The sequence below is a fragment of the Micromonospora kangleipakensis genome, from assembly GCF_004217615.1.
Taxonomy (GTDB): Bacteria; Actinomycetota; Actinomycetes; order Mycobacteriales; family Micromonosporaceae; genus Micromonospora; species Micromonospora kangleipakensis.
This window is the reverse complement of record NZ_SHLD01000001.1, coordinates 4,357,486-4,414,455: the sequence shown is the minus strand read 5'-3', so window position 1 is coordinate 4,414,455 and position 56,970 is coordinate 4,357,486. Positions and strand designations below refer to the sequence as shown.

Annotated in this window: 53 protein-coding genes and 2 pseudogenes (1 of these 55 only partly in view); 27 read left to right on the top strand and 28 right to left on the bottom strand. The window is 73.6% G+C overall.

Translation table 11 applies throughout. From position 1 onward, the window contains the following. Positions 1-52: 52 nt before the first annotated feature. Positions 53-1,096, bottom strand: a complete 1,044-nt coding sequence (locus EV384_RS21120; protein WP_130335878.1) for an ABC transporter permease — start codon at positions 1,094-1,096, stop codon at positions 53-55. 416 nt (positions 1,097-1,512) lie between these two features. Between EV384_RS21120 and EV384_RS21115 the strand changes: the two genes are divergently transcribed. Then, positions 1,513-1,929: an SSI family serine proteinase inhibitor gene (locus tag EV384_RS21115; RefSeq protein ID WP_130335876.1), complete on the top strand. Its 417-nt coding sequence runs from the start codon at positions 1,513-1,515 to the stop codon at positions 1,927-1,929. A gap of 41 nt (positions 1,930-1,970) precedes the next feature. Here the strand turns inward: EV384_RS21115 and EV384_RS21110 are convergent, their stop codons facing one another. Further along, positions 1,971-2,606 carry a hypothetical protein gene (locus EV384_RS21110; RefSeq protein WP_130335874.1) on the bottom strand — a complete coding sequence of 212 codons (636 nt, stop codon included), beginning with the start codon at positions 2,604-2,606 and terminating at the stop codon, positions 1,971-1,973. A 166-nt stretch (positions 2,607-2,772) separates the two neighbouring features. Between EV384_RS21110 and EV384_RS21105 the strand changes: the two genes are divergently transcribed. The 3 genes from EV384_RS21105 to EV384_RS21095 all read left to right on the top strand — a co-directional run bounded on the left by EV384_RS21105 (position 2,773) and on the right by EV384_RS21095 (position 4,278). Next, positions 2,773-3,663, top strand: coding sequence for a pentapeptide repeat-containing protein (locus EV384_RS21105; protein ID WP_130335872.1), 891 nt, complete (start codon positions 2,773-2,775; stop codon positions 3,661-3,663). A 94-nt stretch (positions 3,664-3,757) separates the two neighbouring features. Next, positions 3,758-3,994, top strand: coding sequence for a preprotein translocase YidC (locus EV384_RS21100; protein WP_130335870.1), 237 nt, complete (start codon positions 3,758-3,760; stop codon positions 3,992-3,994). Between the two features lie 53 nt (positions 3,995-4,047). Continuing rightward, positions 4,048-4,278: a hypothetical protein gene (locus tag EV384_RS21095; protein ID WP_130335868.1), complete on the top strand. Its 231-nt coding sequence runs from the start codon at positions 4,048-4,050 to the stop codon at positions 4,276-4,278. Positions 4,279-4,373: 95 nt separating this feature from the next. On the opposite strand, the gene rnhA is transcribed toward EV384_RS21095, so the two are convergent. Further along, positions 4,374-4,850 (bottom strand): ribonuclease HI, encoded by a 477-nt coding sequence (gene rnhA / locus EV384_RS21090; RefSeq protein ID WP_130335866.1) that lies wholly within the window; start codon positions 4,848-4,850, stop codon positions 4,374-4,376. Between rnhA and EV384_RS36810 the strand changes: the two are divergent. The 8 genes and pseudogenes from EV384_RS36810 to EV384_RS21050 all read left to right on the top strand — a co-directional run. Further along, positions 4,849-5,037 (top strand): annotated as a pseudogene (locus tag EV384_RS36810) (tyrosine-protein phosphatase); the annotation flags it as partial. The gene rnhA and the pseudogene EV384_RS36810 overlap by 2 nt on opposite strands. 62 nt (positions 5,038-5,099) lie before the next feature. Further along, positions 5,100-6,209, top strand: coding sequence for a serine hydrolase domain-containing protein (locus EV384_RS21080; protein ID WP_207232392.1), 1,110 nt, complete (start codon positions 5,100-5,102; stop codon positions 6,207-6,209). Between the two features lie 841 nt (positions 6,210-7,050). Beyond that, the gene (locus EV384_RS21075) at positions 7,051-9,411 is read left to right on the top strand and encodes a glycosyltransferase (protein WP_165440005.1); all 2,361 of its coding nucleotides are present in this window, start codon (positions 7,051-7,053) and stop codon (positions 9,409-9,411) included. Beyond that, positions 9,408-11,075 (top strand): glycosyltransferase family 39 protein, encoded by a 1,668-nt coding sequence (locus EV384_RS21070; protein WP_165440004.1) that lies wholly within the window; start codon positions 9,408-9,410, stop codon positions 11,073-11,075. The genes EV384_RS21075 and EV384_RS21070 overlap by 4 nt, the downstream gene beginning before the upstream one ends. Continuing rightward, positions 11,072-12,448, top strand: a complete 1,377-nt coding sequence (locus EV384_RS21065; protein ID WP_130335860.1) for an alkaline phosphatase family protein — start codon at positions 11,072-11,074, stop codon at positions 12,446-12,448. Before EV384_RS21070 ends, EV384_RS21065 begins: the two co-directional genes overlap by 4 nt. Beyond that, the gene (locus tag EV384_RS21060) at positions 12,439-14,727 is read left to right on the top strand and encodes a glycoside hydrolase family 71/99 protein (protein WP_130335858.1); all 2,289 of its coding nucleotides are present in this window, start codon (positions 12,439-12,441) and stop codon (positions 14,725-14,727) included. Before EV384_RS21065 ends, EV384_RS21060 begins: the two co-directional genes overlap by 10 nt. 89 nt (positions 14,728-14,816) lie before the next feature. Then, positions 14,817-16,364 carry a CBM96 family carbohydrate-binding protein gene (locus tag EV384_RS21055; protein WP_165440003.1) on the top strand — a complete coding sequence of 516 codons (1,548 nt, stop codon included), beginning with the start codon at positions 14,817-14,819 and terminating at the stop codon, positions 16,362-16,364. An 18-nt stretch (positions 16,365-16,382) separates the two neighbouring features. Then, positions 16,383-19,223, top strand: coding sequence for a CBM96 family carbohydrate-binding protein (locus EV384_RS21050; RefSeq protein ID WP_130335855.1), 2,841 nt, complete (start codon positions 16,383-16,385; stop codon positions 19,221-19,223). Here EV384_RS21050 and EV384_RS21045 read toward each other — a convergent pair. Further along, positions 19,218-20,411: a lycopene cyclase family protein gene (locus tag EV384_RS21045; protein WP_130340714.1), complete on the bottom strand. Its 1,194-nt coding sequence runs from the start codon at positions 20,409-20,411 to the stop codon at positions 19,218-19,220. The genes EV384_RS21050 and EV384_RS21045 overlap by 6 nt on opposite strands. 88 nt (positions 20,412-20,499) lie before the next feature. Between EV384_RS21045 and EV384_RS21040 the strand changes: the two genes are divergently transcribed. Then, a complete protein-coding gene (locus EV384_RS21040; protein WP_130335853.1) occupies positions 20,500-21,567 on the top strand; it encodes a Gfo/Idh/MocA family protein in 1,068 nt (355 codons plus the stop codon). Between the two features lie 6 nt (positions 21,568-21,573). On the opposite strand, the gene EV384_RS21035 is transcribed toward EV384_RS21040, so the two are convergent. Together EV384_RS21035 and EV384_RS21030 are read right to left on the bottom strand one after the other, a co-directional pair. Further along, positions 21,574-22,530: a DUF1152 domain-containing protein gene (locus EV384_RS21035; RefSeq protein WP_130335851.1), complete on the bottom strand. Its 957-nt coding sequence runs from the start codon at positions 22,528-22,530 to the stop codon at positions 21,574-21,576. Between the two features lie 28 nt (positions 22,531-22,558). Continuing rightward, positions 22,559-23,830, bottom strand: a complete 1,272-nt coding sequence (locus tag EV384_RS21030; RefSeq protein ID WP_242624188.1) for an MFS transporter — start codon at positions 23,828-23,830, stop codon at positions 22,559-22,561. 97 nt (positions 23,831-23,927) lie between these two features. Between EV384_RS21030 and EV384_RS21025 the strand changes: the two genes are divergently transcribed. After that, positions 23,928-24,194: a hypothetical protein gene (locus EV384_RS21025; RefSeq protein ID WP_207232729.1), complete on the top strand. Its 267-nt coding sequence runs from the start codon at positions 23,928-23,930 to the stop codon at positions 24,192-24,194. Positions 24,195-24,197: 3 nt separating this feature from the next. On the opposite strand, the gene EV384_RS21015 is transcribed toward EV384_RS21025, so the two are convergent. The 6 genes from EV384_RS21015 to EV384_RS20995 form a co-directional block, all read right to left on the bottom strand. Further along, positions 24,198-24,845, bottom strand: a complete 648-nt coding sequence (locus EV384_RS21015) for a hypothetical protein (protein WP_207232390.1) — start codon at positions 24,843-24,845, stop codon at positions 24,198-24,200. A gap of 195 nt (positions 24,846-25,040) precedes the next feature. Then, entirely contained in the window at positions 25,041-25,409 is a 369-nt protein-coding gene (locus EV384_RS21010; RefSeq protein WP_130335849.1) for a GNAT family N-acetyltransferase, read from the bottom strand. A gap of 119 nt (positions 25,410-25,528) precedes the next feature. Next, positions 25,529-25,792: a hypothetical protein gene (locus EV384_RS21005; protein ID WP_130335846.1), complete on the bottom strand. Its 264-nt coding sequence runs from the start codon at positions 25,790-25,792 to the stop codon at positions 25,529-25,531. A gap of 60 nt (positions 25,793-25,852) precedes the next feature. Continuing rightward, complete coding sequence (locus EV384_RS36805; protein WP_278045683.1) at positions 25,853-26,827, bottom strand: AMP-binding protein; 975 nt, start codon at positions 26,825-26,827, stop codon at positions 25,853-25,855. After that, positions 26,758-27,474, bottom strand: a complete 717-nt coding sequence (locus EV384_RS36800) for an AMP-binding protein (protein WP_278045626.1) — start codon at positions 27,472-27,474, stop codon at positions 26,758-26,760. The genes EV384_RS36805 and EV384_RS36800 overlap by 70 nt, the downstream gene beginning before the upstream one ends. Continuing rightward, positions 27,471-29,162: an AMP-binding protein gene (locus EV384_RS20995; RefSeq protein WP_130335844.1), complete on the bottom strand. Its 1,692-nt coding sequence runs from the start codon at positions 29,160-29,162 to the stop codon at positions 27,471-27,473. The genes EV384_RS36800 and EV384_RS20995 overlap by 4 nt, the downstream gene beginning before the upstream one ends. 137 nt (positions 29,163-29,299) lie before the next feature. On the opposite strand from EV384_RS20995, the gene EV384_RS20990 reads away from it, so the two are divergent. From EV384_RS20990 to EV384_RS20970, 5 genes and pseudogenes are all read left to right on the top strand, one after another. After that, positions 29,300-30,211 carry a helix-turn-helix transcriptional regulator gene (locus EV384_RS20990; RefSeq protein ID WP_242624187.1) on the top strand — a complete coding sequence of 304 codons (912 nt, stop codon included), beginning with the start codon at positions 29,300-29,302 and terminating at the stop codon, positions 30,209-30,211. A gap of 8 nt (positions 30,212-30,219) precedes the next feature. Then, entirely contained in the window at positions 30,220-30,594 is a 375-nt protein-coding gene (locus EV384_RS20985; protein ID WP_130335842.1) for a hypothetical protein, read from the top strand. A 190-nt stretch (positions 30,595-30,784) separates the two neighbouring features. After that, complete coding sequence (locus tag EV384_RS20980; RefSeq protein WP_130335840.1) at positions 30,785-31,618, top strand: ArsR/SmtB family transcription factor; 834 nt, start codon at positions 30,785-30,787, stop codon at positions 31,616-31,618. 374 nt (positions 31,619-31,992) lie between these two features. After that, positions 31,993-32,076, top strand: a pseudogene (locus tag EV384_RS37330) (hypothetical protein); the annotation flags it as partial. Next, positions 32,076-33,191 carry a major royal jelly family protein gene (locus EV384_RS20970; protein WP_242624186.1) on the top strand — a complete coding sequence of 372 codons (1,116 nt, stop codon included), beginning with the start codon at positions 32,076-32,078 and terminating at the stop codon, positions 33,189-33,191. The pseudogene EV384_RS37330 and the gene EV384_RS20970, both read left to right, overlap by 1 nt. Before the next feature lie 190 nt (positions 33,192-33,381). On the opposite strand, the gene EV384_RS20965 is transcribed toward EV384_RS20970, so the two are convergent. The 6 genes from EV384_RS20965 to aceB all read right to left on the bottom strand — a co-directional run bounded on the left by EV384_RS20965 (position 33,382) and on the right by aceB (position 41,650). Beyond that, positions 33,382-33,894 (bottom strand): ankyrin repeat domain-containing protein, encoded by a 513-nt coding sequence (locus EV384_RS20965; RefSeq protein ID WP_165440002.1) that lies wholly within the window; start codon positions 33,892-33,894, stop codon positions 33,382-33,384. A gap of 72 nt (positions 33,895-33,966) precedes the next feature. Continuing rightward, positions 33,967-35,844 carry an L-lactate permease gene (locus tag EV384_RS20960; protein WP_130335836.1) on the bottom strand — a complete coding sequence of 626 codons (1,878 nt, stop codon included), beginning with the start codon at positions 35,842-35,844 and terminating at the stop codon, positions 33,967-33,969. Positions 35,845-35,887: 43 nt separating this feature from the next. Next, positions 35,888-37,297 (bottom strand): (Fe-S)-binding protein, encoded by a 1,410-nt coding sequence (locus tag EV384_RS20955; protein WP_130335834.1) that lies wholly within the window; start codon positions 37,295-37,297, stop codon positions 35,888-35,890. Further along, positions 37,298-38,569, bottom strand: a complete 1,272-nt coding sequence (locus EV384_RS20950) for an FAD-binding oxidoreductase (protein WP_130335832.1) — start codon at positions 38,567-38,569, stop codon at positions 37,298-37,300. Further along, a complete protein-coding gene (locus tag EV384_RS20945; RefSeq protein WP_130335830.1) occupies positions 38,569-40,041 on the bottom strand; it encodes an FAD-linked oxidase C-terminal domain-containing protein in 1,473 nt (490 codons plus the stop codon). Before EV384_RS20945 ends, EV384_RS20950 begins: the two co-directional genes overlap by 1 nt. A 25-nt stretch (positions 40,042-40,066) precedes the next feature. Then, positions 40,067-41,650 carry a malate synthase A gene (aceB, locus tag EV384_RS20940; RefSeq protein ID WP_130335828.1) on the bottom strand — a complete coding sequence of 528 codons (1,584 nt, stop codon included), beginning with the start codon at positions 41,648-41,650 and terminating at the stop codon, positions 40,067-40,069. Positions 41,651-42,245: 595 nt separating this feature from the next. Between aceB and EV384_RS20935 the strand changes: the two genes are divergently transcribed. From EV384_RS20935 to EV384_RS20925, 3 genes are all read left to right on the top strand, one after another. Then, the gene (locus EV384_RS20935) at positions 42,246-42,734 is read left to right on the top strand and encodes a hypothetical protein (protein WP_130335826.1); all 489 of its coding nucleotides are present in this window, start codon (positions 42,246-42,248) and stop codon (positions 42,732-42,734) included. A gap of 91 nt (positions 42,735-42,825) precedes the next feature. After that, a complete protein-coding gene (locus EV384_RS20930) occupies positions 42,826-43,476 on the top strand; it encodes a class F sortase (protein WP_130340709.1) in 651 nt (216 codons plus the stop codon). A gap of 62 nt (positions 43,477-43,538) precedes the next feature. Then, a complete protein-coding gene (locus EV384_RS20925; protein ID WP_130335824.1) occupies positions 43,539-44,651 on the top strand; it encodes a magnesium and cobalt transport protein CorA in 1,113 nt (370 codons plus the stop codon). Positions 44,652-44,670: 19 nt separating this feature from the next. On the opposite strand, the gene EV384_RS20920 is transcribed toward EV384_RS20925, so the two are convergent. Continuing rightward, the gene (locus tag EV384_RS20920) at positions 44,671-45,669 is read right to left on the bottom strand and encodes a phosphotransferase (RefSeq protein ID WP_130335822.1); all 999 of its coding nucleotides are present in this window, start codon (positions 45,667-45,669) and stop codon (positions 44,671-44,673) included. A 69-nt stretch (positions 45,670-45,738) separates the two neighbouring features. Here EV384_RS20920 and EV384_RS20915 point away from each other — a divergent pair, with 69 nt between their 5' ends. Together EV384_RS20915 and EV384_RS20910 are read left to right on the top strand one after the other, a co-directional pair. After that, entirely contained in the window at positions 45,739-46,509 is a 771-nt protein-coding gene (locus tag EV384_RS20915) for an SGNH/GDSL hydrolase family protein (protein ID WP_130335820.1), read from the top strand. Positions 46,510-46,566: 57 nt separating this feature from the next. Continuing rightward, positions 46,567-47,541 (top strand): glycoside hydrolase family 6 protein, encoded by a 975-nt coding sequence (locus EV384_RS20910; RefSeq protein ID WP_130335818.1) that lies wholly within the window; start codon positions 46,567-46,569, stop codon positions 47,539-47,541. A gap of 7 nt (positions 47,542-47,548) precedes the next feature. Here the strand turns inward: EV384_RS20910 and EV384_RS20905 are convergent, their stop codons facing one another. From EV384_RS20905 to EV384_RS36795, 4 genes are all read right to left on the bottom strand, one after another. After that, positions 47,549-49,723: a bifunctional polysaccharide deacetylase/glycosyltransferase family 2 protein gene (locus tag EV384_RS20905; protein WP_130335816.1), complete on the bottom strand. Its 2,175-nt coding sequence runs from the start codon at positions 49,721-49,723 to the stop codon at positions 47,549-47,551. Further along, positions 49,723-50,217, bottom strand: coding sequence for a hypothetical protein (locus EV384_RS20900; RefSeq protein ID WP_130335814.1), 495 nt, complete (start codon positions 50,215-50,217; stop codon positions 49,723-49,725). The genes EV384_RS20905 and EV384_RS20900 overlap by 1 nt, the downstream gene beginning before the upstream one ends. Positions 50,218-50,458: 241 nt before the next feature. Then, a complete protein-coding gene (locus tag EV384_RS20895) occupies positions 50,459-51,076 on the bottom strand; it encodes a mycothiol-dependent nitroreductase Rv2466c family protein (RefSeq protein WP_130335812.1) in 618 nt (205 codons plus the stop codon). A gap of 84 nt (positions 51,077-51,160) precedes the next feature. Continuing rightward, positions 51,161-51,283 carry a hypothetical protein gene (locus tag EV384_RS36795; protein WP_278045625.1) on the bottom strand — a complete coding sequence of 41 codons (123 nt, stop codon included), beginning with the start codon at positions 51,281-51,283 and terminating at the stop codon, positions 51,161-51,163. Between the two features lie 495 nt (positions 51,284-51,778). Between EV384_RS36795 and EV384_RS34940 the strand changes: the two genes are divergently transcribed. The 3 genes from EV384_RS34940 to EV384_RS20885 all read left to right on the top strand — a co-directional run bounded on the left by EV384_RS34940 (position 51,779) and on the right by EV384_RS20885 (position 53,187). Beyond that, positions 51,779-51,952, top strand: a complete 174-nt coding sequence (locus tag EV384_RS34940; RefSeq protein WP_165440001.1) for a hypothetical protein — start codon at positions 51,779-51,781, stop codon at positions 51,950-51,952. A gap of 208 nt (positions 51,953-52,160) precedes the next feature. Further along, entirely contained in the window at positions 52,161-52,745 is a 585-nt protein-coding gene (locus EV384_RS20890) for a histone H1 (RefSeq protein ID WP_130335810.1), read from the top strand. A gap of 22 nt (positions 52,746-52,767) precedes the next feature. Continuing rightward, positions 52,768-53,187, top strand: coding sequence for a YchJ family protein (locus tag EV384_RS20885; RefSeq protein WP_130335808.1), 420 nt, complete (start codon positions 52,768-52,770; stop codon positions 53,185-53,187). Positions 53,188-53,226: 39 nt separating this feature from the next. Here the strand turns inward: EV384_RS20885 and EV384_RS20880 are convergent, their stop codons facing one another. The 5 genes in view from EV384_RS20880 to dgoD are tightly spaced (at most 25 nt apart) and all read right to left on the bottom strand, a layout consistent with a single transcriptional unit that may run on beyond the window. After that, positions 53,227-53,772, bottom strand: coding sequence for a gluconokinase (locus EV384_RS20880; protein ID WP_130335806.1), 546 nt, complete (start codon positions 53,770-53,772; stop codon positions 53,227-53,229). Next, a complete protein-coding gene (gene manD / locus EV384_RS20875; RefSeq protein ID WP_130335804.1) occupies positions 53,762-54,991 on the bottom strand; it encodes a D-mannonate dehydratase ManD in 1,230 nt (409 codons plus the stop codon). The genes EV384_RS20880 and manD overlap by 11 nt, the downstream gene beginning before the upstream one ends. Positions 54,992-55,016: 25 nt before the next feature. Then, positions 55,017-55,970, bottom strand: a complete 954-nt coding sequence (locus tag EV384_RS20870) for a sugar kinase (protein ID WP_242624184.1) — start codon at positions 55,968-55,970, stop codon at positions 55,017-55,019. After that, positions 55,967-56,590, bottom strand: coding sequence for a bifunctional 4-hydroxy-2-oxoglutarate aldolase/2-dehydro-3-deoxy-phosphogluconate aldolase (locus tag EV384_RS20865; protein WP_242624183.1), 624 nt, complete (start codon positions 56,588-56,590; stop codon positions 55,967-55,969). The genes EV384_RS20870 and EV384_RS20865 overlap by 4 nt, the downstream gene beginning before the upstream one ends. 2 nt (positions 56,591-56,592) lie before the next feature. Continuing rightward, on the bottom strand, positions 56,593-56,970 hold the end of the coding sequence (dgoD, locus tag EV384_RS20860; protein ID WP_130335800.1) for a galactonate dehydratase. The gene runs 771 nt beyond the window's last position; only the last 378 of its 1,149 coding nucleotides appear in the window; its start codon lies off the right edge, out of view; its stop codon occupies positions 56,593-56,595.

Below are 56,970 nucleotides of genomic sequence, written 5' to 3'. Positions count from 1 at the left end.
TTCCCGCCCGGCGGCCCCCGCCGGCCGGGCGTACGTGCCTGATGGCCGGGGGTTACCGGGTCGACCGGGGATCCAGCGAGTCCCGCAGCGCGTCGCCGAAGAGGTTGAACGCCAGGACCAGCAGGAAGATCGTCAATCCGGGGAACAGGGTGTACCAGGGGTCGCTCGCCACGTATCCGACGCTGCTGTAGATCATCCGGCCGAGGTCCGGGGTGGGCTCCGTGACGCCGATGTTGACGAAGGCCAGGGCCGCCTCGACCGCGATGAACTGCGGCACGTTCAGCGACACCGTGACCAAGATGGGCGCCCAGATGTTCGGCAGCAGCTGCCGGAACAGGATGTGCCCCGTGCCGGCGCCGGCCGCCCGGGCCGCCTCGACGAACTCCCGCTCGCGCAGGGAGATCACCTGACCGCGCACCAGCCGAGCGGTGTACGTCCAACTGAACAGCCCGAAGGTGGCGATGATCAGCGCCACCCGGAAGGCCGGCGGCGGGGCCTCCCGGTCGGTGTAGAAGCGGTCCTCCAGGATCGGGATGACCGCGAGCGCGAAAATGAGGAACGGGAACGCCAGGGTCACGTCGATCACCCAGTTCACCGCGCTGTCCAGCCAGCCCCGCGCCCAGCCGGCCACCACGCCCACCGCCACCCCGATGAACGAGGCCAGCAGGGCCGAGGCGAAGGCGATGAACAATGACGTCCGCAGGCCGTACACCAACTGGAGCAGGATGTCCCGGCCGCTGCCCGGTTCGAGCCCGAGCCAGTGCTCGGCGCCGATACCTCCGGCATAGCCGATCGGCATTCCGAAATCGTTGAGACGATCGACGAACTTGTCCGTCGGATCAATTCCGGTGAGCCAGCCGAGCAGCGGCGCGCAGACCGCGACGACCGCCGCGACGACGAGGGTCAGGGCGCTGGCGCGGGCCGTCCGGTCGCGCTTGAGCCGCAGCCAGGCGAGCTGATTCGGCGAGCGTCCGACGATCTCCCGACGGTCGGTCGACGGCAGCGGATCGGCCGGCGAGTTGACCTCGACGGCCGGGTCAGCGACGGTCGCGTCACCGGCGGCGGAGAGCGATGGCGGGTGGGACATGTCGCTCATGGCGGGCCCCCTCGGCGGCGACGAATGCGTCCTTCCCACCGAAGGTAAACCGAATTGCCAGAGCGCTATGAATCGTTCCGATAACGGCGGTATCGGTTGTCAGCGATTGACAACGATCCGGTTTCGTGGATGACGCTGTGCAATAACGGCGGGATTCGGTTGTCATCCTTTCGGCCAACTGCCCGGCAAGGTGGAAAATCGTTGACAGTGGGCACCGTTCCGGTTGTCAGCCGTTCGGACAATGTCGAGGAAAGCGGGTCCGGCGCGGCCCGTGCCGTCCGGTGTCGGCGGCCCGCCGGCGTAACACTTCGTGACGTTTCGCGTTCACACCGTCCACTTAGGGTTTGCCACGGCCCGGCCGCACGACGGCCGGTCCGCAGCCGGCCCCCATCCGGGCCCGACAAAAGGACGTCACCGTGCCCTTCGCCCGACACGCCACCGCGCTCGCCCTGGCCGCGACCCTCGGCGGGCTCGCCGTCGTGGCCGCCCCGCACCCCGGGGCGGCCGGGGCGGTTCCCCGCCCCGGCCCCGAGACGCCCTCGGTGCTGCTGCTCACCGTCGACCCGCCGCCCGCCGGGCCCCGGGCCACCGTGCTGGTCTGCGGTCCGGCCGGCGGCCTGCACCCGGACCCGACGACCGCCTGCCGGCTCGTGGCGCGGGTCGACGGCGACCTCGCCGCCCTGGACGTGGAGCCGGGCCCGTGCACCCTGGAACACGCCCCGCTCACCGTGCGCGCCGTCGGCTTCTGGCAGGACCGCTCGGTGGCGTACACCCGGACCTTCGACAACCGCTGCGCGCTGCGGCGCGGCACCGGCGCGCTCTTCGACTTCTGACCGGCCGGCGGCGCCCGCGCCCGCGCGGTCGCCGCCACCGCTCAGCCGAGCGAGATGGAGGCCCGCTGGATGTACGCGACCTGCGCGCCGAAGGCCACCAGCGCCACCGCCACCCCGACCGCGACGGCCAGCTTCGGGGAGCCGCCCGTCAGGCCGGTCAGCAGGGTGGCGGCCAGCCCGATCAGCAGCGCGTTGACCGCCCCGACCATCGCCCCCGTGGTGAGCAGCAGCTGCCAGCGGCTCGGCCGGTTGCCGACCGCCGCCCATTCGGCGCGCTGCAGGTCCCCGTCGAGGACCGCGTCGGCGAAGAAGTCGTGCTCGCCGGCGAACTGCCGGTGGTAGTAGGCGCGGATGCGCTGGATGCGCTGGAGATCCAGCTCGTTCTCCACCATGGTCTGCACCAGCCGGCCGAAGGTGAACAGGCCGGTGATCACCAGGGTCGGCACCACCGCGCCGAGGTACGGCTTGAGCAACTGCCCGCTGGTCGAGACGAAACCCAACCCGATCAGCGCGGCGGAGAGCATGGTCAGGAACACCGTGGCCCGGCCGACCGACTCGGCGATCGTGGCGCTGCGGGAGGTCTGCAGCACGAAGTGCTCGGTGGTCAGGGCGGTGAGCAGCGCCTGCTCCCGTGCCTGCTCGTCCATCCCGCCGCCCTTCGTGCCGGTTACGGCCACGATACGAAGGTCCGGGGCGACGGCGTGGGCGAACGGACGGGACGACCAGCGCGGGCACCCGGGCCGCCGGGACGGCCCCCGGCGGGTGGGCGGAGAATGGGTCCGGTCGCGGCCACCCCGCCGCGGGCACCCTCAGCGACTCCGAGCGGCGGGAGGCCGGTTCAGCGTGTCGGACACGGCAGAACAGCAGTCGTCGGCGACCGTCGGCGGACGGGAGCTGCGCGCGGACTGCGCGCGCTGCGTCGGGCTCTGCTGCGTCGCGCCCGCCTTCTCCGCCTCCGCCGACTTCGCCCTCGACAAGCCCGCCGGGCAACCATGCCCGAACCTGGGTCCGGACTCCCGCTGCGGCATCCACCGCGACCTGCGCCAGCGCGGCTTTCCCGGCTGTACGGTCTTCGACTGCTTCGGCGCCGGCCAGCAGGTCGCCCAGGTCACCTTCGGCGGGCGGGACTGGCGGACCGACCCGGCGACGGCGCGCCGGATGTTCGACACCTTCGCGGTGATGCGGCCACTGCACGAACTGCTCTGGTACCTGACCGAGGCGCTGGCCCTGACCCCGCCCGGTCCGCTGCGCGACGACCTCACCCGGGCGCTGGAGGAGACCGGTCGGCTCACCGACGGCAGCCCGGAGGAGCTGCTCGCCCTCGACGTGGACGCCCACCGGGGTCGGGTCAACGCGCTGCTCTCCCGCGCCGGCGAGCGGGCCCGGGCCGGCCACGCGGGCGCGGACCGGCGCGGGGCGGTGCTGATCGGGGTGGACCTGCGCCGGGCGGACCTGGCCGGGGCGAGCCTGCGCGGCGCCTGCCTGATCGGCGCCGACCTGCGCGGCGTGGACCTCGGCGCGGCCGACCTGACCGGCGCGGACCTGCGCGGGGCCGACCTGCGCGGGGCCGACCTGAGCCGCTGCCTCTTCCTGCACCAGTCGCAGCTCGACGCCGCCCGCGGCGACCACCGCACCGCCCTGCCGGCCGCGCTGCGCCGCCCCGCGCACTGGTCGCTCACGGTCACGCCGGCCCGCCCCCGGACCGGACGCCCGGACGCGCGCCGCCGGCGCTGACCCCGTGACCGTCGCGGGCGGTGACGTTTCGCGGCAGCGCCGTCGGGTAGCCGGCAGCACTGCGTCGGCGGCCGGCGGCACCAGGGAGGCGACCGTGGGATATCGGGCACGGCAGGGCAAGCAACCGGTCGATCCGGCGCATGCCGAGGACGAGGCCGGGCAGGCCCGGTTGGTCCAGGTGGGGGCGGACACGGACGTCCCGGCGCCGGAGGACGGCGCGCCGAAGCCGGACGTGGTCACCGAGGACGACGGCTCCGGGGTGGCCGGCGGCGCCGCGGGCAGCAGCTCGGGCGGCTCCGGCATGCCCGGGCACCCCGACGCGCCCCGCTGATCGGCCCCGGCCGGACGACGTTTGCCGTCGCCGGACGCGGGCAGGAGGGCGACATGACGAGTGAGCATTCCTTCGGCCGGGCGGCGACCGACGAGCCCGACGGTGCGACCGCGTACGAGGCGTCGCTGCGACCGCCGGGCGATTCCCTGCGCACCACCGACGACACCGGAGACGACTTCGCCGACCTGCCGGCCGAGGAGGCGCGGCCCGCCCGGGAGACCAGCCGGGCCGGCTACGACGTCGACGCCGTCTCGGGCGCCGGCGACCCCAACGCCGAGGAGTGACCCGGCCCGCGCCGTCAGCCGAGATCACCGGCAGCGCGCCGAGGCCGTAGCCGATCGAGCTGTCCCAGGTGGGCAGCCGCCGCGCCGCCGTCGCCTCACCGGACGGCGGCCACCTCCGCCCGGGCCTCGGTCATGCCCCGGTTGGCCAGCGCGTCGGCCCGCTCGTTCTCCGGGTGACCGTTGTGCCCCTTCACCCAGAGCCAGGTCACGTCGTGCCGGGCGCAGGCGGCCTCCAGTTGCTGCCACAGGTCGGCGTTCTTCACCGGCTGCTTCGCGGCGGTCAGCCAGCCGTTGCGCTTCCACGAGGCCAGCCAGCCGGTGATGCCGTTGCGCACGTACGTGCTGTCGGTGTGCAGCCGGACGGTGACCGGCCGGGTCAGGCTCTCCAAGGCCCGGATCGCCGCGGTCAGCTCCATCCGGTTGTTGGTGGTCGGCGTCGCCTCACCGCCGCACAGCTCCCGCTCGTGGTCGCCCCAGCGCAGCAGCACGCCCCAGCCGCCGGGGCCGGGATTGCCGCTGCACGCCCCGTCGGTCCAGATCTCCACGACCCTGCCGGCCGCCGCCTCCACCATGCCCGCAACCTACCGGGTACGCCGGCCGGCGGGGCCACCCGGCCCGCGTTGGCCCGGGTACGGACGCGCGCCTGCGGAGATCGTCCGGCTCTTCCTCGCCGACCTGGCCGCCGCGCACGGCTCGGTACGCGGCTACGCCACCGACCGGCTCGGCGTCGACGACGCGCTGGTCGCCGCGCTGCGCTCCCGGCTGCTCACCGACGGAAAAACCCGCGACCGGCGCGGGCCGCTCTGGCAGGCTGGCCCCTCGTGGACGGACGCTGGGACGGCCTGCGGGCCGAGGTGCGCAAGACGATCGACGCGCTGGTCTCCTCCGGTCGGGAGGCCGGGGTGCAGGTCGCGGCCTACCTGGACGGTGAGTCGATCGTCGAGGAGCAGGCCGGCCTGGCCGACCCGGCGACCGGCCGGCCACTGACCGCGGACACCCCGGTGCACGCCGTCTCCACCGGCAAGGGCCTCACCGCCACCGTGGTGCACGTGCTGGCCGAGCGCGGGCAGCTCGACTACGACCTGCGCATCGCCGAGGTGTGGCCGGAGTTCGCCCGGCACGGCAAGGACGGGATCACCCTGCGGCACGCGCTCACCCACACCGCCGGGGTGCCGGCGCTGCCCGCCGACGTGACCCCGGCCGACTTCGCCGACTGGGAGCGGATGTGCGCGCTGGTCGCGGCGGCGCGGCCGCGCTGGGCGCCCGGCGAGCGGGTCGCGTACCACGCGTGGACGTTCGGCTGGCTCGTCGGCGAGGTGGTGCGGCGGGCCACCGGACGGCGGATCTCGCAGGTGCTCGCCGAAGAGGTCGCCGCGCCGCTCGGCGTGACCGGGGAGCTGTTCCTCGCGGTGCCGGCGGCGGACCTCGACCGGCTGGCTCGCCTGGAGGACGCCGGGCTCGCCGCGCTGATGGAGTACGCCGGCGCGAACCTGCCGAACTTCGACGCGGTAGCGCCGCCCGCCGTCCGTCCCGACGCGACGACCGGCGGCAACCCCGACGTGCTGCGCGCCGACGTGCCGGCGGTCGGCACGATGACCGCCCGGGCGGTGACCCGGATGTACGCGGCGCTGCTCGGCCCGGTCGACGGCGTACGGCTGATCTCGCCGGAGCGGCTGCGCCGGGTGTCGGCGGCGGCGGCGCGCGGCACCGAGTGGGTGTTCGGGCAGGAGCTGGCCTTCGGGCTGGGGTACGCGGTCGAGGACGACGGATCGTTCGGCACCGCCGGCAGCGGCGGCAGCCTCGCCTTCGCGTACCCCGAGCTGGGCCTGACGGTGGCCGCGGTGCGCAACCGGCTCGGCGCGGGCGACGGGGCCCCGATGGAGGGCCTACGGACGCTCATCCGTGGCGCGGTGGTCGCCGGACCCGCCTGAGTAGACCGGGGCATGGGCGGACCGGGGTGGGTTGATCAGGCCCGTCGAGGTGGTCGCTCCCGCCGATCGGATACCGCACCGTACCGAGCGGCCCGGTCCTCAGTGGTCCGCTCGGACATCGGAGCCCGCGGCGGACCGGCCGACGCACCACCTCATTCGGTGAACATGTTCGGATTACCCGGCGGATGGCGACAGCGCTTTCCGGAGGCGAGCGTTCCACCGAACGGCCACCTGGGCTCGACTGAAACAATTCCCCGGCCGTCGCGCTCAGTGAACGCAGCCGGCAGCACGCCGGCCCACTGATCCGGTCGCTCGGATGTCGTACGCCGTTGAATGAAAAGGCGTCTGCCCGGCCGGGACGACCCGCGGCGTGTCCTCGCAGACGCCGCGCTACGTTACTCAGCGCAGTAGGACGATGATCACTCCGCAGTCTGCGCAGGTGGGCGGGGTGGCCGAACGGCTGGATTTCCGTGCGCGTTCCTGTCGTGTTCACGACTCGTTGAGTGTTGGACACCTCGTGTTCACCTTTCGTAACCTCTGACGAACCCGCAGCCACCCCGTCATTTCCGATCGCGCCGAACCAGTGTCGGTCCGGCGCACATTTCCCGTACGGCACGCTTCTTTCGCCCGTTCCTGAGCCGGATATCCGGCGGCTCGTTACTGCCCAGAAGCGCAACTGATGGAGGGTCGAATGACCGAGGTTGCACAGACACCGTCGATTGGTAAGGACGACGAAGAGCCCGGAAATCCGGGCGGCGAACTCCGGCGACGCCAGAACGGGCGCGAACCAGACCTCGCACCGCACTATCTGCACCGGCCCGCGGCGGACCAGCAGGTCCGCTTGAGCGTCATCGTGCCGACCCGCGACGAGGCGGAGAACATTCCCGCGCTGCTGTCCAGACTGGGCCCGGCTCTCGCGCCGCTCCACGCGGAGATCATCGTGGTGGACGACAGCGAGGACGACACGCCGGCCGTGCTGGCCCGGCACGCGGCCGACGCCCCGGTCGCCGTACGGCTGCTGCACCGGCCGCCGAGCGCGCGCACCGGTGGCCTGAGCGGCGCCGTGGTGCTCGGCGCGCGGCACGCCCGCGGCGAGTGGATCCTGGTGATGGACGCGGACCTCCAGCATCCGCCGGAATCGGCCGGCATGCTGGCGGGTATCGCGTTGCGGCACGACGTGGACGTGGTGGTCGGCACCCGCTACGCCGGGGAGGGCTCCAACGAAGGGCTCGGCGGCGCCGCCCGCGAGGCCACCTCGTCGTGGGCGACCCGGCTGGCGAAGAGCCTGTTCCCGCGCCGCCTGAACACCATCACCGATCCGATGAGCGGCCTGTTCGCCTTCCGCCGCACCGCCGTCGACCTGGACCGGGTGAACCCGATCGGCTTCAAGGTCCTGCTCGAACTGCTCATCCGCCACCCCGGCGCCCGGGTCGCGGAAGTCGCATACGAGATGGCTCCCCGGCACGCCGGCCATTCCAAGGCGTCGGTGCGGGAGGGGCTGACCTTCCTGCGGCACCTGTGGCGGCTGCGCAGTCAGCGGCTGGTCGGCCAGATGCGCGAAGGCCCGGCCGCCACCCGGGACCGGCTGCGGGAGCTCGGCCGGATGATCGCCTTCGGACTGGTCGGACTGTCCGGGTTGGTGGTCAACACGGCCGCGTTGTGGTTCTTCTACGAGCCGGCCAACCTGCACCACCTGCTGGGCGCCGCACTGGCGACCCAGCTCTCGACGGCGTGGAACTTCGTCCTCGTCGACGCCCTCATCTACCGGCGCAACCGACAGGGCGCCCTGGCCGGACGGGCGGGCCGCTTCTTCCTGCTGAACAACCTGCTGCTGCTGTTGCGCCTGCCGATGTTGCAGGCCCTGGTCTGGGCCGGCGTCGGAATCCTGACGGCGAACGCGCTCACGCTGGTCGCACTGTTCCTCGTCCGATTCCTGGTCAACGACCGGGTCATCTACGCCTGGGGCAGCACCGGCCGGCGCGATCCCGTGCGCATGCTCGTCAACCTGGAGGCCCCCGAGGCCGCCGCCACCCCGTCCCGCAAGCGGTACCAGTACCTCAAGTACCGGTACGACGTGGCCGGGGTGGTCACCATCGGGTCCCAGATCATGCTGCCGGAACTGGAGTTCTTCCGCGCCCAGTGGATCGCCGACTCGGATGTCGACATCGCGGTGCGGGTCAGTGACGTGGGAGGCCGGGGGCCCCGGCGCCGGGCCGCCATGACCGAGTACGCCAACCAGTCGGTCCTGCGGTACGAGGAGCACCTGGGCCGGTTGGGCGCCAACTTCCGGATACAGCTCGGCTCGCCGATCGACATCCAGGTCGGTCCGCTGCTCGCCCGTTCACCGCACGTGGTCTACACCAACATCATCGAAGCGCTGCTGCGGTTCGTGCTCGTGTCGCGGGGCCACATGCTGCTGCACTCGGCGTGCGTCAGCCTCAACGGCGTCGGGGTGATGCTCTCCGCCCTCACCGACACGGGCAAGACGGCCACCGTGCTGCGCCTGCTGCGCGACCACGGCGGGCTCTTCCTCTCCGACGACATGACCCTGATCAGCCCCGACGGCGTCGCGACGTGCTTCCCCAAGCCGCTGACCATCAGCGCGCACACCCTGCGCGCCGTGCAGGCCCAGGACCTCACCCCGGCCGAGTGGCGCCGGTTGCAGTTCCAGAGCCGGCTGCACTCCAAGGGCGGTCGGTCGCTGGCCCTGACGCTGAGCCGGTTCAACCTGCCGATCATGGGCATCAACGCCATCACCCAGCGGCTCGTCCCGCCGCCCAAGTACAGCGTCGACCGGCTGGTTCCCTGCCGCATCGGCACCACCACGCAGGTGGAGGAGCTGTTCATCATCGAGCGCGGCACGCCCCGGATCAGCGACCTCGGCCAGGCCGAGACGCTGGAGCGGATGATCCAGAACACCGACGACGCGTACGGGTTCCCGCCGTTCCGCTACCTGGCGCCCGCGATCACCATCGGCGAGCAGGGGTACGGGCAACTGCGCCAACGGGAGCGGGAGATCCTCACCGGCTTCCTGTCCCAGGTCCGCAGCCGGGTGGTGGCCTCGGACAGGTTCGGATGGGCCGACGAGATCCCGCGCCTGCTGCGGGAGGAGCGCGGGGAGCCGGCGACCACGCAGACGGCGGTTCTGCCGGCCTGGCCGCGGTGGAGTGGAGCGCTGGCTCCGAGCGGAGCTCGTGCGTGAGCGTGACCCGATCCTCGGTCGAGGAGGTGGAGCACGACCGTTGCGCGACGACGGTCGTGCTCCGCCCCGTCGACCATCCGTCACCCGAGCCGGCGTCACGGCCCGGGGGCACCGGCCAGGAACGTTGGTGGCGCCGGTGGGCGGCGCCCGCCGCCCTCGTCGCCATCGCGGCACTGGCGCTGCTCCTGCGGGTGTGGCAGTTGGACGCGCTCGGCTTCAACAGCGACGAGGCCGTCTACGCCGGGCAGGCCGCCTCGCTCGCCGGCAACCCGAACTACTCGCCGTTCTTTCCGGTCTTCCGGGCCCACCCGATGCTGTTCCAGACCCTCCTGTCGCCGTTCTTCCGCAGCGGCGAGGTCGACGTGGCCGGGCGGGTGGTGGTGGCGGTGCTGGGCGTGGCGACCGTGCTGGCCGTCCACCTGCTGGGTGCCCGGCTCTACGGCCGGCGCGTCGGGCTGGTCGCGGCGCTGCTCATCGCCGTCATGCCGTACCACGTGGTCGTCACCCGCCAGGTCCTCCTCGACGGACCGATGGTCCTGTTCGCGACGCTCACCCTGTACTGCCTGGTGCGCTTCGTGCAGGGCCAGCAGGCGCTCTGGTACGTCGCGGCCGGCGCAATGCTGGGCGTGACGATGCTGACGAAGGAGACGAGCGTCGTCCTGGCCGGCGGCGTCTACGCGTTCCTGGCGCTGACGCCGACCGTGCGTCGGCCGATACGGATGTCGCTGCTGGCCCTCGCCCCGACGGTGGCGGTCTTCGCGACGCACCCGGTCTCGCAGGCGCTGGCCGGGCGCACCGAAACCGGCCGCAGCTATCTGGTGTGGCAGCTGTTCCGGCGGCCCAACCACTCGATGGGGTTCTACCTCGAGACCGTGCCGGTGGCGATGGGGCTTCTCGTGGTGGCCGCCGCCGTCGGCGGCCTGTGGTGGCTGCGCCGGCGGCGCTCCTGGCGCGAGACCCTGCTGCTGTCGTGGATCGCGGCGCCGGTGGTGTTCTTCCAGCTGTGGCCCGTCAAGGGTTTCCAGTACCTGCTGCCCGCCGCGGCGCCCGTCGCGGTGCTCGCCGCGCGGGCGCTGACCGCGCTACCGGTACCCCAACGGATCGGCCGTCTGCTCCGCCGGGCCGTCCGGTCACCGGACGCCGAGCCGTCGAAGGCGGTACGGGCGGCGCGGACCGTGGTGATCGCGGTGGTCACCCTGAGCCTGCTCGTCCCCAGCTGGAACGCGGTCAACCGGGCCGACAACGCCACCTTCCTCGCCGGGTCGGGCGGAGTGCCGGGGGGCCGGGAGGCCGGCCGGTGGCTGGCAGCGAACACGCCGGAGGGTTCGGTCGTGCTCACCCTCGGCCCGTCGATGGCCAACATCATCCAGTACTACGGCCACCGCCGCAGCTACGGGCTCTCGGTCAGCCCGAACCCGCTGCGGCGCAACCCGTCGTACGCGCCGCTGCCCAACCCCGACTGGTGGCTACGCCACAACGATCTGCAGTACGTCGTCTGGGATTCATTCTCCGCCGGACGCTCGGCATTCTTCTCCGAGCGGTTGATGGTCCTGATCCGCCGCTACCACGGGCGCGTCGTGCACACCGAGTACGTCGACGGGACCGACTCCACCGGGGCTCGGGTCCCGGTTCCCGTGGTCATCATCTACGAGGTGCGTCCATGACCGACCCCACCCGCCCGCGCGGAAGCCGCGCCCGTCGCCTGCTGACCCGCGCGCTGCTGATCACCTGCCTGCTGGCGCTCGCGAACCCGGCCGCGGCCGCGCACGCCGCACCCCGGACGGCACCCCCGCCGAGCCCCACCACACCGATCGACCACTTCGTCTTCCTGATGCAGGAGAACCACACCTTCGACAACTACTTCGGCACCCGACCCGGCGTCGACGGGATCCCCCCGGGCACCTGCATGCCGGTGCGCCGGGGCCAGGCCGAACCCTGCGTCAAGCCCTTCCACCTGGGCGAGTTGGGCAGCCTCGACCTCGACCACACCGCGGAAGCGTTCCGGGTCCAGTACAACAAGGGCCGGATGGACGGCTTCGTCGAGGGAGTGAGCACGCAGGGCAAGGAAGGCAAACTCGCGATGGCCTACTACGACGACCGCGACCTGCCGTACTACTGGAACATCGCCGACGAGTACGTACTCTTCGACCGCTTCTTCAGCTCGTCGAATTCGGGCAGCATCCGCAACCACATGTTCCGGGTGACCGGCGGCCCGGGCGCCACCGGAGCCTCAGAGTCCATCCCGAAGGAGGGCTGGGGTGACATCCCGACCATCTTCGACCGGTTGGAGGCCGCCGGGATCAGCTGGAAGTTCTACGTGGAGAACTACGACCCCACGATCACGTTCCGGACCCGCAGCAGTAAGGAGGACATCGACCGGGGGGCGCAGGTGATCTGGGTGCCGCTGCTCGCCTACGCGCGCTACGTCGACGACCCCCGGTTGTTCGGCAAGATCGTGGACCTGGACGAGTACTACGAGGACGCCGCCAAGGGTCAGTTGCCCGCCGTCTCCTTCATCGCCCCGGCCGGCGACAGCGAACATCCGCCCGGCAGCATCCGCGCCGGCCAGAACCTCGTCCGGACGCTGCTGACCCAACTGATGCGCTCACCGAACTGGGACTCCTCGGCCTTCCTCTGGTCCTACGACGACTGGGGCGGCTGGTACGACCACGTCGCGCCTCCCCAGGTCGACTCCTACGGATACGGCTTCCGGGTACCCGCCCTGCTGGTGAGCCCGTACGCCAGACGCGGCCACGTCGAATCCACCACACTGGACTTCGCCTCGGTGCTCAAGTTCATCGAGGTCAACTGGCGGCTGAAACCCCTGGCCGACCGGGATCGCAAGGCGAACACGTTCCTCGACGCCTTCGACTTCGACCGACCGCCACGGCCGGCGGCCTTCCTCAGCACCGAACGCACGCCCCCTGTCGTCACCAGACCGGACCCGGTCCCGGTGTACGCCTCGTACGCCGTCACGGGCAGCCTCGTGGCGGCGCTGGTCGGCGCCGCGGCACTCAGGCGGCGGCGATGGACGTGACCCGGCGGATCGCGCGGGCAGTCGTCCTGTCGCTGTTCGCGGCCGTGCTGACGGTGGTCGTGCTACCCACCGCCGCAGCCGCGCGGCCCGCTTCGGCACAGCCGGGAACGCTGCACCTGCAGACGGTGCCCCCGCTGCCGGGCGTGGTGGTGAGGGTGGACGGGACGGTGGCCACGTCCGACGCCAAGGGCCGGATCCGGGTCCCCGTCCGCAACTTCATCGACCTGGACAAGCGCGTCGTCGTCCCGGAGACCCGGATCAGCCAGGATCGCAAGGTCGTCTTCGACCGCTTCCGCGGGGACGTCGACGCCGGCGTGCGTGGCAAAATCGTGGAGCTTGGTCTGCGTACCGCCCGACTGGTCTCCTGGAGCTTCCTCGACCGCTTCGGCAACACGGTGCCCGCGGACCGGGTCACCGCCATGCGGCTGCGCAGCAACACCGGTGAGATCCACGACCTGAGCGGCGCCGAGCTGGCCCGGCCCCGCTGGGTCGCGGAGAGCCGCACCCAGCAGGGCCCACAGGGCCTGGCGTCCAAGCAGCTCTACTACGTCGTCGACAGCGCGATGGTCGACGGCACCTCGGTGGTCAACCGCGCGGGACAGCGGTTCGTGCCGTGGGAGCAGCAGGCGTGGGTGGTGCAGTTGCTCTTCTTCCGAGTCTCGTTCACGGCGACCGACATGTTCTTCACCCAGCAGGTCGGCGACGGCATCGAGCTCACCCGCGCCGACGGCGGCGTCCAGCGGCTGCCGTTCGGCCGGGACGGCACGGCCCTGGTGCCCGACCTGCCGCGCGGCACGTACACGATCACCGTCCTCGGCGGCGGCGTGTCGTTCGGACGTCCGGTCAGCATCAGCAAGGACCAGGAGGTGACGCTCACCGTGATCAGCCCGGCCGACCTGACCCTGGTGACGGTAGCGGTGCTGGTCGTCGCGGTGGGCCTGGTCCTGCTCGGACGGCCGCATCTGCTCGGACGGCTGCGCCACGCCGGCAGCGTCCTGATGGCCCTGACCCGGGCACGGCGCCTCCGATCGCGACACCGCAGGCGGTTGCGGACGGAACCCGCGGCCGCACGCCAACAGCAGGTTCAGGCCGGGGACGACCGGCGGCCGGCACCGGCCCGCGGCGGAGTCGCCCTGCTGCTGCTGCTCGCCGCGCTCGCGGTCACCCTGCTGCCGCCGGGGACGGCGCACGCCGAGGTGGGCCACCGGCGGGACGTCCCCCGCCCGTCAGTGGCGCCCGTCCCGGTCCTCGCCTACTACTACATCTGGTTCAACCCGACGTCCTGGAACCGGGCGAAGATCGACTACCCGCTGCTCGGGCGATACTCCAGCGACGACGCCGAGATCATGCGGCAGCACGTGCGGATGGCGAAGACCGCCGGCATCAACGGATTCCTGGTGTCGTGGAAACACACGCCGCAGCTCGACGAGCGCCTGGCCAAGCTGGTCGAGGTGGCTCGGGAGGAGAAGTTCCGCCTGGGTATCGTGTACCAGGGGCTCGACTTCTCCCGTACCCCGCTGGCGTTCGACACCGTCCGCACGGACCTGTCGTTCTTCGCCACCCGCTACGCCACCGACCCCGTCTTCGACATCTTCGGCCGGCCAGTGGTGGTCTGGACGGGCAGCGACCGCTTCACCGCCGCACAGATCAAGGAGACGGTCGGCGGCGTACGCGGCAAGCTGCTGGTCCTCGGCAACGCCAAGAGCCTCGAGGATGTCGAGTCGAGTCAGGCTGCGCTTGACGGCCAGGCCTACTACTGGTCCTCCGTGGACCCGGTGACCGGTACCACCGGGCGGAAGCTGGCGGCGATGGCCCAGGCCGTGCACCGGCGGGGCGGATTGTGGATCGCCCCGGTGACGCCCGGATTCGACGCCCGCCTGGTCGGCGGCAAGCGGGCGGTCCCGCGCCGCGAGGGTGACACCCTGCGGGCCTCCTTCGCCGCGGCGCGCCTCTCCCAACCTGACGCGCTCGGGGTGATCAGCTGGAACGAGTTCAGCGAGAACACCCACATCGAGCCGAGCGAACGCTTCGGCGCGGCCGACATCAACGTGCTGGCCGACCTGCTCGGGGTGGGCGTCGACGTGGACGTACCGGTGGACAGCAGCGAGCCGGGCAACGGCGCCCACTGGGGGCTGAGCGCCTGGGGCGCGCTCCTGGTCGCCGGTGCGGCGGTCGTGCTGTTACCGCTCGGCGTGGCCTTCCACCGACGTCGCTCCACACCGGCCCCTCGCGACCGCCCATCCGGCGCCGGAACGGAGGGTAGTTTCGCCGATCTCTGATGATGATCCGCTCCTGGGGAGGGCGCGGCATTGCCGTGCGCGCGGCTCCGCTAGTTCCACGCCCACATCTTCTTCTCGGGAGGGATTCCATGTCACGAACGCACCGTCGGGCGACGGTGGGCAGAGCCGCCCTGGTCGCCCTGCTCGTCGCGGCGACGCTGACCATCGGGGAGCCAGCCCACGCCGCGTCCGCCTTCATCCCGGTGGCCGACACCTTCGTCACCAGCGCCGACCCGGGCACCAACTTTGGCTCGAAGGTCTACCTCAAGGCCGATGCCTCCCCCCGGCAGGTGACCTATCTCCGCTTCGACGTCCAGGGCGTCGAGCCCGGCACGTCGGCGGTGCTGCGGTTCTACGCCGAGTCGAGTCTCCGCGCCGGAGTGGAGGCGCACCAGGTCAACGACAACGGTTGGGGCGAGGCCACCGTCACCTACACCAACGCGCCCGCCGTGGGCGCCGCGGTGGACGCCAGCGGTCCGATCAGCGCCGGCACCTGGGTGTCGCTGAACGTGTCGGCGATGGTGCCCGACGACGGCCCGGTCACCATCGCTCTCACCACCACCGACGACACCGCCGTCCGGATCACCAGCCGCGAGGGCACGAACAAGCCCCAACTGTTCGTGCCGGCGCCGTCGTCTCCCTCACCGTTCGTCGTCACCGCCACCTCCGGCGGTTACCAGGCGGTCTCCCAGACCAGCGGACAGACGTACGCCGGGAGCCTGAAGTTCGTGGTGGAGCGCGCCGTAAGCGACCTCAACGAGACCGGTGGGGGGACGGTGCAGTTCGCCGCCGGCGTGTTCGACCTCGGCGCCGAGTACTTCAAACTCGTGCAGATCACCAACATCGCGTTCGCCGGCACCGGCGTCGACGAGACGGTCATCCGCAACTACAGCAGCACCGCCAGCGACACCGAACCCTTCAACTTCACCGGCGCGTACGGGGTCACGGTCCGGGACCTGACCGTCTCGGCCGGTGGTCCGACCCGGTCCACCAGTGACGCGCTCGACTTCGACGAGGGCAACGACGTCCTCGTGGAGCGGGTGAAGGTGACCGCCGCGCGAGGTCGGGGCATCGTGTTCGACGGCAAGAACGCGGACTGGACGTCCACGGGCAACACCGTCCGGGACTGCGTCGTCGTCGGCGTCCCCGGCGACGGGATCGAACTGCTCGCGTCCAGCGGCGACACGATCACCGGCTGCCGCATCACCGACGTCGGCGGGCACGGTATCCAGATCAACAAGTCCTCGCCCACGGCGGACCAGCCGAACAAGAAGGCCACCCGCAACCTCGTCACCGGCAACACGATCACCCAGGCCGGCCAGGACGGCATCAACGTGACCAGCGGCGACGACAACGAGATCACCGGCAACACCATCACCGACAGCTCCGACGACACGTCCGGCCGCGATGGCATCCGTATCACCTCGACGGATGCGGTCTCCTGTGACGGCAACCGCGTGTGGGGCAACCTCGCGACCGACGACCAGACCACCAGGACGCAGAAGTACGGCCTGAACATCGCCTCGACGCTGTGCCACTCGACCGTGGTCGGCCCGGACAACGTGCTCACCGGCAACCTCGTCGGTCCGATCCGAGACGTCGGCACCGGCACCATCTACCCCTCAGCCAGCCGCTGAACAGGGAGAGGACTCCCGATGAACCTAGGCAGAGCGACCCGTCCCAGGGCCGCGTTCGCAGTCGTCGCTGTGCTCATTGCCGCCGGACTGAACCTGGCCCTGAGCGGCCGCGCGGAAAGCGCCTCCCCCACCTGTCAGACGTCGAACGCGCCGGGCGGGCTCTACACCGTGCTGGTCTGCCTCACCCAGCCGTCGAGTGACAGCACGATCGTGGGCGACACTCTCGTAACGGCGACCGTCAACGTGACGGTCGGCACGAGCCCCGGCGTTGCCAAGACGGAGTGGACCCTGGACGGCCAGCACCTGCTCACGGACTTCCAGTCGCCGCACCAGTTCACCCTCTCCACCGCCGATTTCGCCGACGGCGAATACGCGATCGCCGTCTCGGCGAAGATGCGCGACGGGTACGTCACCCCGGCGACAGTCATCACCGCCACCTTCGCCAACGGCAACGCCACCGCCCCGCCGAACACCCGGCAATGGTCGGTCCCGCCCATCCACGCTCGCGGCCCGCAGGAACCCTTCGTAGTGGCCGCCGTCGGTGACGGCGCCGGCGGCGAGACCAACGCGGTCAACGTCACCAACGCACTCGTCGGGTGGGACCCGGACCTGTTCCTCTACCTCGGCGACGTCTACGAAGAGGGCACCCTGACGGAGTTCAAGAACTGGTACGGGGGCGCTACGGCATTCTACGGTCGGCTGCGCGGCGTCACTACCCCGATCATCGGGAACCACGAATACAACGGTTCCGTGGCTGAGGGCTATTTCCACTTCTGGGACAACATTCCGCACTACTACAGCTATGACGCCAACGGCTGGCATTTCATCGCCATCGACTCGACCAGCAACTACAACAAGGTCGCGCCGGGCACCCCGCAGTACGAGTGGCTCGCGGCGGACCTCGCCGCCAACCGCAGCCCGTGCACAGTGGTGTTCTGGCACCACCCCCTCTTCTCAGTCGGGTCCGAGGACCCCGCGCCACGGATGCAGGCCATGTGGGACCTCATGGCCGCCAACCACGTCACCCTGCTCGTCACCGGACACGACCACAACTACCAGCGCTGGGCGCCCATGGGCGCAGGCGGCGCGCTCGCCGGCGACGGCATAGTCGAGCTCGTGGTGGGAGGCGGCGGCCACTCGAGTCAGGGCTTCGCCAGCTCGGATGCCCGGGTGGTCAAGACGAACAAGAGCTACGGCGCGGTGCGCATGGAGCTCTTCGGCAACCGCGCCGATATGCGGTACCACGCGGCCGGCGCCACCGGCACGACCCTCGTCGACTCGTCGACCGTCTCCTGCAAGGGCACCGACGGGCTGGCCCCGACCCCACCCGCCGACCTGACCGCGACCGTGAACCCGACCCCGTCCGTGAGTCTTGCCTGGAGCGGTGCGACCGACAACTATGGCGTCACCGGCTACCGCGTCTACCGCGACGGCACCGCTGTGGCCGACCTGGCCGCGACCGCGACCTCGTGGACGGACGCCTCCGTCGCCGGCGCGACCCGGTACGAATACACGGTCGATGCCGTTGACGCCGCCGGAAACCGTTCCACCCGCACCCCGCCGGTGGCCGTGACGACCCTCGGCCCGGACACCACGCCCCCTACCGCTCCGGGCGGGCTCGCCGCCGCAGCCGCCCCGGATGCGGTCACGCTCACCTGGTCGCCAGCGACGGACAACGTCGGCGTCACGGGGTACACGGTGCTCCGCGACGGCGTGATGGTGGCGACCGTGACGGACCCGACATACGCCGACAGCGCCGTGCCGGCGAACGAGTCGCACACCTGGACCGTGCGCGCGTGGGATGCGGCCGCAAACGCCAGCGCCGAATCCAACGCGGTCACCGCGGTGCGCGACACGCTCGCACCGTCGGCCCCGCCGAACCTGAGGGTCACCAGCGTGCAGCCCGGCGCGGTCAGCCTCGCCTGGGACGCGTCGACCGACAACGTCGGGGTCGCGGAGTACCAGGTTTTCCGCGACGGAAACCTCCTGGCGGCGATCTCGCCGGACCGGACCTTCTCCGACTACACGGTCGGCACCACCGGCACGTCACACACGTACCTGGTCACGGCAGTCGACGCCGCGGGGAACGTCTCCGGCCCAAGTAACCCGGTGACCGTCACCGCCGCCGACTCCAGCCCACCCACGGCGCCCACCAACCTGCAGGCTTCGGCCACCGGACCCAACCGGGTCGAGCTGTCGTGGGGACCCGCGACGGACGACGTCGGCGTGGCCGCGTACACGGTGTACCGCGACGGCACGATCCTCGGTACCACCACGGGCGCGACCTTCACCGACACCACGGCCCTCTCGGAGACTTCCTACACGTACCTGGTCTCCGCCTTCGACGCGGCCGGCAACTCCTCCGGCCCGAGCGCGCCGGCCCTGGCCACCACGCCAGCCACCACGCCGGTCCTGGCGGTGGCGGACACCTACGTCAAGGCGTCCAGCCCCACGAGCAGATACGGGAGCGCCACGGTCCTGCGGGTCGACGCAGATCCGGTCACGAACGCCTATCTGAAGTTCACGGTGTCCGGGCAGACCGGCGTGGTGCTTCGAGCGCGCCTGAAGGTCTGGGTCGCGGCCGGCTCGTCCAACGGCTTCGTGGTCCGCCCTGTCGCGGACTCGACGTGGTCGGAGGCATTGACGAACTGGAACAACGCCCCCCTGATCGACGACACGTCGATCGCCGCCACCGGTCGGACGACGAGCGGCACCTGGGTCACCCTCGACATCACGCCCCTGATCAGCGGGAACGGCACGTTCACCGTCGGTCTGACCTCGAACGGCGCCTCGTCGAGCAGCTACGGTAGCCGCGAGTCCAGCACCGCCCCGCTGTTGCTGCTGGACGTGACCTCATGAGGGTCGGCGGAGCCGGGCGACGGCGTCGCCGAGCACCGCGCCGGTCATCGGCAGCAGTGGGCTGGACCGCATCACCGCCAGGTCCTCCACCGGGGAGGTGGACCCGTCGAGGAAGCGCAGCACCCGCTCGGCCGGATTGCGGTCGAAGAGCCGGTCGAAGAACTCCACCCCGCCGACGTGCCCCCGGTCCAGGGCGCGCAGCGCCACCGCGTCCATCCACAGGTGACGCCGGGGGTACGCGGCCCGCGGCACCGGTGGCCGACCCGCCGCGAGGGCCGCGGCGACCTGCTCGGCCTGGCGGTGCATCGCGGAGAAGGTGAACCCGGTGGAGGGGCGGGTGGCGCCCCCGCCGGTGCCGATCCGGACCACCCGGGGCGAGGGGCGGGCGACGAACGGGCCGTCGGTCATCGGGATCACCCCGTTCTCCACCTCCCGGACCCGCAGCACCGCCGGGTCGAGGCCGAGCAGGTCGAGGTAGCCGCGCAGCGCGGCGTCGTACCCGGAGTCGGTGAGCAGGTCGGGTGCGAACTCGGTGTACTCGACCAGGGCGTACCGGTCGCTGACCGGCAGCACGTAGCCGAACGAGACCCCCCGGGCGGGCTGCGGGGTGCGGAAGTCCATCAGCACCGCCCGGTCGGGGTCGAACGTCGGCGCGTCGGCCTCCAGCCACCAGCCACGGAAGTGCTGCAACCAGCTCGTCCGGCCCGGCCGCGCCGGGGGGCGGGGCCGGGAGTCGAGCACCCAGCCGGCCCGGACCAGCACCCGGCCGTCGGGGTCACGGACCGTCACCCGGTGACCGTCGTCGTCGAGGGCGCCGGCCGCCGCGCCGATCCGGATCGCGCCGAGGCGGCGTTCGGCCTCGGCAGCCCGGTCGTAGACCGGGGCCGAGCGGAGCATGGCGTACCGCAGCGGGGCGAGCGAGAGGACGCGGCGGCCGGCGGGCGTGACCACGTCGACCCGCGACCAGCTCGCGCTGAGCAGCGGGTCGAGGTCGTTGCCGGGGGCGCCCCAGAACGCCCAGGTGCGGTCCTGGCCGCGCTTGTGCACCGGGTCGACCACGGCCACCCGCAGCCCGGACACCCCGTGCCGGTCCAGGGCGGCCAGCACCAGGGAGGCGGCGCCGCCGCCGCCCACCAGCGCGAGGTCGACGTCGGCCGGGGATGCGTCCACCCCGCCACGCTGCCACACACCCGGCCGCCGCCCGCCGGGGGACCCGCCGACCCGCGCCCCGGGCGGCGCGTAGATTCGGGGAATCACCGAGGAACGGGGGGACGGCATGGCGCAGGCGCCGCTGCGAGTGGGGCTGCTGGGGTACGGGATCGCCGGGCGGGTGTTCCACGCCCCGCTGATCGCCGCGACCCCCGGGCTGCGGCTGGACGCCATCGTCACGGCCAACCCGGAGCGACGGGAGCAGGCCCGCCAGGAGCATCCCGACGCCCGGCTCCTCGACGACGCCGACCAGCTGTGGCGCACCGCGGACACCCTCGACCTGGTGGTGGTGGCGACGCCGAACCGGCAGCACGCGCCGATGGCCCGGGCGGCGCTGGCGGCCGGGCTGCCGGTCGTGGTGGACAAGCCGCTCGCGCCCAGCGCCGCGGAGAGCCGCGCGCTGGTCGACGAGGCGGCCCGCCGGGGGGTGCCGCTGACCGTGTTCCAGAACCGCCGCTGGGACGGCGACTTCCTCACGGCCCGCCGCCTCGTCGAGGCGGGCGAGCTGGGGCGGGTGAGCCGCTTCGAGTCGCGGTTCGAGCGCTGGCGGCCGGCGATCAAGCCGGGCTGGCGGGAGAGCGCCGCGCCCGGCGAGGCCGGTGGCGCGCTGTTCGACCTCGGCGCGCACCTGGTCGACCAGGCCGTCCAGCTCTTCGGCCCGGTGGAGCGCGTCTACGCGGAGGTGGACCGCCGACGTCCCGGCGCCGAGGTCGACGACGACGCGTTCGTCGCGCTGACCCACGCCGGCGGCGTCCGCTCGCACCTGTGGATGAGCGCGGTGACCCCGCAGCTCGGACCGCGGATGCGGGTCCTCGGCGACCGCGCCGGCTACACCACGTACGGGCTGGACGTGCAGGAGGCGGCGCTGCGCGACGGCGGCCGACCGGACAAGCCGGGCTGGGGCGAGGTCCCGCCCGAGGGGTACGGCCAGCTCGGCGCCGACGGCGACCTCCGCCCGGTGCCCACCGAGCCGGGCCGCTACCAGGACTTCTACGCCCAGGCCACGGCGGCGCTGCGCGACGGCACGCCGATGCCGGTCGACCCGCGCGACGCGGTCGCCACCGTCGCGCTGATCGAGCTGGCGCACCGCTCCGCCGCCGAGGGTGTGGTGCTGCCCGTCCCGCCGCTCGCCTGACCCCGGTCAGTGCGGGAAGGCCCGGGGCACCCGGCGCTCGACCTCCTCGCGGAAGTCGTCGATCCGGGACGCCACCTGCCGCATCCCGACGGTGTGCTCCAGCCGGTCCAGGTAGAGCGAGCGGCGGGCCAGGCCGGCCAGGTCGAAGCTGAAGTAGACGGCCATCAGCGGGTTGACGAACAGCGTGCTGCCCCGGGTGCGCCGGGTGACGTGGATGTCGCCCGACGCGCCGCGGGTGGCCGCGGCGATCTGCCCGTGCACGATGCTGGGCCGCAGCGGGGTGGCGGCCTGGCCGTACGCGACGGCGTCCCGGTACAGCTCGGCCTCCCGGCTCGCGCCGGGGATGGACAGCGCGCCGAGGTAGGCGCCGTCCCGGTCGAGGTCGGCGATGTTCTCCAGCACCTGGCTGTGGTTGACCCCGTGGTACGCGTCGATGCCGAAGCCGAGGCAGACGACCAGCTTCACCGGCACGTCCAGGCCGGCGACGGCGGCGAGGCTGGTCATGTCCTCCACCGGGGTGCCGAGGCCGGCCTCGTCGCCGCGCATCAGGATGTCGGTGCCGCCGTCGACCAGCACCACCGCGTCCACCCCGAGGATGTCGACCAGCTGCCGGTAAGCGGCCCGCAGCGGCTGCACCCCCACCTTCGGGAACGCGTACACGGTCGACGGCAGGTCCTGCGCGGCGAGCCACCGGGCCAGCGCGCGTTCCGGGAAGTAATCGTCCGGTCCCGCGGTGTGCGGGGTGACCGCGGCGACGTTCTCCGCCGCCCAGACGTCCAGGTCGAGTAGTTCGAGCTGGGTGAAGGAGAGGTTGGCCAGGTGCACCCGCCGGCCGGCGGCGCGGAGCGAGACGGCCAGCGGGAGGCCGGCGTACACGTCGAAACCGCCGCCGGCGCCGGCGATCAGGACCCTCGCCGACCCCTCCAGCGCGGCCAAGAGCGGCGGCACGGCGAGCGACGGCACGGGCGGTCCTCCTTCGGTCGGCCCCACCCTAGGCGACGGTCGCCGGGCGATCGTCGGGCGTGGGCGCGGGGACGGCGTACGCGGCGGCGACCGTCGACCGGGCGAAGACCCGCCAGGTCACCGCCGTCACCGCGACGGCGACCACGAACCCCACCCAGTACGGCGCGGTCAACCCGAACCGGGCGGCGACCACCCCGCCGAGCAGCGCGCCGAGACAGTTGCCGCCGGCGGCGATGAAGAGCGTGGTGCTGCCCACCCGCCCCTGCAACACGGCCGGGGTCAACCGCTGGCGCAGCGAGTTCGACACCATGTTCCACAGCGCGCCGTGCACCCCGAACGCGAAGAGCGCGACCGCGATGACCACCGCGCTGCGGGACGCCGCGAGGGCCAGGTGCAGGCCGGCCTCGATCAGCAGCCCGATCCGGATGGTCCAGGTGGCGGTGATCCGGGCGACCAGCCGGTCGCCGACCACCGAGCCGAGCAGCCCGCCGACCGCCATGCAGGTGAAGAGCACGCCGTAGCCGACCGAGCCGAGGCCCAGCCGCTGCGTGGCGAGCAGCACCAGCACCGCGATGGCGGCGGTGAGGGTGACGTTGAGCAGCCCGATCAGCAAGGTCATGGTGCGCAGCAGCCGCTGCGACATCAGCCAGCGGAACCCCTCGACGACCTCCGCGCGGACCGAGCGGCGCCCGCCCGGCTCCGGGCCGGAGCCTGCCCGGTACGACCCGGCGACCAGGCCGATGAGGACGGCGCTGAGCGCGTACGTGGCGGCGTTGACGCCGAACGGGATGCTCGCCGCCAGCACGAAGAGGAACCCGCCGAGCGGACCGGCGATCATGCCCTGCGTCAGGGTGGTGCCGCCGCCCAGCCAGCCGTTGGCGCGTTCCAGCAACGACCGGGGCACCAGCGTCGGCAGCATCGCCTGGCCGGCGGCCCGGAACACCACCTCGCCGGCGTTGACCACGAAGAGCACCGCGTAGAGCAGGGCCACCCCGGCCCGGCCGTTGACGATCGCGGCGGTCAGCACCGCCAGGGCGACGACGCGTACCCAGTCGATGACGACCATCAGCCGACGCCGGTCGACCCGGTCGACCAGGACCCCGCCGGGCAGGGCGAAGAGCAGCCACGGCAGCCACGCCACCGCCGAGGCCACCGACACGGTCAGCGGGTCGTCGGTCCGCGCGGCCACGAACAGCGGCGCGGCCACGGTGGCCATCCCGCTGCCCAGCGCCGACATGGTGCTGGCCGCCCAGAGCCGGGCGAAGCGCCCGTCGAGCCGTTCCCCCGTCGTCCCCGTCACGGCGAGCGAACCTACCAGGCGGATCCCGGTTGAACCGGCCGTCGGGCCCGTGCGAGGGGTCTGCCGGTGACCGTACTTCGAGCGGCCGGAGCCGCTGGTGTGGGACGGGCCAGGGACGTACGTGCAGACCGAGGTGACCTTCCAGCACACCGTCACGCACTCGTGGAACCACGGACTCGGCGAGGTGGTCACCGCCCTGCTCGAGGCGGGGCTGGACCTCACCATGCTGGTCGAGCACGACAGCGCGCCCTGGGACGCGCTGCCCGGCGCCATGGTCCGCGACGTGCACGGCGAGTGGCGCTTGGCCGACCGGCCCTGGCGGCTGGCGCAGACGTACACCCTCCAGGCCCGCCGGCGGGGCTGACGGTCAGACGCTGCTCGGCCGGGCCGGGTCGAACAGCTCGGTCACCCGGACCCGGTCGAAGGCGGCGAGCAGCGCGTCCGTGCCCTCGGTGAGCTTCACTCCCCCATCCAGTCGCCGGGCAGCAGCTCCCGCAGCGCCTCCCACGCCTGCGGGGTGCGGGCCCGCGCCGACAGCCAGCCGCCGTCGTCGCGGACCAGCAGGTCGTGGCCGTACCACCAGCGGCTGCCCTGCTCCGGCTGGTCGATCGGGGTACGCCGGGACAGGCAGCCGCGTGAAGTGGGCGGCGAGCAGCGCGTCGTCGGCGTCCTCCCCGTCGCGGTGGTCACTCAGCCCGTCCTCGCCGGCCAGGCTCTCCGAGAGGACGACCTCCACCAGGGACATCGACACGGTCGGCAGCCACGGCTCCCAGCGCTCGGCGGACTTGTCGGCCAGGTCGGGGCGCATGGCCGTCGGCGGGTCGGCCCGGCCCAGCTCCGCCAGCGGCACCCCCCAAAACGCGCACGCCTGGTTCTCCACCCGGAACACCAGCGCCCCGTCGTCGACGTAAAGCTCGTCGGGTGGCGGCAGCGTGTCCTGGTTGCTGGTCAGGTCGGGGCGGCCACCGAGCAGGGCATACCCCTCGCGCAGCGCGGCCGGCAGGGCGAGCGCCAACGCGGCCTCCGCCGCGCGCAGCGCCGCGCCGCCTCGGCGCAGCCGTCGTCCGGGCCGAACGGTGCCAGCCAGGCGGCGCAGAAGCGGCGGATGAACCGCCAGGCGGCGGCGCGGTCAGCCGTCGCGGCGGCCAGCTCCGGTACGGGATAACAACGGTCGGACACGGCCGCAGTTCAGCCGGGGCCACCGACAGCGTCAGCGCGGGTCGGGACGGCGAAGGCGCCACAGCGTCTGCCGGCGCAGCGGGCCCTCCTCCTCCGGGTCGTCGAAGTCCTCGCCCGGGTCGGTGGTCATGCCGAGGCGACGCACCCCGTCGTCCACGTCGTCCAAGCCGGTGAAGCCGATGAACTCACCGGTGTCGCGCACCTCGACCGCCCAGAAGCCGTAGCCCTTGCGGTCGATGTCCTGCTGGAAGTGGCGCACCGAGGCGGTGGCCTGCTCGAGGTCGAGCAACGGGCCCAGGTGCTCCCGTACCAGCGGGTCCGCGTTCATCGCGGCCCACGGGGCCAGATCGGACTCCCGCCAGTCCCGCAGGACCAGCCGCTTGCTGTTGATCTCCGTCACCGCGCGAAGATATCCCGGCGCACCAGCCGCCGTTGCCCCTCAGCAGAGCGTGACGGCCATCCGGTCACCGGCGGCCCGCAGCAGACCGCTCTCCTCCACCGGGGCCTGACCGTTGAAGATCAGCGCCTGCTGGCGGCCCACCGGGAGCAGAGGGTGAACGGCCCTACCTCCAGCCGCCAGTCCCCGGTCACCGTGCCCTCGTTGACGTCCACCACGTCGGGCACCGACGCCGCGCCCGGCCCGATCACCGCCCGGCGCTCCCCTTCCCAGGAGCCAACGGTCACCTCCACGAGGGACGGACCGGCGGCCCGCGCGAACCGGCACGGCCAGTACGGCACCAGCCGCAGCCCGTGCCCGGCGAGCCGGACGAACACGTGACCCACGTCGACCTCCCCCGGTCGGACGGCCACACGTGGGGCCGTCCGACCGGGAAGCGTCGAGCGTCAGCCCTCGCCCGCCGCGCCCAGACCCTCGCGGCGCAGCTCCACCTTGCGGACCTTGCCGCTGACGGTCATCGGGAAGGCGTCCAGCACCCGGACGTACCGGGGGATCTTGTAGTGGGCCAGCCGGTCCCGGCAGAACTCCGCCACCTCCTCGACGGTCAGGGTGTCGTGCCCGTCGCGCAGGATCACGCAGGCCAGGATCTCCTCGCCGTACCGCTCGTCGGGGACGCCCACCACCTGCACGTCGGAGATCTTCGGGTGCCGGTAGAGGAACTCCTCGATCTCGCGCGGGTAGACGTTCTCGCCACCCCGGATGATCATGTCCTTGATCCGGCCGACGATGGTCAGGTAGCCGTCCTCGCGCATCACCGCCAGGTCACCGGTGTGCATCCACCGCGCCGGGTCGATCGCCTCAGCGGTCTTCTCCGGCTCCTCCCAGTAGCCGAGCATCACCGAGTACCCGCGGGTGCACAGCTCCCCCGGCTCGCCCCGGGGCACGGTCACCCCGGTCGCCGGGTCGACCACCTTCACCTCGACGTGCGGCAGCACCCGCCCCACCGTGGCGGTACGCCGGTCCAGGTCGTCGTCGTGCCGGGTCTGCGTGGACACCGGCGAGGTCTCGGTCATGCCGTAGCAGATCGACACCTCGGCCATGTTCATCTCGGCGATGACCCGCTTCATCACCTCCACCGGGCACGGCGAGCCCGCCATGATCCCGGTGCGCAGGCTGGACAGGTCGTAGGAGGCGAAGTCGGGCAGGCCCAGCTCGGCGATGAACATGGTCGGCACCCCGTACAGCGAGGTGGCCCGCTCGGCCGCGACCGCGCGCAGCGTCGCGGCCGGGTCGAAGGTCGGCGCCGGGATGATGACGCACGCGCCGTGACTGGTCGCGCCCAGGTTGCCCATCACCATGCCGAAGCAGTGGTAGAACGGCACCGGCAGGCAGACCCGGTCCTGCTCCGTGTAGCGGACCAGCTCGCCGACGAAGTAGCCGTTGTTGAGGATGTTGTGGTGCGACAGCGTCGCACCCTTCGGAACCCGGTGGTGCCCGAGGTGTACTGGATGTTGATCGGGTCGTCGCAGGAGAGCTGCGCCGCCCGCTCGGCCAGCCGCGCCGCCGGCACCGCCACCGCCCCGGCCACCAGGTCGTCCCAGCTCGACTCCCCGATGTAGACGACCCGCCGCAACCCCGGGCAGGCGTGCCGGACCTGCTCGATCATCGACCGGTAGTCGCTGGTCCGGTAGCTCGGCCAGGAGACCAGCAGGCTCACCCCGGACTGGTTCAGCACGTACTCCAGCTCGTGCCGCCGGTAGGCCGGGTTGATGTTCACCATGATCGCGCCGATCGCCGCGGTCGCGTACTGGACCAGCACCCACTCCGGGCAGTTCGGCGCCCAGATGCCGACCCGGTCACCCTTGCCGACGCCCGCCGCGAGCAGGCCGCGGGCCAGCTCGCCCACCGCGCGGCCGAATTCGGCGTACGACCACCGCCGGCCGCTCGGGCAGTCGACCAGGGCCTCCCGGTCCGGGTACGCCTCGACCGTCCGGGCCAGGTTCGCGCCGATGGTGTCGCCGAGCAGCGGGACGTCGGAGATCCCGCTGGCGTACGAGGGCAGCCTCACCGGAAGTCCTCCTCGCGGAACTCGCCGGCCGGACGGGCCTGCGCGTCGGCGTGCTTGTCCCGCTCGGCCGAGCGCAGCTCGGTCCGCCGGATCTTGCCGGAGATGGTCTTCGGCAGCTCCGCGAACTCCAGCCGCCGCACCCGCAGGTACGGCGCCAGCCGCGCCCGCGAGTACGCGAAGATCGCCGCCGCCGTCTCCTCCCCCGCCGCCCACCCGGGCGCGAGGACCACGTACGCCTTCGGCACGGCCAGCCGCACCGGGTCCGGCGACGGCACGACCGCCGCCTCGGCCACCGCCTCGTGCTCCAGCAGCACGCTCTCCAGCTCGAACGGCGAGATCCGGTAGTCCGACGCCTTGAACACGTCGTCGGTGCGCCCCACATAGGTGAGCCACCCGTCGGCGTCGCGGGAGGCGATGTCGCCGGTGTGGTAGTGCCCGCCACGCATCGCGGTGCCGGTCAGCTCGTCGTCGCCGTGGTAGCCGACCATCAGCGCGGTCGGCCGGTGCGCCAGGTCGAGGCAGACCTCGCCGTCGTCGCCGGGCTCGCCGGTCACCGGGTCGAGCAGGGTCACCACGTAGCCGGGCAGCGGCCGCCCCATCGAGCCGGGCTTCACCGGCGCTCCGGGCGGGTTGCCGATCTGCGCGGTCGTCTCGGTCTGCCCGTACCCGTCCCGGACGGTCACCCCCCAGACCGCCTCGACCTGCTCGATCACCTCCGGGTTCAACGGCTCCCCCGCGCCCACCACCGTCCGCGGCGGGGTCCGCAGCTGGGTCAGGTCGGCCTGGATCAGCATCCGCCACACCGTCGGTGGGGCGCAGAAGCTGGTCACCCCGCACCGGTCCATCGCCGCCATCAGCCCGGTCGGGTCGAAGCGGGAGTAGTTGTAGACGAAGACCGTCGCGCCGGCGTTCCACGGCGCGAAGACGTTGCTCCAGGCATGCTTCGCCCAGCCGGGCGAGGAGATGTTGAGGTGCACGTCGCCGGGGCGCAACCCGATCCAGTACATGGTGGACAGATGCCCCACCGGGTACGACGAGTGGGTGTGCTCGACCAGCTTGGGCCGGGCGGTGGTGCCGGAGGTGAAGTAGAGCAGCAGCGGGTCGTCGGCCCGGGTCACCCCGTCGGGCGTGAACCCGTCGGACTCGTGGCACGCGTCGGCGTAGGGGTGCCAGCCGTCGACGGGTGCGCCGACCGCGATCCGGGTGTAGTCGCCGGGCACCTCGGCGAACTTGCCGGTGTGCTCCGCCCCGACCACCACGTGCCGGGCGGCGCCCCGCTCCAGCCGGTCGGCCAGGTCGGCGGGGCCGAGCAGCGGCGTCGCCGGGATGATCACCGCGCGCAGCTTGATCGCCGCGAGGATGGTCTCCCAGAGCTCCAGCTGGTTGCCGAGCATCAGGACCAGCCGGTCCCCGGCGCGCACCCCCCGGCCACGCAGCCAGTTCGCCACCCGGTTGGAGCGGGCCGAGAGCTCCGCGTACGACCAGCGCCCCTCTCCCCCGTCGGCCTCGACGATCCAGAGCGCCGGGGTGTCGTTGCCCTCGGCGAGCACGTCGAACCAGTCCAGCGCCCAGTTGAACTCGGCCAGGCGCGGCCAGCGGAACTTCTCGTACGCGGTGTCGTAGTCCTCGCGGTGCGCGAGCAGGAAGTCGCGCGCCTCGCGGAAGGCGTCGGTGCCGGCGGTGGCCATGGGGGTGTCCTTCCTGTCACCGGGCGCGCGGCCAGGCGGGGACGGCGCCGCGCGCAGTACGCTGATCCTCGATCGGGTGACGCAGGTCTCACCACCCCCGGACGGGGGTGGCAACGGGACGCCCGGTCGCCGGGGAGGTGAGGACGCTGGAGCCGCTGTATCCGCGCGACGACGGCGACCAGATCCGCCGCGCCCTGCTGACCCTGCTGCGCGGCACCGGGCTGCCGGTCGCCTTCGGCGGCATGGTCCAGCCGGGCGGGCCGCCCCGGATGACGATCACCGAGCTCGCCGGCACCACCACCGCCGCGCTGCGCGGCCTGGCCATCAACGCCGGCGCCGGCCTCGGCGGCAAGGCCCTCGCGCTCGGCCTGCCGCTGCGGGTCAACGACTACCCGGTGGCCCGCTCGATCAGCCACGAGTACGACGGCCCGGTCGCCGCCGAGGGGCTGCGCTCGGTCGTCGCCGTGCCGGTGGTGGTGCACCGGGAGGTCCGCGCGGTCCTCTACGGCGCCGTCCGACAGCGGCTCGCCCTCGGCGACCGCCTCGTGGCCACCGCCGTGGGCGCCGGCCGTGAGCTGGAACGACGGCTGACGGACCGGGATGCCGCCCGGGCCGCGCTCACCACCCTGCGGACGGCCGCCCCCCGACCCGTGGACCGGGGCGGTTCCCCCGACGCGGTCCTGGATCCGGGTGTCGCCGGTCCGGACTGGGAAGAGGTGCGGCAGGCCCACGCCGAGCTGCGCGGACTGCTGCGCCGGATCGACGACCCGGAGCTGCGGGACCGGCTGGACGCGGTGGCCGACCGGCTCGCCGGCGCGGTGACCCGGCCCGAGGGCGGCGGGCCGGCCCCGGCCAATCCGCTCTCCCCCCGCGAGACCGACGTGCTGGCCTGCGTGGCGCTGGGCTGCACCAACGCCGACGTCGCCGACCAGCTCGGGCTGCGACCGGAGACGGTGAAGAGCTATCTCCGCTCGGCGATGCGCAAGCTCGGTGCGCACACCCGCCTGGAGGTCGTGGTCGCCGCCCGCCGCGCCGGGCTCCTCCCCTAGGCGCCGCGATGAGCTGGTGGCGGCGACGCGGCGCGGGCTGGATCCTGCTGGGCACGGTCCTGCTGATCGGCGCGGTGCCGGTGGCCCGGGACCTGCTCCGCCCCGACCACCAGGAGATTTCCGTCGAGGCGTACGACCGCACCGACGATCCCCAGGTGATCGTGGCGCACCTGCACAAGGACCCGGGGTACGTGGTGTCCCGGGTGGCGACCACCGAGGACGCCAGCTCGGTCGTCGTGCACGTCTCGGTGCGGCCGTCCCGGCTCTTCTGGTCCGGCGGCGACGAGGCGGTGGAGTGGCGGATCCGCATCCCGCTCGACCGCCCGCTGGCGGACCGGCAGGTGATCGACGGCCACACCGACGCCCCCATCCCGGAGCGGTGACCCGTCCCTCGACCGCTGCGGTGGCGTCCCTTGTTCTGGCGCGGCACGTCACTACCTTTAGGGCATCCTAGGAGGCTAGCTCTCAGCCGCCTCTGAGCCGGAGGCGCCGGGAGGACTGGACAGGCAGCCAGGTGGTTGCCTATTGTCTGAAGCGCAGCCAAACGGTTGCCTATTTGAGGACGGTGCCAGGGTGGACGAGGTGTTCCGGGCGCTGGCCGACGCCAGCCGGCGCCGGCTCCTCGACAGCCTGAACGCGCGCAACGGGCAGAGCCTGCGCGAGCTCTGCGCCGGGCTCGACATGACCCGGCAGTCGGTGAGCAAGCACCTGGCGGTGCTGGCGGCCGCCGGGCTGGTGACCACCACGCGGCGGGGCCGCGAGAAGCTGCACCATCTCAACGCCGCCCCGATCAACGCCGTCGCCGACCGCTGGATCGGCCGGTACGACCGGGAGCGGGCGCGCGCCCTCGCCGACCTGCAGACAGCATTGGAGTCCGAGCCCATGCAGAACCCGACGTTCGTCTACACGACCTACCTCAGGACCACCCCGGAGCGGCTCTGGCGGGCGCTGACCGAGCCGGAGTTCACCCGCCGCTACTGGGGCGGCGTCACGCTGGTCTCCGACTGGCGGCCCGGATCGCCCCTGCTCTGGCAGGACGCGCCGGACGCGGAGGCGAAGGACCTCGGCCAGCGGGTGCTGGCGGCCGAGCCGTACCGCCGGCTCTCGTACAGCTGGCACGGCTTCCAGCCGGAGCACGCCGCGCACTTCGGCTGGTCGGACGAGGAGCTGACCGCCCGCCTCGGCGAGCGCCGGTCCAAGGTCACCTTCGAGATCGAGCCGTACGGCGACACGGTCCGGCTGACCGTTACCCACGACGACTTCTCCCCCGACAGCGAGATGCACCGGGCGATCAGCGGTCAGCTCGACGGCAGCGGCGGCTGGCCGGAGCTGCTGGCCAGCCTCAAGACGCTGCTGGAGACGGGCGAGCCGCTGCCGGAGCCGGTCCCCGCCGCTCCGGCCGGCTGAGGACGGCCGCCGGCGGCGGAATCACGGGGCGACAGCGGCCCGGGCCGGCCCAAGGCGAGCCAGAACCGATCCGAGCCCGGTCGACCGCCACAAGCCAGGTTCGGCCCGGTAGATCGCCAGGACCCGGCCGGCGTCTTCCACAATCCACCACTCCAACGGCCTCACGGACTGGCTGGACGGGGCCGGTCGACCGGGTTTGTGGCGCGGGACGGCGGGTAGCCCGCGTCACCCACCTGCGTTGACGGCCCCGTGGAGGCGTGGTCAGGCACGTCTGAGGATCCTTCAGCCCGTCGCCTCACGGGTGACTCGCCGTCGCCTTCCCCACGAGCGCCCGTGCCCGCCGTGGCCCAGATCTCGTCACCGACGTCGACGGCCGGGAGGTCGGAGCGATCGGCGCCGGTGGCGGCACCCCTGATCAGGACCATGAGGTCGCCACAGCCGCCCTCACGGGGATGTAGTGAAGGCCGGGGCGGCGCCTGCGGAAAAAACGGGGCGGCGGCCCCCGGACGTGAGGAGGACGCGCATGGCGGTTCTACCCCAGCGAGAGGACCACCGCCTCATGCCCGTGCTGTCCGCCGACCGGGTCTGGACCGGCGTCACGACCACTGCAGACGGGCGGATGTTCGTCAGTTTCCCGTCCGCGGACGGTCCCGGCCTCCAGGTCGCAGAGGCCAGGCCCGGCGGCCGGTTCGTCCCCTATCCGAATGCGGGGTGGAACCAGGCCCGCGACGACCACGACCCGGTCGGGGCGTTCGTCTGCGTCAACGGGCTGCGGACAGGTCCCGACGGGCGGCTCTGGATCGTTGACGCCGGCGCCCCCGGCATCGGCCTACCCGCCGTCACCGGCGGCGCGCGGCTGATCGTGATCGATCTCGCCACCGACGCGATCGCCCGCATCTTCGACCTCGGCGCGGCGCTGCGGGAGACAAGCTACATCGACGACGTACGGTTCAACCGTCAGATCGCATACATCACCGACGCCGGCGCACCCGGGCTCATCGTTCTCGATCTGACGACCGGGCAGGCGCGCCGGGTGCTCGACGGTCACCCGAGCACGATCGACCGCCGCACCATGCACGCGGACGGGCAGGTCCTGCGCGGCCAGGACGGCAGCGAACTGCGCGTCCATGCCGATCAGCTCGAGGTGTCCCCCGACGGACAGTACCTCTACTTCCAGCCGGCATCCGGGCCGCTCGCCCGGACCGAAACCCGCTGGCTCGACGACCCGTCGGTGCCCGACGACGCCCTTGCCGAACGGGTCGAGACGTGGCTCGACACCCCGACCACCGGCGGCACGGCCATCGACGCGGCCGGCACGATCTACCTCAGCGACGTGGAACAACGCCGGATTCTCACCATCTCGCCCGACCGGCAGGTCGACACCCTCGTCGCCGATCCGCGCCTGATCTGGGGCGACGCGATGTGGATCGACGGTTCAGGGCACCTGTGGATCCCGGCCGCCCAGCTCAACCGAACCCCGGGACTGGCCGGTGGTGCGCGGTCCGTCGATTACCCCGTCTGGATCTACAAGCTGAAGATCGATGCCACCCCGCCGACCCACGATCACCCCTGAACCGAGGGCGCCTGCTACGTCGGGCGCGACGCCAACCAGGCGATCAGCTCCTCGTTACCGCTGGTCCTGGCCACGTCGGCGGCCGTCTGCCCCGACCAGGGCGCCGGCCAGCGCGGTGACGCACCGCGTGCGACCAGGAGCTTCGCGGTGTCGAGCTGACCGGCGCGACAGGCGTTCCAGAGCGGACCGTTCAGGTCGGTCGCGTCCTCGGCGAGGCGGGCGACGACGGGCAGCAGGCCACCGCCGCGGCGTGCCACAGCTCGGTGCGGGCGCCCCGCGCCACCAGCCGGCGCGCCGCGCGCCACTGCCCGTAGCCGACCGCGCTGGACAGCGGCGAGCCGCCGTCGATGGACGAGCCGGGGGCCTCGATGTCTGCCCCGGCGTCGAGCAGCGCGTCGACGAGTACGACATCGTCGTTGCTGGCCGCCCAGTGCAGGGGCCGTTCGACGTGCCACATCCCCACCGCCGCCGCCTCGAGTGGCGCGCCCGCGGCGACAAGCACCCCGACGGTCTCGGCCGCCCGAGGGCGGTGCCCGGGCGCGTCGGCCAGCAGGTGCAGCGGTGACCGCATTCCGCCGTCGCGGTCCTGCACCGGCTCGGCGGCGAGGTGCGGATGCTCGTGCAGCAGGCGGGCCAGCCGTTCGACCTCACCGTCGACGATCGCGGCGGTCAGCTCGGCAGCGAGCGGCTCGTCGGCACGCATGGCTGTCATTCTCCTCCCCCCATGGTGGCGGTCCAGGCACCTCGCCGGCGCCCGGACCGCCGCAGCCTGCGGTCAGGGCACCATCCAGTCGAGGACCGGCGAGCCCTGCAACGCGACCAGCACGCACATGAACAGCAGCAGGAGCAGGCTCCAGCCGAAGACCTTGCGGAAGATCTCCCCCTCCCGGCCGGCCATCCCGACCGCGGCGGCGGCGATCGCCAGGTTCTGCGGGCTGATCATCTTGCCGAGCACGCCGCCGGAGGAGTTGGCCGCCGCCAGCAGCACCGGGTCCAGCCCGGCGCGGGCCGCGGTCTGCACCTGCAACGCGCCGAACAGGGCGTTGGCCGAGGTGTCCGAGCCGGTCACCGCGACCCCGATCCAGCCGAGGATCGCCGAGAGGAAGACGAACGCCCCGCCGGCCGCGGCGAGGAACGCGCCGAGGGTGTTGGTCTGCCCCGACTGGTTCATCACGTAGGCCAGCGCGAGCACCGCCATCACGGTGACGATCGCGTACCGCAGCTCGACGTAGGTGCGCCCGTACGCCCGCAGCGCCCGGCCGGCGGAGACGCGCAGCACCAGCGCGGTGAGGACGCCGGCGAGGATCATCAGCGTGCCGGCGGCGGGCAGCCAGTTGAAGGTGAAGGTGGCCGACGAGAGCGGCTTGCCGTTGCCGCCCAGGATGTCCAGGCCGGGCCAGCCGAACTTCACCGTCCACGGCTCCGTCCCCAGGGCGTCCTTCACCGCCCCGAGGTTGGCGACGGAGAAGATCGCGATGATGATCAGGTAGGGCGCGTAGGCGCGGAACACCTCGGCCGGGGTGTCGGCGAGCCGCCGCCCGCCCGCCGCGGCGGCGGCGCGAGCCTGGTCCGCCGGCCGGGGCGTCAGGTCGTCGCCGGTGCGGTGCCGCCCGACGGGAGCCGTCGCGTCGATGCGCGGGTCACCCGGTGGGGTCTCCCCACCCGGTCCGTCCAGGGCGGGCGCGGCGGTGGTCGTACCGGAGCGACTGGCGGCGGCGGCGCGGACCGTGCCGGGACCGGCCAGCTCGGCCTCGGCGGGCCCCCTGGCAGCGGGCACGGCCGCCGGCTCGCGGCCGAGGTCGGCGGGGGTGACCGGGCGCCAGACGCGGACCAGAAGCACCACGGCGGCGGCCGAGACCAGCGCGGCGACGATGTCGGTCAGCGGCACCGAGATGTAGTTCGCGGCGACGAACTGCGCCAGGCCGAAGCTGATGCCGGCGACCAGCGCGGCCGGCCAGGTCTGCCGGATGCCGCGCCGCCCGTCGACCAGGGCCACCAGCATCAGCGGTACGACCACCGCGAGGATCGGGGTCTGCCGGCCGACCATCGCGCCGAGGGTGTCCACGGTGAGCCGGGAGTCGTCGTTGACCCCGGAGGTGACGCTGGCCAGGGTGACGATCGGGGTGGCCAGCGCGCCGAAGGCCACCGGCGCGGTGTTGGCCAGCAGCGCCACCGAGGCGGCGTGGATCGGGCGGAAGCCGAGCGCCATCAGCATCACCACGGTGATCGCCACCGGGGTGCCGAAGCCGGCGAGGGCCTCCAGCAGCGCGCCGAAGCAGAACGCGATGATGATCGCCTGGATCCGCATGTCGGGGCTGACCCGTTCGAAGGAGCGGCGCAGCACGTCGAAGTGTCCGCTCTCGACGGTGAGGTTGTAGACCCAGATGGCGTTGATGACGATCCACAGGATCGGGAAGAAGCCGAACGCGGCACCCTCGGTGGCCGAGAGCAGGGCCTGCCCGACCGGCATGGCGTACACGACGACCGCCACCACCAGCGCGACCGCGAGGGAGATCAGCCCGGCCAGCCAGGCCTTGACCTTCAGCACGCCGAGCAGGACGAAGAGGGTGAGCAGGGGCAGGACCGCGAAGATGGCCGAGAGCGCGACGGAGTCACCGACGGGATCGGTGACGACTGTGAACTGGTCGAACATGGGTCACCTCGACGCTTGGGGACGGTGGCGGGTGGGTTCGGCCCTACAGCAGCTCCTCCACCGGGCGGGCGCGGAGGGAGGCGTCGAGGACCTGGGCGGTGTGTGCCAGGGCGATGTCGCCCCCGGCGCGGGCCACCGAGGCGGCGACCTGCATGAGGCAGCCGGGGTTGGCGGTGACGAGCAGCCGCGCCCCGGTGGCCAGTACGGTGCGGGCCTTGCGGTCGCCGAGTTCGGCGGCGGGCCCGGGGTGGAGCAGGTTCCAGATCCCGGCGGAGCCGCAGCAGATCTCCGGGTCGGCGATCTCCCGCAGCTCCAGCCCGGGGATGCCGCGCAGCAGCCGGCGGGGCTGGGCGCGGACCCCCTGGGCGTGGGCGAGGTGGCAGGCGTCGTGGTACGCGACGGTCACCGGCAGCGGGTGCCGGGTGGCGACCGGGCCCAGCTCGTCGAGGAGTTCGGACAGGTCGCGGACCCGTCCGGCGAAGTCGGCGGCGAGCGCGGCGTAGCGGGCGTCGTCGCGCAGCAGGTCGCCGTACTCCTTGAGGGTGGAGCCGCAGCCGGCCGCGTTGACCACGAAGAAGTCGATGCCGGCGGCGGCGAAGGTGTCCAGCGTCCGGCGGGCGAAGCGCCGCGCCTCCGCCTCGCGTCCGTTGTGCACGCTCAGCGCGCCGCAGCAGCCCTGCCGGCCGGGCAGGATGACCACGTCGCAGCCCTCGGCGGCGAGGACCCGGGCGGTGGCCGCGTTGACCTCGGGGAAGAACGCGGACTGCACGCAGCCGGTGAGCATGCCCACCACGGCCCGCCGGGTCCCGACCGCGGGCACCCGCTGCGGCGGGCGCGCGGCCCGGCCGAGCCGGGGCGCGAGCGACTCCAGCGCCGCGAGGGTGGGCGCGAGCCGGGGCAGCAGGCCGGTCCGCCGGAGCAGGCGACGCAGCCCGCTGGCCTGGTACGCGCGCAGCGGCCCGCGCAGCAGCCGCAGCCGCCGCGGGTACGGGAAGAGCGCGAAGATCGCCGCGCGCAGGACCCGCTCCCGGGGGCTGCGGGTGTGCCGGCGTTCGACCTGCTGGCGGGTGTCCTCGATGAGCCGGTCGTAGCGGACGCCGGAGGGGCAGGCGGTGACGCACGACATGCAGCCGAGGCAGCGGTCGAAGTGGGCGACCATCGAGTCCGACAGCGGCTCGCCCTCCAGGCCCTCCTTCATCAGGTAGATCCGCCCGCGCGGCGAGTCCGCCTCCTCGCCCCACAGCACGTAGGTGGGGCAGGTGGGCAGGCAGAAGCCACAGTGCACGCAGTCCGAGATCAGCTCGGCGGCGGGTGGGTGGTGCGCGTCGAAGGCGCCCTCGCCGGGCGGACGGGCGGCCAGGCCGAGCACGTCGCGCGGTCCGCTGGCCGGGAAGGTGCCGCCGGGCGAGGTGACCGGGGCCGGGCGGTCGTCGGGCTGCTGGGGGATGGTCATTCAGATCCCTCCCACGAATCGGCCGGGCGCGAGCCGGGCGTCCGGGTCGAAGCGCTGCTTGACCCGGCGCATCAGCGCCAGGCCGTCGACCGGCCCCCACAGGTCGACCCGGTCCCGCACGGCCGGGGGCGCGGTGAGCACCACGGCGTGCCCGGCGACGGCGGCGGTCGCCGCCCGCAGCGCGTCGACCAGGCATCCGACCCGCTCCGGGTCGGCGGTGCCGGGCACGCCGGCGTGGAGGACGCCGACGCCGGCAGAGCCGCGCAGCGCGAGCGGCAGGGCGTGCCGGTCGGCCGCCGCGCGGGCGTCGGCCAGCAGTCCGGGTACGCCGGAGAGCGCGGCGGTCAGCTTCAGCCCGATGTCCCCGCCCCGCCACGGGTACCGGCCCCAGCCGTCGGGGGCCTCGTCGGAGGCGGTGGCGTCGGCGCCGAGCAGCCGCCGGGTGGCCTCGGCGCGGGCGGCCACCCCGGCCGGGGTGCCCTCCAGCAGCACGGTCACCGCCGCTCCCCCGCCGGCGGGCGCGTCCACCTCCAGCGCCGCGGGCGCGAGCTGCGCGGCGCGTACCGTGCCGGCCAGCCGGCCCGCCTCGGCCGCGTCGCCGACCCGGCGGGTGACGTACGCGGCGGCGGCCGGCAGCGGGTGCAGCCGGAACGCGCACTCGGTGACCAGCCCGAGCGTGCCGTACGCGCCGGTGACCAGCTTGGCCAGGTCGTAGCCGGCGACGTTCTTGACCACCTTGCCGCCGGCGTGCGCGACCACCCCGTCGGCGCGGACCAGGGTGACCCCGATCAGCAGGTCCCGCGCGGTGCCGTAGAGCATCCGGCGGGGGCCGCTGGCGTTGGTGGCGACGGCCCCGCCGATCGTGCCGCCGGGCAGCGGCGCGTCGAGAGCGAGCTGCTGGCGGGCGCCGGCCAGGGTGGCGGCCAGCTCGTCGAGGCGGGTGCCGGCCCGGACCACGGTGATCAGGTCACCGGCGGCGTGCTCGACCACCCCGGCCAGCGCGGTGGTGTCGAGGATCAGGTCGAGGCGGCGCGGCGGGCTCCCCCAGTCCTGCCGGGTGCCGCCGCCCCGGACGGTGACGGCCAGGTCGAGGTCGGCCGCTGCCCGCAGCAGGGCCGCGGCCTGGGCGGTGTCGCGGGGCGCGGCGACGTAGCGGGCCGGCACCCCGGCGATCGTGTCGTGCGCGTCGGCAACCCGGACGGGGTCCGGGTTGTCCGGCCCCCCGCCGGCCGCGGCGGCGCGGAGCCGGCCGAGGACCCCGTCGGCGGGCATCAGAAGACCTCCGCCAGGCCGGCCTCCTGCGCGGGGTGGACCCCTTTGCGTCGCCCGGGAACCTCGCCGCAGAGCCGGGGCGTCGGGAAGACCTTGCCCGGGTTGGCCAGCCCGGCCGGGTCGAACGCGCAGCGCAGCAGCTGCATGGTGTCCAGGTCGTCGTCGGTGAACATCCGCGGCATGTACTTCGCCTTGTCCATGCCGACCCCGTGCTCGCCGGTGATCGACCCGCCGTGCCGGACGCAGAGGTCGAGGATCGCGCCGGAGACCTCCTCGGCGCGTTCGGTCTGCCCGTCGACGGACGCGTCGAAGAGGACCAGCGGGTGCAGGTTGCCGTCGCCGGCGTGGAAGACGTTGGCGACCCGGATGCCGCGTTCGGCGGAGAGCTCACCGATGCGGCGCAGCACCTCGGGCAGGGCGGTACGCGGGATCACCCCGTCCTGGACGATGTAGTCGGGGCTGATCCGCCCGACGGCGGCGAACGCGGACTTGCGGCCCTTCCAGAACAGCGCCCGCTCGGCATCGTCGACGGCGATCCGGATCTCGAACGCCCGGTTGTCCCGGCAGAGCCGCTCGACCTGGTCGAACTGGGCGGCCACCTCCGGTTCCGGCCCGTCCAGCTCGACGATGAGCACGGCCCCGGCGCCGGCCGGGTAGCCACAGTGCACGGCCGCCTCGGCGGCGGAGATGGCGAGGGCGTCCATCATCTCCACCGCCGCCGGCACCACCCCGGCCGCGATGATCGCCGAGGTCGCCGCGCCGGCCTGGTCGGTGCTCTCGAAGGCGGCGAGCAGCGTCCGCACCGACTCGGGCAGCCGGGTCAGCCGCACGGTCACCTCGGTGGCGATGCCGAGGGTGCCCTCCGAGCCGACGAACGCGCCGAGCAGGTCGTAGCCGGGGGCGTCGGGGGCGCGGCCGCCGAGGCGTACCAGGTCGCCGTCGGGGGTGACCAGCTCGACGCCGGTGACGTGGTTGGTGGTGAAGCCGTACTTCAGGCAGTGCGCGCCGCCGGAGTTCTCCGCCACGTTGCCGCCGATGGAGCAGATCTGCTGGCTGGACGGGTCGGGCGCGTAGTACCAGCCGTGCGGGTTCGCGGCCCGGCTGACCGCCAGGTTGATCACGCCCGGCTGCACCACGGCCCGCTCGTCGGCGGGCGCGACCTCCAGGATGTCCCGCATCCGCGAGGTGACGATCAGAACCCCGTCGGCGTGCGGCAGCGCGCCGCCGGAGAGCCCGGTGCCGGAGCCGCGGGCCACGAACGGCACGCCGGCGGCGACGCAGGCCCGGACCACCGCGGCGCACTGCGCGGCATCGACCGGCAGCGCCACCAGCGCCGGCACGACCTTGTACTGGGCCAGCCCGTCGCACTCGTAGGTGCGCAGCTCCTGCCGGTCGCTGATCACCCGGTCGGCGCCGATGGCGGCCCGCAGCGCGGCGCCGAGGGCGGCCAGGTCCGTCGTGGTCGTGCTCATCGCCCACCTCCGCGTCGGTCGTCGGTCAGGGCATCCGTTCGTACGCGGGCACGGTGAGGAAGTCGGCGAAGTCGTCGGCGACGGCGACCTCCATGAACAGCGCCCGGGCGTCGGCGTAGCCGCCCGGGTCGCCGGGGAGTCTGCCGATCTCCTCGTCGGCGATCCGCTCGACCAGCTCCCGGGTGACCCGCTCGCCGGTGTCGTCGAGGGTGACGTCGTTGTGCAGCCACTGCCAGACCTGGCTGCGGGAGATCTCCGCCGTGGCGGCGTCCTCCATCAGGTTGAAGATGGCGACCGCGCCGGAGCCGCGCAGCCAGGCGGCCAGGTACTGCACACCGACGCTGACCGCGTTGCGCAGCCCGGCGTCGGTGTGCGGTCCCGGGGTGGCGTGCACGGAGAGCAGGTCGGCGGCGGCGACCCGGACGTCGTCGCGGGTGCGGTCGAGCTGGTTCGGCCGGTCGCCGAGGACCCGGTCGAAGGCCTCCCGGCAGATCGGCACCAGGTCGGGGTGGGCCACCCAGGAGCCGTCGAAGCCGTCGTTCGCCTCGCGGGTCTTGTCGTCGTGGACCTTCGTCAGGGCGACCTCGTTGACCTGCGGGTCGCGCCGGCTGGGGATGAACGCGGCCATCCCGCCGATGGCGTGCGCCCCCCGCCGGTGGCAGGTCCGCACCAGCAGCTCGGTGTACGCGCGCATGAACGGCACGGTCATGGTCACCGAGTCGCGGTCGGGCAGCAGGAAGTCCGCGCCGCGGGTGCGGAACTTCTTGATCACGCTGAACATGTAGTCCCACCGGCCGGCGTTCAGCCCGGCGGAGTGCACGCGCAGCTCGTAGAGGATCTCGTCCATCTCGAACGCGGCCGGGAAGGTCTCGATCAGCACGGTGGCCCGGATGGTGCCGCGCGGGATGCCGAGCCGTTCCTGGGCGGCCAGGAACACGTCGTTCCAGAGCCGCGCCTCGAGGTGGCTCTCCATCTTGGGCAGGTAGAAGTAGGGGCCGGCGCCCCGGTCGAGCTGCCGGCGGGCGCAGTGGAAGAAGTAGAGCCCGAAGTCGACCAGGCTGCCGGAGGTGCGCTCGCCGTCGACCAGGATGTGCTTCTCGGTGAGGTGCCAACCGCGGGGACGGACCACGATGGTGGCCAGCTCGCCGTCGTGCAGCGCGTACTGCTTCCCCTCCGGGGAGGTGAAGTCGAGCTTGCGGTCGATGGCGTCGCGCAGGTTGAGCTGCCCGGAGACGACGTTCTCCCAGAGCGGGGTGTTGGCGTCCTCGTGGTCGGCCAGCCACACCTTCGCGCCGGAGTTCAGCGCGTTGATGGTCATCTTCGCGTCGGTGGGGCCGGTGATCTCGACGCGGCGGTCGACCAGGCCGGGCGCCGGCTCGGCGACCCGCCAGTCGGCCGCGCGGATCTCCCGGGTCTCGGGCAGGAAGTCCAGCACCGCGCCGTCGGCCAGCTCGGCCTCGCGTCGCCGCCGGCGGTCGAGCAGGTCCCGGCGCCGCGGGTCGAAGGCGCGGTGCAGATCGGCGAGGAAGGCCAGCGCCTCCGGGGTGAGGATCTCGTCGTACCGAGGGTGCATCGGTCCCGTGACCTCGACGCCCGCGGGGTTGGTCATCGGCTCGCTCCTCACCGTGATATGTGTCGCGATCTATCCGGTGTGCTCCTGCAGACTGTAGTTCTCGCTGGTCGGGGCCGCGACCTGAGTGACGGCACAGCCGCCGGGAGCGGTCGGCCCGGTGCGGCGAACGGTGCCTTCCGGGCGGCGAGCGGCAGGTCGGGGCGGGCAGCCCTCCACTATGGAGTGACGACCGCTGCCAGCCGCCGGCCGGTCACGCCGGCTGGCGCTCCGCCCCGGGGCCCGGCCCGAAGAATGCGGCGACCGGGGGCCGTCCGACGCGGCGTCGAGGTTTCCGACATCGGGTACAGGAGCGGTCGCACCGGACGCAGGGCCGCGACGGCCCGCGCGGGCGCGAACCGGACGGACGCCCCACGAGGGACCACGACCGCCGGGTGTTACGGGCGGTCCTGGGTGGGCATTTCCGCAGCTCCCCGGCGGGAGGGGGAACACGTGACGGCAACGAAGATTTCTCATTTACGCCGGACGGGCACCCCAACCCTCCTAGTGTTGGCCACACCGGTGCTAGTCACGGAGTTGGCCACCCGAACGACGTCCCACGCAGACAGCGGACGAAAAGTGAGGGAAGACGCGCATGAAGGCACAGTCAATTCTCGGATCGGCGGCGCTCGGCGTGGGCCTCGGCACGCTCCTGCTCCCGGCCGCCGCGCTCGCGCAAACCACCACCGTCTCACCAGCGACCACCCCGGTCGGCGGGACCGTCGTGCTCACCACGACCTGCAACCCGAAGGTGGGTGACGCGATCTTCCGGGTCACCGGGCCCAACCGGGATCAGAACGTCCGGTCCACCACCGCGGCGGCCGGCGGCGGCCTGAGCGCCGAACTCTTCACCGCCGGATTCACCCTCGGCACGTACACGGTCACGACGACCTGCGGCGACGGCAGCAACGGCGGCACCGCGCAGTTCACCGTCACGCCGATCGGCGGCGCCCAGGCCGGCGCCGGCGGCCAGGGGCCGGACACCGGCGTCCTCGTCGCGGGCGGCGCGCTGGCCGCCGGGGCCGTCGCCGGGGGGACGTACGTGCTGCTGCGCCGCCGGCGCCGCGCCTCCGTCGTCGCCTGAGGGCGTCGCCACACACCATCCCTTGTGCGAGGGTGCCCGCGCCGGCGTGACCGGTGCGGGCACCACGCCCACGTCGGACGGAGGTGGGAACCTGTCGCCGCAGCGCAACCCCGAGCGCGGGCCGTCGCGGGCCCGCACCGCCGCGGTGGTCGCGGCGGTCACGCTGACCGGCGCGACCGGAGCCGGGCTGGTCGCCGCCGGCCTGGGCACCACGTCCCTCCGGCCGCCCCAGCCCGGCGCCTCGGCCGCCCCGACGGGCGAACGCTCCGGCTCGCCCGGGCCGGTGCTGCCGCGGTCCGAACCGGTCCGGATCACCATCCCCCGGATCGGCGTCGACGCGGAGATCGTCCCGGTGGACAGCGACAGCAACGGCTCCCTGGAGGTGCCGCCGCTGAACCGGCCCGAGGTGGCCGGCTGGTACCGCCGCGGCCCCACCCCCGGCGAGGCCGGCAACGCGGTGCTGGTCGGGCACGTCGACTCGCAGGCCGGTCCGGCCGTCTTCTTCGACCTCGGCCGGCTCCGGGCCGGCGACGTCGTCCAGGTCACCCGCGCCGACGGCCGGCAGGCCACGTTCACCGTGGACGGTGCCGGCGCGTACCCGAAGGAGCGGTTCCCCACCGAACGGGTCTACGGCGGCGACGCGGCGGCCCGGCTGCGGCTGATCACCTGCGGCGGCCGGTTCAACCCCCGCACCGGCAACTACCCCGACAACATCGTCGTCTTCGCCACGGCCACACGCTGACCGCGCCGACGGCACGTGCCGTACGGTAGGCCGTCAGTTCCCGGCGGGGCGGAGGTGCGGCGGTGGACCGGACGGCGGTACGGACCCGGCGGGGGCCGCGGCTCCCCGCCCTGCTCGGCCGGCTGCTCGGCCGCCCGGCCGACGCGGCGGCCACGCCGGCCGCCCGACGGTCCAACCCGGACGCCGTGGTGGACTGCGCCGTCTACGTCAACGGCCGGCGGGAGCCGGGGCGCCCGCACTACGCCGACGCGTACGCACGCAGCCGCCGCACCCGGCGCTCCTTCGTCTGGCTGGGCCTGCACGAGCCGGGCGCGGCGGTGATGGCGGCGGTCGGCCGCACCTTCGGGCTGGACGAGCTGAGCGTCGAGCAGGCCCTCGCCGACGGGCACCGCCCCACCGTCCAGCGGCACGGCGACGTCACCGTGCTGGTGCTGCGCACCGCGAGCTACGTCGAGCACACCGAGCTGACCGACACCTCCGAGGTGATCGACACCGGGGACGTGATGGTCTTCCTCGGCGACCGCTTCGTGATCACCGTCCGGCACGGCGCGGCCGGCGCCCTGGCCCCGGTCCGGGAGGACATCCAGCGCCGCCCGGGCGTGCTGGCCGAGGGGCCGTGGGCGGTGGCGTACGCGGTCTGCGCCCGGATGGTGGAGCTCTACCTGGAGGTCTCCGGGCACCTGGAACGGGACCTGGAACGCGTCGAGGAGAGCGTCTTCGCCCGCGACCGCGGCACCGACATCCAGCACATCTACCAGCTCAAACGCGAGGTGGTGGAGTTCAAGCGGGCGGTGCTGCCGTTGCAGGCGCCGCTGCGCAGCCTCGTCGAGCAGCGCGACGGCGGGCCGCCGCCGGCGTTGCAGCGCTGGTTCGTCGACGTGGAGAGCCGGCTGACCCGGGCCGTGGACCGGATCGGCGGGTACGACGACCTGCTCAACTCGATCCTGCAGTCCCGGTTGGCGCAGCTCGCCGTGGACCAGAACAACGACATGCGCAAGATCGCCGCCTGGGCGGCCATCGCCGCCACCCAGACCGCGGTGGCCGGCATCTACGGCATGAACTTCGCCCACATGCCGGAGTTGGGCTGGCGCTACGGCTACCAGGGGGCCCTGCTGGTGATGGCGCTGGCCGCGGTCACCCTGTACCGGTTGTTCCGCCGCTCCGGCTGGCTCTGACGCCCGTCCCGGGCGACGGTCAGGGCCTGGCGAGGTCGGCCAGCTCCCGATCGAGCAGCTCGGCGAGCCGGGCGACCCGGCCCGGATGCGACCCGGCCGTCATGCCGCGGCTGGGCATCTCCACGGTCATCAGCAGGTAGAGGTGCAGCCGGTAGAGGCCCAGCCGGCGCCGCGCCCCGGCGTCCAGCGGGTACGGCGTCACCATCCGGTACCCGCGCAGGAACGGGTCGTCCGGCTCGTCCTCGGTACGCCGGAACAGCAGCGGCGACACCAGGTCCAGCAGCGGGTCGCCGTGCAGGTGGCGCTCCCCGTCGACCAGGCCGCTGAGCCGGGGCGCCCCGTCCGCGCCGGGCACGGCGAGGACGTTGCCGGCCCAGCCGTCGAAGTGCAGCAGCGCCGGGCGGCGTACCGCGTCGAGGACGTGCGCGTGCCGGCCGACCAGCTCCCGGATCCGCCGCGCCGGCACGGGCAGCGGCACCCGCCAGTCCGCCGCGTCGGCGAGCAGGTCGTCCAGCATCGCGGTGAACGCGGCCCGCCAGGTAGCGCCGCCGGCACGGTCACCGTCGTAGCCGTACCGGTCGCCGGTCACCCGGTGCAGCGCGGCCAGCGCGGCCCCGAACTCGGCCCGGGCCCGCCGCGTGTCGACGCCGGCCTCGGCGAGATCGTGCAGGGTGCGGCCCGCCAGCAGGCCGGTGAGCAGCCAGTCCCCCAGCTCCGGGTCGCTGCCGTGGTGCAGCAGCGGCGGGACCGGGACGGTGGGCGCCTGCGCGGCGACCCGGCGCAGGTAGCGGGCCTCGGCAGCGACCAGGCCGCGCTCGTACCGCAGCAGCGGCACCTGCGGCGGCGGTCCGACCTTGAGCACGACGCGGCGCCGGTCGTCCAGGGTCACCCACCACACCGCGGCGAAGCCGCCGCCGTCGAGCGGCCCGCAGTCGGTCACCCGGGACGACGGGCCGAGGGACGCGGCGACGTACCGGCGGACCTGGTCGGGGTCGAGGCGGCGTCGGGTGGGACTCATCCGGCACCACGCTAATGGCCGCGGTGGCCGTCCGGTGTCCCGGCGCGGGGCCGCCCTAAGCTGGCGACCATGTTGTGGCAGCGGTACGTGGCGATCGGCGACAGCACCACCGAGGGGCTGGACGACCCGGACGGCGCCGGCGGCTACCGGGGCTGGGCGGACCGGTTCGCCCTGGCGGTGGCCCGCGCTCAGGGCGGCCTGGAGTACGCCAACCTGGCCATCCGCGGTCGTACCACCGCGCGGATCCGGGCCGAGCAGCTGCCGGTGGCGCTGGAGCTGGCGCCGGACCTGGCCACCGTGGTGGCCGGGATGAACGACGTGCTCCGGCCGTCGTTCGACGCGGACCGGATCGCCGAGGACGTCGGCGCGATGCAACGGGCCCTGGTCGGCCAGGGCGCCACCGTGCTCACCTTCACCCTGCCCGACCCGGCGCCCGTGATGCCGCTGGCCCGACCGCTGCGCGGCCGGGTGGTGGCGCTCAACGCGGCGGTCCGGGCGGCCACCACCGAGACCGGCGCCACCCTGCTGGACCTGGGGGCGCACCCGGTCGCATCGGACCCCCGCCTGTGGAGCGACGACCGGCTGCACGCCAACAGCGCCGGACACGAGCGGATCGCCGCCGCGCTGGCGCACACCGCCGGCCTGCCCGGCTACGACGACTCGTGGTCGCACTCGCTGCCGGTACCCGCCCGGCGACCCCGCCACGAGGTGGTCCGGGCCGAGCTGGCCTGGACCCGGCGGCACCTGCTGCCCTGGCTGGCCCGGCACCTGCGCGGCCGGTCCTCCGGGGACGACCGGGTGGCCAAGCGCCCGGTGCCGCTGCCGGTGGAGCTGCCGTAGCGGCGGCGCGGCCGCGGCAGCGCTGCGCCGGAGGGCGGGGGCGCATAGATTGGCCGGATGCGCGTCCCGCTGCTCGCCGGCGCTCTCGCCGCCGCGCTCCTCGCGACGCTCGGCGGCTGCGGAGAGGGGGACGAGGCGTACGCGCCGCTGCGCCACCCGTTCCGCGGCGCGCGGCTGCTGGTGGACACGGACAGCCCGGCGGCGCACTGGCGACGCGACCATGACGCCGCCTGGCTGGACCCGATCGCCGGCACCCCGCAGGCGCGCTGGCTGACCGGCCCGGCGGAACTGCCCGACCTGGCCGAGGTGCTGGCCGCCGCCCGCAGCCAGGGCGCGCTGCCGGTGGTGGTGATCTATCACGTCCCGAACCTGGACTGCGCCGGTGGCGGCGCCCGGGACGCCACGGCGTACGCGCGCTTCGTCGACCAGGTGGTCGACGCGCTCGGCGACCAGCGGGCGGCGGTGATCCTCGAACCGGACGCCGTCGTCGCCGAGTGCTTCGACGACGCGCGGGCGGAGCTGCTGTCCCGCGCGGTCCGGGTGCTGGCCGACGCCGGTCACCACGTCTATCTCGACGCCGGCCACCCGCGCTGGCGCGGTCCGCGGGAGACCGCCGAGCGGCTGCGCCGGGCGGGCGTCGCCCGGGCGGAGGGCTTCTCGGTCAACGTCTCCAACCGGCAGTCCACGGCGGACAGCCACCGCTGGGGCCTGGCGGTGTCCGACCTGGTCGGCGACCGGGAGATGGTCATCGACACCTCCCGCAATGGGCTGCCGGCGCCGCCCGACGACCGGTGGTGCAACGCCACGCCGCAGGCGCTGGGCGTACCGCCGACCACCGATCCCCGCCTGGAGCGGGTGGCGGCGCTGCTGTGGGTGAAGAGCCCCGGCGAGTCGGACGGCCCGTGCGGTCGGGGCGAGCCCGCCGCCGGGGTCTTCTCCCCGGCGCAGGCCCGCGCGCTGATCGCGGCGGCACCCTGGCTGCCGGCGGCGGCCCGGCGGGCGGCCCGGGCCGCGATGGCGCCGCTCACCTGATCCGCCGTCACCCGGCCGTCGGCTGGGCCACCACCTCCCCGGTACGGCGCAGCTTCTGCCACTTCAGCGCGCCCCCGCTGAGCGCGGTGACCACCGAGTGGACCAGGACCAGGTACATGACCTGGCGGTAGACGAACTGCTGCAACGGCAGTGCCCAGAGCGGACGCAGCGGTTCCCGGTCGAGGCGGAACGCGAGGATCGCGGTGATCACCTGGAGGGCCAGGACGGCGAGCCATGCGACGACGGTCTCCACTCGGTCGAGGAAGAACAGCCCGTAGACGGCGAAGATGTCCACCACCGGCGCGAGCAGCGGCAACAGCACCGAGAAGAGGGCGATGAACGGCAGGCCGCGCCGGCCGAAGCGACCGGAGGGACCGCGCTCGATCAACGCCCGCCGGTGCCGCCAGAGCGCCTGCATGGTGCCGTAGCTCCACCGGTAGCGCTGCCGCCACAGCTGCGGCAGGGTGCTCGGCGCCTCGGTGCGGGCCACCGCCGTCTCCTCGTACACCACCCGCCAGCCGGCCCGGTGGATGCCCATGGTGAGGTCGGTGTCCTCCGCGAGCGTCGCCCGGCTCAGCCCGCCGGCGCCGCGGACGGCCTCCCGGCGGAACGCGCCGAGGGCGCCGGGGATGGTGGGCATGCAGCGCAGCGTGTCGTAGAGCCGACGGTCGAGGCTGAAGCCGATGACGTACTCGATGTGCTGCCAGCGGCCGATCAGCCGGCGGCGGTTGCCGACCTTGACGTTGCCGGCGACGGCCCCGACCCGCGGGTCGGCGAAGGGCTGCACCAGGCGGTGGATGGCGTCGGGTTCCACGACGGTGTCGGCGTCGACCATCACCAGCAGGTCGTGCCGGGCCAGCGCCACGCCGGCGTTGAGCGCGGCGGCCTTGCCGCCGCCGGGCACCCGGACCACCCGGACGTTGGGCAGCCCGAGCCGCTCCACCTCCTCCGCGGTGCCGTCGTCGGACTCGTCGTCGACGACCAGCACCTCCACGCCGGGGTGACGTCCCGACGCCAACGACCGCACCGCCGCCGCGATGGTGGTGCGCTCGTTGTACGCGGGCACGATGACCGTGACGGGGTCGTTCACCTCGCCACCCCAGGACCAGGTCGGGGCGCGGCGCCGTCGGGCGTGTCGGACGGCGTAGCCGAAGAGCAGGAGGGTGCGGGCCAGGGTGAGCAGGCCGACGACGATCAGCAGCAGCCAGAGTCCGCGTACCGTGGCGTCGGCGATCCGCACCGCCCAGACGAGCAGGCCGCCCTGGATCCTGTCGCCGGTGGAGGCGGCAGCGGCGGCCGGCCAGCCGAGCCCGCCGGACACGGTGGTGAAGCGGTAGCCGCGGGCCTGCATCTCGGGAATGAAGCGGTCGAGCGCGGCCACGGTCTGGGCGCGGTCGCCGCCGCTGTCGTGCAGGAGGACGACCGCGCCCCGGTCGCCCTTCGGGGTGGAGTTGCGGACGATCGCGTCCGAGCCGGGTCGGGCCCAGTCCTGACTGTCGGTGTCCTCGAAGACGGTGACGTAACCCCACCGGCCCGAGTCCCGGACGATCGGCCAGTCGGCGTCGTCGACGGCGTCGACCCCGCTCGAGTACGGCAGCCGGGCCAGCGGCGTGCCGACCCCGGTGGTGTAGCCGATGACCGCCTCGGTCTGGGAGTACTCCAACCGGCGCCGCCAGGACGGCAGGTCGGTCAACTCCGGGTGGGTGAAGGTGTGGATGCCCAGCTCGTGGCCCTCGCGGACCATCCGCCGGCTGATGTCCGGGTACCGGCTGACCTGGGAGCCGAGGACGAAGAACGTGGCCGGCACGTGGTGCCGGCTGAGCACGTCGAGGACCCGCGGTGTCCACACCGGATCCGGACCGTCGTCGAAGGTGAGCGCGATGGTCCGCGCCGGCATCCGGCGCGCGTCGAGCCGCCCGCTCCGGAGGTCCACGACCGTCCCGCCGTCGCGTACCGCCGCCGGCACCGACGCGGCGCTCTCCGGTCCGGTGCGCTGGTTGTCCGGGGTGAAGCGCGAGTTGGCGTACGCGCCGACGGCGAGCACGTTGACCAGGATGAAGGTGGCCAGGGCGGCGAACATCCACCGCTGGCGGGCCCGCCTACGCTGCCGGGGGTTCTCCGGTGGCGGGGGGTCGAGGTCGGCGGCGCCGCCGATCCGCTGCCCGCCGCGCCAGAGCGCCATCAGGCGGGCACCCGCAGTCCGAGCACCTCCGCGCCCTGGCTCGCCCAGAGCGCCACGATCAGGAGCAGGGCCAGCAGCACCACGGCGGAGACGACGCGGCGGAGCGTGCGAGCCCGCCGCCCGGAGCCGTCCACGAAGATGGCCGCGGTGACGTCGGGCGCCTGGAGCAGCTGGGTGGCGCCCTCGATCCCGGCCCCGTCGGCCGGGTCGGGCAGCGGCGCCACTCCCCGGACGGGCCCGGGCCCGCTGGTCGGCGGCGCCGAGCCGGGCGGAACCGGAGCCACGCCGGTGGGCGCCGCGACCGGGGGCTGCGGCGGTGGTGGAGTGCCGCCCGGCGCGGCGGCGACGGCCGCCACGCCGACGTCCGGCGCGACAGCGGTGTCGGCGCCGGGGGGTGTCGCGCTTCCCCGGGCGACGGGTGGTCCGTCAGTCCGCGATGGCCCCCGCGCGAAGCGGCCGGGCATGGAGACTCTGGCGACATACCGCTTCTTCATGTCCTCACGCTACGCAGGATCTTCGTCCCTCACATGATCAACTAAGCGGCCGGTCGGCGCGCGGTTGGCCGGCCGGCGCACCGACCGGAATGGATCATCCCGTGGCCACTGTGGTGCGAGCGGCGGGGGCAACCGGACCGAGGTGAACCGCTGGGCGCGCCCCGCCGACCGTGGCGGCGGCGGTGGCGTGGAGCGCGCCGAAGACCCGCCACCCGACCGGTCCCTGGGGACCGTCCACCGCTCAGTGCTCGATCGGCCGGCGGGTACGCGCCCGCTTCAGCTCGAAGAAGCCGTCGGTGCCGGCGACCAGCAGCACGCCGTCCCAGAGCCGCCCGGCGTCCTCGCCGCGTGGGATCGGCGCGACGACCGGCCCGAAGAAGGCGCTGCGCCGACCGGCGTCATCGGTGACGTGAATGGCGGGGGTGCCCAGGTCCTCGCCGACCGGCGTCAGGCCGGCGTGGTGGCTGGCCAGCAGCGCCTCGTCGTGCTCGGTGGAGTCGGCCGCGTCGGCCAGCTCGACCGGGAGGCCGACCTCGGCCAACGCCGCGACGTAGAGTTCGCGGCCGATCGGGGCGCGGTCGTGGTGGATCCGGGTGCCCAGCGCGGTGTAGAGCTCGCGCAGCACCTCGTTGCCGAACTTCTGCTCGGCGGCGACCGCCACCCGGACCGGGCCCATGCCGGGCTTCAGCCACTCCCGGTACCACTCCTCCAGCCCGTCGCGCCCCTCGTTGAGCACGGTCAGGCTGAGCACGTGGAAGCGGACCCGGACGTCCCGGACGCGCTCCACCTCCAGCAGCCAGCGGGAGGCGTTCCAGGCCCACGGGCAGCGCGGGTCGAACCACATGTCGGCGTTCGTCATCGTCGTCTCGGTCCCCTCCTGAGCGGTTACGAGACGACGGTAGGCAGCGGATCGGCCCATCGTGAGAGCCGATCAAGACACCGTTCATTGGGCCAATCGACGGTCGACGTCGCGGCGCTGACGGGCGTGTTCCCGTCCGACCGCGGCGAGCAGCCGCTCGGCGTCGTCGATGCGCCGGCGCAGGTCCTCGGTACGCCGGCCGACCACCCGTACTCGCGGAGCCGGTCCACGGCCTCGGCGAGCCGTCGCTCGCTCTCCTCGTCCATGTCGCCCCAGCACACGCCCGGCGCAACGCCCGACCCGGGCCCCGTCCCGGCCTCCTGATCGTCGCGCGGCGGCGCCCGGCTGACGGGGCGTAGGCTGGGATCATCCCGGAATCGACGACATCCCACTCTCGAGGTGGCCGCCACGCCGGACCCACCCAGGGACGTCATGTCCGTACCGCACCCCGCCCGGACCCCAGCCGCCGACCTGACCGACGCATCCCGCCCGTCGCGGAGCTTCCGGTGCCGCACCGGTGCCACCCCTACGCGCCCCGGCGGCCGCTGGGTGGCCCCGGTCGACGGGCCCGGCGGCGGAGCCGCCCGTCCTCGCCGTCGACCCGCCCGCGACTGCGCCGTGCCCTGCTCGCGGCTCCACGTCTCTGACCCCGACCCCGGGCGACGCCCGAGACCTTCGCAACAGCCTCATGAGGGAGCAACGATGAAGATCGCCAGACACCGGATCATCGACGTCCTGCGCGCCCGCGGCCAGCATGTCCGGGCCGACTGGATCAGGCGGGAGCTGCCCGACGAGGTCGACGTCGACAAGCACGCGGGCCTGCTCGCGACGCTGCACCTCGATCCGGCCGACCTGGCCGAGACGCCGTCGCGGTGAGGGTGCCGCCGCCGGGTTCGGTGGCGTAGCGGGGCACCGCGTGCAGCACGAACCGGGTGGGCGCGCCGGCGCCCGGGAGTTTGGGGGTCGGGGACGGGGGAAGACAGCTGCCCGCCGTGTCGGCCGGTCCGACGCGGCTGGCCAGCGCCCTGCCCCGTCGGCGGCACTGCCGGCCGGGGTCGGGGCAGATCCCCGAGGAGGAGCGACGATGGCGGACGCGGCGAGGGGTACCACCCGAGCGGCCACCAGACCCACCGGCGCGCGGAAGGCGACGGGGGCCCGCAAGGCGCCGCTGAAGCGGGCGGCGGCGGCGAAGAAGGTCGCGGCCGCCACGAAGCGGGCCACCGGGACGAGCGCGGCCAAGACCCCGGGCGGGAAGCCCACCCCGACGACGGCCCGGGTGGCCCGCAAGAAGGCCACCGCCGCCACGACGGCGACCCCCACCCGGAAGCCGACCGCCAAGGCGACCGCCGCGAAGAAGGCACCCGCCAAGAAGGCCGCCGCGAAGAAGGCACCCGCGGCGAAGGCCCCGGCGAAGAAGGCACCGGCCAAGAAGGCCGCGGCGAAGAAGGCCCCCGCCAAGAAGGCCGCCGCGAAGAAGGCGCCGGCCACGAGGGTCGCGGCGAAGAAGGCGCCGGCCAGGAAGGCGACGGCGGCGGCCCTGGACCGGGCCACCGCGGAAACCCGGGCGCCGGCGAAGAAGACGACGACCATGGAGTCGTTCGGCAGGCGGAACACGGCTCGCCGGCCGAGCCGCGGGCCGATTCGCGGGGCTGGTCGCTCGGCGCGCTGAGCCCCTCGGCGAGAATGACCGCATGGCGAAACGCGGTGCCCGCCGAAGCGCGGCCGACCAGACGACCGGAGCCTGCCCGTGCGGGTCCGGCCTGCCGTACGCCGACTGCTGCGGCCGGTTGCACCGGGGCGAGGCGGACGCCGCGACCGCCGAGGCGCTGATGCGCTCCCGGTTCAGCGCCTTCGCCGTCGGCGACGTCGACTACCTGGTACGCAGCTGGCACTCCTCGACCCGGCCGGCCCGGCTCCGACTCGACCCGGGGCAGCGGTGGACCCGCCTGGAGATCCTCGGGACCGACCGGGGCGGCCTCTTCGACTCCGAGGGCACGGTCGAGTTCCGGGCCCACTACCGGGCGGCGGGGCGCCCCGGCACGCTCGACGAGCGCAGCCGCTTCGTCCGCGAGGACGGCCGGTGGGTCTACCTGGACGCGCTGCCCGGGTGAGCGCCACCGGGCCCGGACGCACGCCCGGGCCCGGTGACCCTACGGGCCGCCGACCGCGCTGCCGGCCCGCAGTCCGAGCCGGTCGACCGCCGCGGTGACCAGCTCGTCCGGCGGCAGGGTGATCTCCAGGACGACGCCGGGCTCGTCCTGGTCCAGGTGTTCCAGGATCGCCCGCTGGGAGTCGAGCAGGCTGGCCGGCATGTAGTGCCCGGCGCGGCGGCTCATCCGGTCCCGGATGAGCTCCGCCGCCCCGGCCAGGTGGACGAACTCCACGTTCGGCGGGCCCTGCCGCAGCACGTCCCGGTAGGACCGCTTCAGCGCCGAGCAGGCCAGCACCGTGGAGACCCCCTCGGCGTGCCGGGCGGCCATCCAGTCGGCGAGGGCGCGCAACCACGGCCAGCGGGCGGCGTCGTCCAGCGGTACCCCGGACCGCATTCGCGCCACGTTGGACTCGGAGTGGAACTCGTCCGCCTCGGCGAACCGGAGCCCGGTCTGCTCACTGATCCCCCGGGCCACCGTCGTCTTGCCCGCCCCGGACACCCCCATCACCACGATGTGCCGGGTGGGCCGTCGATCACCAGTCATGGACGGTGCCGTCCTTGAGCCGGTTGAACGGCAGGTACGCCGGCTGGTACGGGAACCGGGCGGCGGCCGCCTCGTCGAGCTCGACACCGAGACCGGGCTGCTCCCCCGGGTGCAGGTAACCGTCGGTGAAGGTGAACGACTGCCGGAAGACCTCGTTGGTCAGCGCGCCGTGCTGCATGTACTCCTGGATGCCGAAGTTGTGGATGGCCAGGTCCAGGTGGAGCGCGGCGGCCATGCCGACCGGTGAGATGTCGGTCGGGCCGTGGATGCCGGACTTGATCTGGTACTGGGCGGCGAAGTCGAGCAGCTTGCGCATGGCCGTGATGCCCCCGGTGTGGGTGACGGCGGACCGGACGTAGTCGATCAGCTGTTCCCGGATCAACGTCTGGTAGTCCCAGACCGTGTTGAAGACCTCGCCGATGGCCAGCGGGGTGATGGTGTGCTGGCGGACCAGGCGCAGCGCCTCCTGGTTCTCCGCCGGGGTGCAGTCCTCCAGCCAGAACAGGTCGTACGGCTCCAGGGCCTTGCCGAGCCGGGCGGCCTGGATGGGGGTCATCCGGTGGTGCCCGTCGTGCAGCAGCGGCAGCTCCGGGCCGAACTCGTTGCGGACGGCCTCGAAGACACCGGGGAGGTGGCGCAGGTACGCCCGGGTGTCCCAGTCCTCCTCGGCGGGCAGCGGCGTGCGCTGCGCCGGCTCGTAGTCGTACCGCTTGCCGTCGACGCCGGGCTGGGCGGCGACGCCGTAGACGGCGTTGATGCCGGGCACCGACGTCTGCACCCGGATCGACCGGAAGCCGAGGTCGAGGTACTGGCGGATCGAGTCGAACAACTCCGGCAGATCCCGCCCGGAGGCGTGGCCGTACGCCATGATCCCGGTCCGCGACGCGCCGCCGAGCAGCTGGTAGAGCGGCATCCCGGCGGCCTTGGCCTTGATGTCCCAGAGGGCGACGTCCACGGCGGCGATGGCGGCCATGGTGACCGGCCCCCGCCGCCAGTAGGCCGACCGGTAGAGGAACTGCCAGGTGTCCTCGATGCGGTGCGGGTCACGGCCGATCAGCAGGGGCACGACGTGGTCGGCCAGGTAGGACGCGACGGAGAGCTCGCGCCCGTTGAGGGTGCCGTCCCCCAGCCCGGTGAGTCCCTCGTCGGTGGTGATCTTGAGGGTGACGAAGTTGCGGTCGGGGCTGGAGACGATGACGTCCGCTGCGACGATCTTCACGCAGGTGCCTTTCTCGGGGGTGGGGTCAGCGAAGGGTGCTGCCGGGCTGGAGGTCGTCCAGCAGGGACAGTTCGTCGCGTCGCGGCAGGCCCTCCCAGTCGCCGTCTCCGGCGACGGCGAAAGCGCCGAGGGTGACCGCGCGGCGCAGCCGCCCGGCCAGGTCGAGGCCGTCCAGGTGACCGGAGAGGTAGCCGGCGGTGAAGGCGTCACCGGCGCCCACGGTGTCCACCGCGGTGACCGGCAGCGCCGCCGCGTGCCGGACGCCGTCGCGGGTGTACGCCCGGGCGCCGTCGGCGCCGAGCTTGACCAGCACGGTCGCCACACCCCGCGCCAGCAGCCCGGCCACCGTGGTCTCCTCGGCGGCGCCCGGTTCGCCGACGAGGTCCAGCTCGTCGGCGGAGGCGACGACGACCGAGGCGTACCCGGCGAGGGGGGCGAGCGCCGCGCGGGCGTCGTCCCGCCTCCACAGCTTCGCCCGGTGGTTGACGTCGAGGCAGACCAGCGCCCCGGCCCGGGAGGCCGCCTCGGCCGCCCACCGGGTGGCCTCGCGGGCGCTGTCAGAGAGCGCCGGGGTGATGCCGGTCAGGTGCAGCACCCGGGCGCCGGCGGCCAGCGCCGGGCGCAGGTCCTCGACCGACAGCGCGGAGCCGGCCGAGCCGGCCCGGTGGTAGCGCACCCGGGTCAGGTCGGCGGTGCGCCGTTCCAGGAACATCAGCCCGGCCGGGCGGTCCCGGTCCCGGGTCACGTGGTCGACGGCGACGCCCTCGGCGCGCAGCTGCCGCAGCACGTACCCGCCGAGCTCGTCGTCGCTGACCCGGCCGGCCCAGGCCGTCCGGTGGCCGAGCCGGGCCAGCCCGATGGCGACGTTGGACTCCGCGCCGGCCAGGCGCATGGTCAGCGCGCCGCCCGCGGTCAGCGGCCCGGCGGACCGCAGCGACACCAGCGCCTCACCGAAGGTGAGCAGGTCGACGGCGGTCACGACGTCGCGGCGAGGTAGGCCCGGGCCCGCTCCCGCAGCGCGTCGAGGTCACCGCCGGAGGCGGCGTCGCCGACCAGCGGGCCGCCGACGCCGACGGCGATCGCGCCGGCGGCGAGGTAGCCGGGCAGCTCGGCGAGGCCCACCCCGCCGACCGCGACGAACGGGATCTGCGGGAACGGGTCGCGCAGCGCCTTCAGGTACGCCGGCCCGCCCACCGACGCCGGGAAGAGCTTGACGGCGGCGGCCCCGGCCCGGACCGCGGCGTACGCCTCGGTCGGGGTGAGCGCCCCGGCGGCGACCGGCAGGCCCCGGCGGACCGCCTCGGGGATGGAGTCGACGACGGCCGGGGTGACCACGAACTGCGCCCCGGCGGCGGCCACGTCGGCGACGGCGGCCGGGGTGAGCACCGTGCCCGCGCCGACCAGCGAGCCGGCCGGGGCCGCCGCCCGGATCGCCGCGATGGCGTCGAGCGCGCCCGGCGTGGTCAGGGCCACCTCCACCACCCGTACGCCCTCGGCCAGCAGGGCGGTGCCGGTGGCGATGGCGGCGGCGGTGTCGGAGCCGCGGATGACCGCCAGCAGGCGGGTGGCGGCGAGTTCGGCGGTGAGGTCGAGGGTCATGGTCACCATTCCGCGTAGGAGCCGTCGAGGTGCCGGAACATCGGGCTGCGCCAGGCGTGGCCGCGCTTGTCCGCGGCGCGGACCGCCGCCTCGTCGATCTCGATGCCCAGCCCGGGCGCGGTGAGCCGCTCGACGTACCCGTCCACGAAGGTCAGCGGGGTCTTGTCCAGGCAGTAGTCGAGCACCTCGGCGCCGAGGTTGTAGTGGATGCCGATGCTCTGCTCCTGGATCAGGTAGTTCGGCGTGGCGAAGCCGACCTGGAGGCAGGCCGCGAGGGCGATCGGTCCGAGCGGGCAGTGCGGGGCGAGCTGCACGTCGTACACCTCGGCGAGCGCGGCGATCTTGCGTACCTCGGTGATGCCGCCGGCGTGCGAGAGGTC

What these genes read in the sequence shown, in the direction of transcription:
- EV384_RS21120 (WP_130335878.1), bottom strand. Translation starts at nt 1,096, where the DNA reads ATGAGCGACATGTCCCACCCGCCATCGCTCTCCGCCGCCGGTGACGCG.
- EV384_RS21095 (WP_130335868.1), top strand. Translation starts at nt 4,048, where the DNA reads ATGACGAGTGAGCATTCCTTCGGCCGGGCGGCGACCGACGAGCCCGAC.
- rnhA (WP_130335866.1), bottom strand. Translation starts at nt 4,850, where the DNA reads ATGGTGGAGGCGGCGGCCGGCAGGGTCGTGGAGATCTGGACCGACGGG.
- EV384_RS21065 (WP_130335860.1), top strand. Translation starts at nt 11,072, where the DNA reads ATGACCGACCCCACCCGCCCGCGCGGAAGCCGCGCCCGTCGCCTGCTG.
- EV384_RS21060 (WP_130335858.1), top strand. Translation starts at nt 12,439, where the DNA reads ATGGACGTGACCCGGCGGATCGCGCGGGCAGTCGTCCTGTCGCTGTTC.
- EV384_RS21055 (WP_165440003.1), top strand. Translation starts at nt 14,817, where the DNA reads ATGTCACGAACGCACCGTCGGGCGACGGTGGGCAGAGCCGCCCTGGTC.
- EV384_RS21050 (WP_130335855.1), top strand. Translation starts at nt 16,383, where the DNA reads ATGAACCTAGGCAGAGCGACCCGTCCCAGGGCCGCGTTCGCAGTCGTC.
- EV384_RS21040 (WP_130335853.1), top strand. Translation starts at nt 20,500, where the DNA reads ATGGCGCAGGCGCCGCTGCGAGTGGGGCTGCTGGGGTACGGGATCGCC.
- EV384_RS20995 (WP_130335844.1), bottom strand. Translation starts at nt 29,162, where the DNA reads ATGGCCACCGCCGGCACCGACGCCTTCCGCGAGGCGCGCGACTTCCTG.
- EV384_RS20985 (WP_130335842.1), top strand. Translation starts at nt 30,220, where the DNA reads ATGAGCTGGTGGCGGCGACGCGGCGCGGGCTGGATCCTGCTGGGCACG.
- EV384_RS20965 (WP_165440002.1), bottom strand. Translation starts at nt 33,894, where the DNA reads ATGCGTGCCGACGAGCCGCTCGCTGCCGAGCTGACCGCCGCGATCGTC.
- EV384_RS20960 (WP_130335836.1), bottom strand. Translation starts at nt 35,844, where the DNA reads ATGTTCGACCAGTTCACAGTCGTCACCGATCCCGTCGGTGACTCCGTC.
- EV384_RS20955 (WP_130335834.1), bottom strand. Translation starts at nt 37,297, where the DNA reads ATGACCATCCCCCAGCAGCCCGACGACCGCCCGGCCCCGGTCACCTCG.
- EV384_RS20950 (WP_130335832.1), bottom strand. Translation starts at nt 38,569, where the DNA reads ATGCCCGCCGACGGGGTCCTCGGCCGGCTCCGCGCCGCCGCGGCCGGC.
- EV384_RS20945 (WP_130335830.1), bottom strand. Translation starts at nt 40,041, where the DNA reads ATGAGCACGACCACGACGGACCTGGCCGCCCTCGGCGCCGCGCTGCGG.
- aceB (WP_130335828.1), bottom strand. Translation starts at nt 41,650, where the DNA reads ATGACCAACCCCGCGGGCGTCGAGGTCACGGGACCGATGCACCCTCGG.
- EV384_RS20935 (WP_130335826.1), top strand. Translation starts at nt 42,246, where the DNA reads ATGAAGGCACAGTCAATTCTCGGATCGGCGGCGCTCGGCGTGGGCCTC.
- EV384_RS20920 (WP_130335822.1), bottom strand. Translation starts at nt 45,669, where the DNA reads ATGAGTCCCACCCGACGCCGCCTCGACCCCGACCAGGTCCGCCGGTAC.
- EV384_RS20915 (WP_130335820.1), top strand. Translation starts at nt 45,739, where the DNA reads ATGTTGTGGCAGCGGTACGTGGCGATCGGCGACAGCACCACCGAGGGG.
- EV384_RS20910 (WP_130335818.1), top strand. Translation starts at nt 46,567, where the DNA reads ATGCGCGTCCCGCTGCTCGCCGGCGCTCTCGCCGCCGCGCTCCTCGCG.
- EV384_RS20905 (WP_130335816.1), bottom strand. Translation starts at nt 49,723, where the DNA reads ATGGCGCTCTGGCGCGGCGGGCAGCGGATCGGCGGCGCCGCCGACCTC.
- EV384_RS20900 (WP_130335814.1), bottom strand. Translation starts at nt 50,217, where the DNA reads ATGAAGAAGCGGTATGTCGCCAGAGTCTCCATGCCCGGCCGCTTCGCG.
- EV384_RS20895 (WP_130335812.1), bottom strand. Translation starts at nt 51,076, where the DNA reads ATGACGAACGCCGACATGTGGTTCGACCCGCGCTGCCCGTGGGCCTGG.
- EV384_RS34940 (WP_165440001.1), top strand. Translation starts at nt 51,779, where the DNA reads ATGAAGATCGCCAGACACCGGATCATCGACGTCCTGCGCGCCCGCGGC.
- EV384_RS20890 (WP_130335810.1), top strand. Translation starts at nt 52,161, where the DNA reads ATGGCGGACGCGGCGAGGGGTACCACCCGAGCGGCCACCAGACCCACC.
- EV384_RS20885 (WP_130335808.1), top strand. Translation starts at nt 52,768, where the DNA reads ATGGCGAAACGCGGTGCCCGCCGAAGCGCGGCCGACCAGACGACCGGA.
- EV384_RS20880 (WP_130335806.1), bottom strand. Translation starts at nt 53,772, where the DNA reads ATGACTGGTGATCGACGGCCCACCCGGCACATCGTGGTGATGGGGGTG.
- EV384_RS20865 (WP_242624183.1), bottom strand. Translation starts at nt 56,590, where the DNA reads ATGACCCTCGACCTCACCGCCGAACTCGCCGCCACCCGCCTGCTGGCG.